At 69.5% G+C, this 55,697-nt stretch carries 52 protein-coding genes, 1 pseudogene and 1 riboswitch (1 of these 54 running past the window's edge); of the genes and pseudogenes, 22 read left to right on the top strand and 31 right to left on the bottom strand.

Features of this window, described 5'->3' with window-relative positions:
• Positions 1–161: the 5' portion of an extracellular solute-binding protein gene (locus IBL25_RS02425; protein WP_187776966.1), read on the bottom strand. Its footprint begins 1,024 nt before the window's first position; only the first 161 of its 1,185 coding nucleotides appear in the window; its start codon is at positions 159–161; the stop codon falls past the left edge of the window.
• Between the two features lie 342 nt (positions 162–503).
• Here IBL25_RS02425 and IBL25_RS02420 point away from each other — a divergent pair, with 342 nt between their 5' ends.
• Complete coding sequence (locus IBL25_RS02420; protein ID WP_187776965.1) at positions 504–2,129, top strand: HWE histidine kinase domain-containing protein; 1,626 nt, start codon at positions 504–506, stop codon at positions 2,127–2,129.
• A 15-nt stretch (positions 2,130–2,144) separates the two neighbouring features.
• Here the strand turns inward: IBL25_RS02420 and IBL25_RS02415 are convergent, their stop codons facing one another.
• Positions 2,145–4,232 (bottom strand): hybrid sensor histidine kinase/response regulator, encoded by a 2,088-nt coding sequence (locus IBL25_RS02415; protein ID WP_187776964.1) that lies wholly within the window; start codon positions 4,230–4,232, stop codon positions 2,145–2,147.
• Positions 4,233–4,831: 599 nt separating this feature from the next.
• Between IBL25_RS02415 and IBL25_RS27460 the strand changes: the two genes are divergently transcribed.
• Positions 4,832–5,065, top strand: coding sequence for a hypothetical protein (locus tag IBL25_RS27460; RefSeq protein WP_367615533.1), 234 nt, complete (start codon positions 4,832–4,834; stop codon positions 5,063–5,065).
• Positions 5,066–5,356: 291 nt separating this feature from the next.
• Here IBL25_RS27460 and IBL25_RS02405 read toward each other — a convergent pair whose 3' ends face one another.
• The 3 genes from IBL25_RS02405 to IBL25_RS02395 form a co-directional block, all read right to left on the bottom strand.
• Positions 5,357–6,157: a DUF1206 domain-containing protein gene (locus IBL25_RS02405; protein WP_202986647.1), complete on the bottom strand. Its 801-nt coding sequence runs from the start codon at positions 6,155–6,157 to the stop codon at positions 5,357–5,359.
• Positions 6,158–6,251: 94 nt separating this feature from the next.
• Positions 6,252–7,241 carry an aldo/keto reductase gene (locus IBL25_RS02400; RefSeq protein WP_187776962.1) on the bottom strand — a complete coding sequence of 330 codons (990 nt, stop codon included), beginning with the start codon at positions 7,239–7,241 and terminating at the stop codon, positions 6,252–6,254.
• A 40-nt stretch (positions 7,242–7,281) separates the two neighbouring features.
• Positions 7,282–7,893: an NUDIX domain-containing protein gene (locus IBL25_RS02395; protein ID WP_238940162.1), complete on the bottom strand. Its 612-nt coding sequence runs from the start codon at positions 7,891–7,893 to the stop codon at positions 7,282–7,284.
• Between the two features lie 319 nt (positions 7,894–8,212).
• On the opposite strand from IBL25_RS02395, the gene IBL25_RS02390 reads away from it, so the two are divergent.
• The gene (locus IBL25_RS02390; protein WP_187776961.1) at positions 8,213–8,518 is read left to right on the top strand and encodes a hypothetical protein; all 306 of its coding nucleotides are present in this window, start codon (positions 8,213–8,215) and stop codon (positions 8,516–8,518) included.
• 12 nt (positions 8,519–8,530) lie between these two features.
• Here the strand turns inward: IBL25_RS02390 and IBL25_RS02385 are convergent, their stop codons facing one another.
• From IBL25_RS02385 to IBL25_RS02350, 8 genes are all read right to left on the bottom strand, one after another.
• Complete coding sequence (locus tag IBL25_RS02385; protein WP_187776960.1) at positions 8,531–9,151, bottom strand: thiamine phosphate synthase; 621 nt, start codon at positions 9,149–9,151, stop codon at positions 8,531–8,533.
• On the bottom strand, positions 9,148–9,930 hold the full coding sequence (locus tag IBL25_RS02380; RefSeq protein ID WP_187776959.1) for a thiazole synthase: 783 nt from the start codon (positions 9,928–9,930) through the stop codon (positions 9,148–9,150). The genes IBL25_RS02385 and IBL25_RS02380 overlap by 4 nt, the downstream gene beginning before the upstream one ends.
• Before the next feature lie 4 nt (positions 9,931–9,934).
• Complete coding sequence (thiS, locus tag IBL25_RS02375; RefSeq protein ID WP_187776958.1) at positions 9,935–10,132, bottom strand: sulfur carrier protein ThiS; 198 nt, start codon at positions 10,130–10,132, stop codon at positions 9,935–9,937.
• Positions 10,129–11,103, bottom strand: a complete 975-nt coding sequence (locus tag IBL25_RS02370; protein WP_367615532.1) for an FAD-dependent oxidoreductase — start codon at positions 11,101–11,103, stop codon at positions 10,129–10,131. The genes thiS and IBL25_RS02370 overlap by 4 nt, the downstream gene beginning before the upstream one ends.
• Before the next feature lie 99 nt (positions 11,104–11,202).
• Positions 11,203–11,308, bottom strand: a riboswitch (TPP riboswitch).
• Positions 11,309–12,230: 922 nt separating this feature from the next.
• Positions 12,231–12,866, bottom strand: a complete 636-nt coding sequence (locus IBL25_RS02365) for a PEP-CTERM sorting domain-containing protein (protein ID WP_187776956.1) — start codon at positions 12,864–12,866, stop codon at positions 12,231–12,233.
• Positions 12,867–13,132: 266 nt separating this feature from the next.
• Positions 13,133–14,110 (bottom strand): hypothetical protein, encoded by a 978-nt coding sequence (locus IBL25_RS02360; protein ID WP_187776955.1) that lies wholly within the window; start codon positions 14,108–14,110, stop codon positions 13,133–13,135.
• A gap of 334 nt (positions 14,111–14,444) precedes the next feature.
• Positions 14,445–14,747: a hypothetical protein gene (locus IBL25_RS02355; RefSeq protein ID WP_187776954.1), complete on the bottom strand. Its 303-nt coding sequence runs from the start codon at positions 14,745–14,747 to the stop codon at positions 14,445–14,447.
• Positions 14,748–14,847: 100 nt separating this feature from the next.
• Positions 14,848–15,585: a nitroreductase gene (locus tag IBL25_RS02350; protein WP_187776953.1), complete on the bottom strand. Its 738-nt coding sequence runs from the start codon at positions 15,583–15,585 to the stop codon at positions 14,848–14,850.
• A gap of 511 nt (positions 15,586–16,096) precedes the next feature.
• On the opposite strand from IBL25_RS02350, the gene modA reads away from it, so the two are divergent.
• The 5 genes from modA to IBL25_RS02325 all read left to right on the top strand — a co-directional run bounded on the left by modA (position 16,097) and on the right by IBL25_RS02325 (position 20,280).
• Positions 16,097–16,870, top strand: a complete 774-nt coding sequence (modA, locus tag IBL25_RS02345) for a molybdate ABC transporter substrate-binding protein (protein ID WP_187776952.1) — start codon at positions 16,097–16,099, stop codon at positions 16,868–16,870.
• A 9-nt stretch (positions 16,871–16,879) separates the two neighbouring features.
• Positions 16,880–17,581 carry a molybdate ABC transporter permease subunit gene (gene modB / locus IBL25_RS02340; RefSeq protein ID WP_187776951.1) on the top strand — a complete coding sequence of 234 codons (702 nt, stop codon included), beginning with the start codon at positions 16,880–16,882 and terminating at the stop codon, positions 17,579–17,581.
• Complete coding sequence (gene modC / locus IBL25_RS02335; RefSeq protein ID WP_187776950.1) at positions 17,581–18,684, top strand: molybdenum ABC transporter ATP-binding protein; 1,104 nt, start codon at positions 17,581–17,583, stop codon at positions 18,682–18,684. Before modB ends, modC begins: the two co-directional genes overlap by 1 nt.
• 38 nt (positions 18,685–18,722) lie before the next feature.
• On the top strand, positions 18,723–19,100 hold the full coding sequence (locus IBL25_RS02330; protein ID WP_187776949.1) for a winged helix-turn-helix domain-containing protein: 378 nt from the start codon (positions 18,723–18,725) through the stop codon (positions 19,098–19,100).
• 118 nt (positions 19,101–19,218) lie between these two features.
• Positions 19,219–20,280, top strand: coding sequence for an alcohol dehydrogenase (locus IBL25_RS02325; protein WP_187776948.1), 1,062 nt, complete (start codon positions 19,219–19,221; stop codon positions 20,278–20,280).
• Positions 20,281–20,326: 46 nt separating this feature from the next.
• On the opposite strand, the gene IBL25_RS02320 is transcribed toward IBL25_RS02325, so the two are convergent.
• The 4 genes from IBL25_RS02320 to IBL25_RS02305 all read right to left on the bottom strand — a co-directional run bounded on the left by IBL25_RS02320 (position 20,327) and on the right by IBL25_RS02305 (position 25,146).
• The gene (locus tag IBL25_RS02320; RefSeq protein WP_187776947.1) at positions 20,327–21,304 is read right to left on the bottom strand and encodes a phosphoribosylaminoimidazolesuccinocarboxamide synthase; all 978 of its coding nucleotides are present in this window, start codon (positions 21,302–21,304) and stop codon (positions 20,327–20,329) included.
• A 188-nt stretch (positions 21,305–21,492) separates the two neighbouring features.
• The gene (locus IBL25_RS02315; protein WP_194433583.1) at positions 21,493–22,167 is read right to left on the bottom strand and encodes a lytic transglycosylase domain-containing protein; all 675 of its coding nucleotides are present in this window, start codon (positions 22,165–22,167) and stop codon (positions 21,493–21,495) included.
• Between the two features lie 290 nt (positions 22,168–22,457).
• Complete coding sequence (locus IBL25_RS02310) at positions 22,458–24,017, bottom strand: ABC transporter substrate-binding protein (RefSeq protein WP_187776945.1); 1,560 nt, start codon at positions 24,015–24,017, stop codon at positions 22,458–22,460.
• A gap of 106 nt (positions 24,018–24,123) precedes the next feature.
• Positions 24,124–25,146, bottom strand: a complete 1,023-nt coding sequence (locus IBL25_RS02305; protein WP_238940161.1) for a LacI family DNA-binding transcriptional regulator — start codon at positions 25,144–25,146, stop codon at positions 24,124–24,126.
• A gap of 196 nt (positions 25,147–25,342) precedes the next feature.
• Here IBL25_RS02305 and IBL25_RS02300 point away from each other — a divergent pair, with 196 nt between their 5' ends.
• The 5 genes from IBL25_RS02300 to IBL25_RS02280 are packed head-to-tail and all read left to right on the top strand — an operon-like array spanning position 25,343 to position 30,219.
• Positions 25,343–26,629 (top strand): aconitase/3-isopropylmalate dehydratase large subunit family protein, encoded by a 1,287-nt coding sequence (locus IBL25_RS02300; protein WP_187776943.1) that lies wholly within the window; start codon positions 25,343–25,345, stop codon positions 26,627–26,629.
• Entirely contained in the window at positions 26,626–27,120 is a 495-nt protein-coding gene (locus IBL25_RS02295) for a LeuD/DmdB family oxidoreductase small subunit (RefSeq protein WP_187776942.1), read from the top strand. Before IBL25_RS02300 ends, IBL25_RS02295 begins: the two co-directional genes overlap by 4 nt.
• Before the next feature lie 32 nt (positions 27,121–27,152).
• On the top strand, positions 27,153–28,043 hold the full coding sequence (locus IBL25_RS02290; RefSeq protein ID WP_187776941.1) for an isocitrate lyase/PEP mutase family protein: 891 nt from the start codon (positions 27,153–27,155) through the stop codon (positions 28,041–28,043).
• Positions 28,044–28,059: 16 nt separating this feature from the next.
• Positions 28,060–29,187 (top strand): iron-containing alcohol dehydrogenase, encoded by a 1,128-nt coding sequence (locus tag IBL25_RS02285; RefSeq protein ID WP_187777003.1) that lies wholly within the window; start codon positions 28,060–28,062, stop codon positions 29,185–29,187.
• 39 nt (positions 29,188–29,226) lie between these two features.
• Positions 29,227–30,219 (top strand): Bug family tripartite tricarboxylate transporter substrate binding protein, encoded by a 993-nt coding sequence (locus tag IBL25_RS02280; RefSeq protein ID WP_187776940.1) that lies wholly within the window; start codon positions 29,227–29,229, stop codon positions 30,217–30,219.
• 3 nt (positions 30,220–30,222) lie between these two features.
• Here the strand turns inward: IBL25_RS02280 and IBL25_RS02275 are convergent, their stop codons facing one another.
• Positions 30,223–31,803 (bottom strand): ABC transporter substrate-binding protein, encoded by a 1,581-nt coding sequence (locus IBL25_RS02275; protein ID WP_187776939.1) that lies wholly within the window; start codon positions 31,801–31,803, stop codon positions 30,223–30,225.
• Between the two features lie 96 nt (positions 31,804–31,899).
• On the opposite strand from IBL25_RS02275, the gene IBL25_RS02270 reads away from it, so the two are divergent.
• Together IBL25_RS02270 and IBL25_RS02265 are read left to right on the top strand one after the other, a co-directional pair.
• Positions 31,900–32,913, top strand: coding sequence for a P1 family peptidase (locus IBL25_RS02270; protein ID WP_187776938.1), 1,014 nt, complete (start codon positions 31,900–31,902; stop codon positions 32,911–32,913).
• The gene (locus tag IBL25_RS02265) at positions 32,910–33,896 is read left to right on the top strand and encodes a DUF2891 domain-containing protein (RefSeq protein ID WP_187776937.1); all 987 of its coding nucleotides are present in this window, start codon (positions 32,910–32,912) and stop codon (positions 33,894–33,896) included. Before IBL25_RS02270 ends, IBL25_RS02265 begins: the two co-directional genes overlap by 4 nt.
• Here the strand turns inward: IBL25_RS02265 and fdhD are convergent.
• From fdhD to IBL25_RS02230, 7 genes are read right to left on the bottom strand one after another with little or no spacing between them, the layout of a single operon-like run.
• The gene (fdhD, locus tag IBL25_RS02260) at positions 33,893–34,702 is read right to left on the bottom strand and encodes a formate dehydrogenase accessory sulfurtransferase FdhD (protein WP_238940160.1); all 810 of its coding nucleotides are present in this window, start codon (positions 34,700–34,702) and stop codon (positions 33,893–33,895) included. The genes IBL25_RS02265 and fdhD overlap by 4 nt on opposite strands.
• Positions 34,699–36,981, bottom strand: a complete 2,283-nt coding sequence (locus IBL25_RS02255) for an FdhF/YdeP family oxidoreductase (RefSeq protein WP_187776936.1) — start codon at positions 36,979–36,981, stop codon at positions 34,699–34,701. Before IBL25_RS02255 ends, fdhD begins: the two co-directional genes overlap by 4 nt.
• Before the next feature lie 48 nt (positions 36,982–37,029).
• Entirely contained in the window at positions 37,030–38,133 is a 1,104-nt protein-coding gene (locus tag IBL25_RS02250; RefSeq protein ID WP_187776935.1) for a catalase family protein, read from the bottom strand.
• 60 nt (positions 38,134–38,193) lie between these two features.
• Positions 38,194–39,240 (bottom strand): sulfate/molybdate ABC transporter ATP-binding protein, encoded by a 1,047-nt coding sequence (locus tag IBL25_RS02245; RefSeq protein ID WP_187776934.1) that lies wholly within the window; start codon positions 39,238–39,240, stop codon positions 38,194–38,196.
• Entirely contained in the window at positions 39,237–40,058 is an 822-nt protein-coding gene (gene cysW / locus IBL25_RS02240) for a sulfate ABC transporter permease subunit CysW (protein WP_187776933.1), read from the bottom strand. Before cysW ends, IBL25_RS02245 begins: the two co-directional genes overlap by 4 nt.
• Complete coding sequence (gene cysT / locus IBL25_RS02235) at positions 40,055–40,897, bottom strand: sulfate ABC transporter permease subunit CysT (RefSeq protein WP_187776932.1); 843 nt, start codon at positions 40,895–40,897, stop codon at positions 40,055–40,057. Before cysT ends, cysW begins: the two co-directional genes overlap by 4 nt.
• Positions 40,857–41,879 (bottom strand): sulfate ABC transporter substrate-binding protein, encoded by a 1,023-nt coding sequence (locus IBL25_RS02230; RefSeq protein ID WP_187776931.1) that lies wholly within the window; start codon positions 41,877–41,879, stop codon positions 40,857–40,859. Before IBL25_RS02230 ends, cysT begins: the two co-directional genes overlap by 41 nt.
• A 394-nt stretch (positions 41,880–42,273) precedes the next feature.
• Here IBL25_RS02230 and IBL25_RS02225 point away from each other — a divergent pair, with 394 nt between their 5' ends.
• Positions 42,274–42,489: a hypothetical protein gene (locus IBL25_RS02225; protein ID WP_187776930.1), complete on the top strand. Its 216-nt coding sequence runs from the start codon at positions 42,274–42,276 to the stop codon at positions 42,487–42,489.
• Between the two features lie 62 nt (positions 42,490–42,551).
• Here IBL25_RS02225 and IBL25_RS02220 read toward each other — a convergent pair whose 3' ends face one another.
• The 4 genes from IBL25_RS02220 to IBL25_RS02205 form a co-directional block, all read right to left on the bottom strand.
• A complete protein-coding gene (locus tag IBL25_RS02220) occupies positions 42,552–43,046 on the bottom strand; it encodes a cupin domain-containing protein (protein ID WP_187776929.1) in 495 nt (164 codons plus the stop codon).
• Positions 43,047–43,155: 109 nt separating this feature from the next.
• Positions 43,156–45,345, bottom strand: coding sequence for an amylo-alpha-1,6-glucosidase (locus tag IBL25_RS02215; RefSeq protein WP_367615531.1), 2,190 nt, complete (start codon positions 45,343–45,345; stop codon positions 43,156–43,158).
• 95 nt (positions 45,346–45,440) lie between these two features.
• Positions 45,441–47,627 carry a TonB-dependent siderophore receptor gene (locus IBL25_RS02210; protein ID WP_187776927.1) on the bottom strand — a complete coding sequence of 729 codons (2,187 nt, stop codon included), beginning with the start codon at positions 47,625–47,627 and terminating at the stop codon, positions 45,441–45,443.
• A 112-nt stretch (positions 47,628–47,739) separates the two neighbouring features.
• Positions 47,740–49,995 (bottom strand): heavy metal translocating P-type ATPase, encoded by a 2,256-nt coding sequence (locus IBL25_RS02205; protein WP_238940159.1) that lies wholly within the window; start codon positions 49,993–49,995, stop codon positions 47,740–47,742.
• 156 nt (positions 49,996–50,151) lie between these two features.
• On the opposite strand from IBL25_RS02205, the gene IBL25_RS02200 reads away from it, so the two are divergent.
• The 3 genes from IBL25_RS02200 (at position 50,152) to IBL25_RS02190 (ending at position 52,370) form a co-directional block, all read left to right on the top strand.
• Positions 50,152–50,610 (top strand): MerR family transcriptional regulator, encoded by a 459-nt coding sequence (locus IBL25_RS02200; RefSeq protein WP_202986646.1) that lies wholly within the window; start codon positions 50,152–50,154, stop codon positions 50,608–50,610.
• Positions 50,611–50,630: 20 nt separating this feature from the next.
• Positions 50,631–51,350, top strand: coding sequence for a tellurite resistance TerB family protein (locus IBL25_RS02195; RefSeq protein ID WP_187776925.1), 720 nt, complete (start codon positions 50,631–50,633; stop codon positions 51,348–51,350).
• A gap of 66 nt (positions 51,351–51,416) precedes the next feature.
• A complete protein-coding gene (locus IBL25_RS02190) occupies positions 51,417–52,370 on the top strand; it encodes an alpha/beta hydrolase (RefSeq protein WP_187776924.1) in 954 nt (317 codons plus the stop codon).
• Between the two features lie 3 nt (positions 52,371–52,373).
• On the opposite strand, the gene IBL25_RS02185 is transcribed toward IBL25_RS02190, so the two are convergent.
• Both IBL25_RS02185 and IBL25_RS02180 read right to left on the bottom strand, forming a co-directional pair.
• Positions 52,374–52,841: a YybH family protein gene (locus IBL25_RS02185; protein ID WP_187776923.1), complete on the bottom strand. Its 468-nt coding sequence runs from the start codon at positions 52,839–52,841 to the stop codon at positions 52,374–52,376.
• A gap of 19 nt (positions 52,842–52,860) precedes the next feature.
• Positions 52,861–53,775 (bottom strand): Bug family tripartite tricarboxylate transporter substrate binding protein, encoded by a 915-nt coding sequence (locus IBL25_RS02180; protein ID WP_367615530.1) that lies wholly within the window; start codon positions 53,773–53,775, stop codon positions 52,861–52,863.
• A 280-nt stretch (positions 53,776–54,055) separates the two neighbouring features.
• On the opposite strand from IBL25_RS02180, the gene upp reads away from it, so the two are divergent.
• From upp to IBL25_RS02165, 3 genes and pseudogenes are all read left to right on the top strand, one after another.
• A complete protein-coding gene (gene upp, locus IBL25_RS02175) occupies positions 54,056–54,709 on the top strand; it encodes a uracil phosphoribosyltransferase (RefSeq protein WP_187776921.1) in 654 nt (217 codons plus the stop codon).
• 81 nt (positions 54,710–54,790) lie between these two features.
• Positions 54,791–55,420 carry a sigma-70 family RNA polymerase sigma factor gene (locus IBL25_RS02170; protein WP_187776920.1) on the top strand — a complete coding sequence of 210 codons (630 nt, stop codon included), beginning with the start codon at positions 54,791–54,793 and terminating at the stop codon, positions 55,418–55,420.
• A gap of 10 nt (positions 55,421–55,430) precedes the next feature.
• Positions 55,431–55,697: pseudogene (locus IBL25_RS02165) on the top strand (hypothetical protein); the annotation flags it as partial.

The raw sequence follows: 55,697 nt of genomic DNA, 5'->3' as shown, positions 1-55,697 counted from the left end.
GCCTTCTGCGTCAGCGCGAGGTTGCCGGCGGCATCGATGATGTTCAGGGCCAGCGGGCTGCGCGGCTCGGCGGTCTGGGCCTTGGCGCCAGCCCCCGCCATGCTGCCAAGAACCAGTCCGGCGCTGCCGCCCAGAAGGCCGCGTCGAGAGGCGTATTGCATGTCGTTTCCTCTTTCTTACCAGGATGCAAGCACTGGCACGGCGGGGGGCGCCGGCACCGGTGAACCATCCTTGGGTCTCGCGGATGCTAATCACACCTTTGTTGCCCGCGCTACTGCTATAGCAGTCTGGATTGCCGGATGGGCAGTTGGGGCATGATTTCCACCCGGGCAATACTCCTCTCGGGAGAGCCGGGCTCCGGCCCGACTTGATCATTCTGCGGGCGTTGTTATTTCTGGACATCGGCGGGGCGCTGCCCCGCAGGAGCGGAGATGTCAGGCGCAGATTCCCTTCGGCTACCGCAGGTGCGAAGACGGCGGCACCGGCTGCATGCTTTCAACGCCTTGCTCATCGCCTGCGCGGGCCTGCCGCTGATCCTGGCGACCGCCGAGGTCATCAACGACCGCCGCCAGGTGCTTTCGGAGGCCCGGCGCAATATCCTGGTGATGCTGGACACCATCCATGGCCAGGCGGAAAAGGTCTTCCAGTTCCAGGCGCTCGCGCTCGGCGCCGCCGAGCACCAGTTGCGCGGCCTCTCAAACGAGGAGATCCGCGCCAATGCCCCCAGCCACCATGCCGTCCTGCGCCGGCTGAGGCTCTATGCCGACGAGCAGCTCGGGATTGCCGTCTTCGGCGCTGAAGGCCAGGTGCTGGTGGATTCGCAGCGCCCGCAGCCGCTGCAAGCGGTGAATGTCAGCCAGCGGGATTACTTTCTCTGGCACCGCGATAATCCCGGCACGCAAGCCTTCATCTCCCGCCCTACCCGCAGCCAGGTTGACGGTTCGGTGATTTTTCTGATCACCCGCCGCCGCTCCGCCGAGGATGGCTCCTTTCTGGGTGTCGCCGCCATGATCGTGGAGCAGCGCTCCCTGCTCCAATACTGGAACCAGGCGGCGCCGGACCGGCGCGGGCTGGTCAGCCTGGTGCGGGAGGATGGGATGATCCTGGCCCGTCGCCCGCCGGTCGATCCGGAGAGCATGCCGCGCATGCTGCCACAGGCGCCGCTCTTCCGGGCTACCAGCAATGGCGCCGAGCGGCAGGTGATCCGGGGTGCATCCCCCTTCGACAAGGTGGAGCGGCTGGCGGCCTTCCGCCGGCTGGAACATTACCCCGTCAATGTCGCCTATGGCATCCCCGTGGATGTGGTGCTGGCTCCCTGGCGCCGCCGCGCCCTGGCCTATGGCGTTTTCGCGGTGCTGACCTCCGTCGCCCTCTCCTGGCTGGTGCAGCTGGCGAGGCGCCGCACGCGGGAGCTGAGCGACCTTAACGCCAGCCTCGAACGGCGCGTCCAGGACCGGACCGCGGAGATCGAATCCGGCGAGACACGCCTACGCCTGCTCGCGCGCGAGGTCGACCACCGCGCCAAGAACGCCCTGGCGGTGGTGCAGGCAATGCTGCAACTGACGCCGAAGAACGACCTCGACGCCTATGTCAGGGCGGTGGAGGGGCGCGTCTCGGCCCTTTCGCGGGCGCAGACCCTGTTGTCGGAAGACCAATGGCGCGGCGCCAGCCTGCATGCGCTGTTGCAGGCGGAACTGGCGCCCTTCGTCTCGGACGGCGATGGCGAGTTCGACACGCGGGCGGAGCTGGACGGCCCGCCGGTGCTGCTGCCGCCCGCCGCGGCGCAGCCCCTTGCCATGGCGGTGCATGAACTGGCCACCAATGCCGTGAAGCACGGGGCCCTCTCGGTGCCCGGCGGGCGCGTCTCCATCTCCTGGCACCTGATGGGCACGGAGGATGCGCCGGCCAGCGCGCTGCGGCTGCGCTGGAGGGAGACCGGCGGGCCGGCGCTGCCCGGCGTGCCGATGGGGCGCGGCTTCGGCTCGCGCGTCCTGGCCACGGTGGTGCGGGGGCAGCTCGGCGGCAGGCTGTCACAGTCCTGGCTGCCGGACGGGCTGGTCTGCGAAATGGATGTCCCGTTGCTCAGCCTGCGGAAGCAGAGCGAGCCGAGCCCCTCCCGCGCCGCCTGACCTGAAGGCTGCCGCTCAGCCGCCCTTGATCATCGCTCTGATCCGGCTGGTCAGCGCCTCCATGGCGAAGGGCTTGGTCAGCACCTGCATGCCGGATTCAAGATGGCCCTGGCTGAGCACGGCATTCTCCGCATAGCCGGTGATGAAGAGAACCTGCAACCCGGGGCGGAGCACCCGCCCCGCATCCGCCAGTTGCCGGCCGTTCATGGCGCCGGGCAGCCCCACATCCGTCACCAAGAGGTCAACCCGCCTGCCGGAGCGCAGCACCTGCAGTCCGACGGCGCCATCCGGTGCCTCGATGGCGGTGTAGCCGAGGTCTTCCAGGACCTCCTTCACCAGCATCCGCACGGTGGGCTCGTCATCGACCACCAGCACCGTCTCGCCTTCCTCGGCGCGCGATGCCGCGGCCGGCATGGCCACCGCCTCCGCACCGGCTTCCTCCCCGTCGTGGCGGGGCAGGTAGAGGCAGATGGTGGTGCCGAGGCCGGGCTCGGAATAAATCCGCACCTGCCCGCCGGATTGCCGCACGAAGCCATAGATCATGGAAAGCCCCAGGCCGGTGCCCTGGCCGATCGGCTTCGTGGTGAAGAAGGGGTCGAAGGCGCGCTCGGCCACCTCCGCCGTCATGCCCGTGCCGGTGTCCGTGACGCAGAGGGACAGGAACTGGCCCGGCGGCATGTCGCGCTCCCGCGCCATGCGTTCGTCCAGCCACTTGTTGGTGGTCTCGATGGTGATGCGCCCGCCGTCCGGCATGGCATCGCGCGCGTTGATGCAAAGGTTCAGCAGCGCGCTTTCCAGCTGGTTGGGGTCGACCAGTGCGGTCCAGATCCCGATGGTGCCCACCACCTCCACCGTGATGGCGGGGCCGACGGTGCGGCGGATCAGTTCCTCCATCCCGGCGATCAGGCGGTTCACATTGGTGGGCCTGGGGTCCAGCGTCTGTCGGCGCGCGAAGGCCAGCAGACGGTGCGTCAGCGCCGCGGCACGCCCCGCCGCGCCCCGGGCGGTGGCGATGTAGCGGTCGAGATCGTTCAGCCTTCCCTGTGCGATGCGCGCGCTCAGCAGCTCCAACGACCCGGTGATGCCCGCCAGCAGGTTGTTGAAGTCATGCGCGATGCCGCCGGTGAGCTGCCCTACCGCCTCCATCTTCTGGGACTGGCGCAGGGCTTCCTCGACGCGCAACAGGGCCTCGGCCTGCTCCTTCTCGGCCTGGATGTCGCGGCCCACGGCATGGATGAAGCGATCGTCCGGCACCGCTGTCCAGGAGAGCCACCGGTAGCACCCGTCACGGCTGCGGTAGCGGTTCTCGAAGCGCAGGGTCGTGATGCCATCGGCCAGCCTGCCGACCTCGGCCAGCGTCGTCGCCACGTCCTCGGGGTGCACCAGGCTCAGGAAATCGGCGCCCAGCAGCTCCTCCGGCGCCCAGCCCAGTAGGGTGGTCCAGGCCGGGTTCACCGCCGCGATCCGCGCATCGAAGCCCGCCACCAGCATGATGTCGGTGGAAAGGCGCCACATGCGGTCACGGTCGCGCGTCCGGTCCTCGACCTGCTGCTCCAGCGTGGCATTCAGCTCGGCCAGGGCATCGGCGGTGACGCGCAGGCTCTGCTCCGCCCGCACCTTCGCCGTGGTCTCGACCACGATGGCGATGACGCCGACAGGCCGGCCCAATTCGTCGGTGACTGGCGAGTAATCCAGGTTCATCCAGACAGGCTCGGGGCGGCCATTGCGCTCCAGCGTCAGCTCCTGGTCCCGATAGGCCAGGGTGCCGCCGGCCAGGCCCACCTTCATGACATTGTCGTTGAAATCCGCGATCTCGTGCCAGCCTTCCCGCACCTTGGAGCCCAACAGGCGCGGATGGCGGCCGCCGGCAAAGCCTGAATAAGCGTCGTTGTAGATCATGACGCCATCCTCGCCCCAAAGCGTGACGATCGGCACGGGGGAGCGCAGGATCAGGCCCAGCGTGCTCTTCAGCGTCGAAGACCACCCGGAGATGGGTCCCAGCGGCGTCGCGGCCCAGTCGAAGGCACCGATCAGCCGCGCCACCTCGCCGCCCCCAGCCAGGAAGGACCACTCCGCTGCCTCGGCCTGAACACGCGCGCCCATCGATACTGTCCTCAAGGTGGCGGAACACCGCTCACCATGCCTTTGCACCATGGCCAAGCGATGAACCAGCGGAGCCTCAGAATGGCAGATATCTACCCCAGGGGCGGCAGAGGGTTGCAGCCTTCCGTTCGGAAGCTGGCGCCTGGGACCCTCAGGTCATTGCCGGGCGCGGGCCGCGCGAGGCCCGGGTTTTGCCCCTGTACTCCGTCTGAAGCAGACCGTGCCACCGCAGCTCCAGGATCAGCAGTGGGAAACGTCGCGCACCGGTTGCGGAGTGCCGCTCGTCGCTCTTGCCCGGAGTCAGCCGTATGATGCTGGCCGCCGCATCCGCTTCGATGCCGAGACGCAGACCCAGGCCCGCATCATGGCTGCGTTCCACCGCTTCGGACTGGCGCCGAACATGGCGGTGGAAGCCAGCACGGAGAATACGGTGAGCGAGTTCGTCGGCTCCTGCAAGGGTGTTTCCATTATCGGTGGCCGCAGGCAGATGAGACGGAGGCTGTCGACGCGCTACCTGGGCTGCCACATCGCCGCCTGGCGCCATCCATCCCGGCTACTTACTCAACGGCGCCTTGGAGGCTGGGGCGGCGAAGTTCGACATGCTCTTCTTCGCCGTTGGCACCGGGGTCCGCCTGTCCGACCAGCCTGCCGGCTCGCTCCGCCGTGACATGAGGAATGCCGGGCTGGAGCCGCTGACGGCCCGAACGCGCCATATCGGCCTCGTCGCCACGGTCTCCACCACTGACGACGAACCTTTCCTTATCGCCCGCAAACACGCCTCAATCGACCGTACTAACGGCGGACGGTCCGGGTGGAGCATTGTCACCTCCTGATCGCAGCAGGGAGCCTGGCACTTCAACCACGACGAACATCTCCGCCATGATGAGCGCTATGAACGCGCGGCGGAGTTCGTCGATATGATCTGTGGCCTTTGGGGCAGTTGGGAAGCGGATGCCTTTGCGCCCGACGAGGGCAGCGGCGTTTTCTCCGACCCGGATAAGCTGCATGTGCTGGCGCATAGAGGCAGGCACTTCCAGGCGCGGGGACCATCGAACTCGCCCGCGCGCCGCAGGACTGTCCCATCCTGGTGCAGGGCACCTCAGAGCCCGCGCCGCTGAGGTGCTTCAGCCCGGCGGCCGGATGCGGCGATAGCGGGCCTCGGCGAATTCGAAGATGCCGAAGGCGGCCAGCCCCAGCGCCACCACGCCGTAGAGCGCCTGGCCGAAGGGCTGGCCCTGCAGGGCGCGCAGGGCGCCGCTGAGGCCGCGCACCTCTTCCGGGTTCGAATGCCAGGCCGCCAGGGCCAGGAAGATGCCGATGATCAGGAAGACCACGCCCCGTGCCGCGAAGCCGGTGCGGCCCAGCGGCATCACCCAGCGGGAGGCGGTGCCGGGGCATTCCAGATGCTTGGCGAAGGAGCCCTTCCAGGCCCAGCCGAGCATGCCGATGCCGATGCCCGCCACCACCAGGCCCGCCAGCGCCACCAGCACCTCTCCAAACGGATGCGCCATCAGCCAGCGGGACCAGTCCTGTGCCGTTTCCGCGTCATCCGTGCCCCCGGCCGCGAAGCCCGCCGCCAGGGTCGCCGCATAGACGCCAAGGCTGGCATAGGTGGCGGCCGAGATGGCCTGCCCGGCGCGCACCGCCAGAGCCTTGGCGCCACGGCCGCGGTGGTCGGCATCCAGCAGGGACTGGCAGGCGCGCCACAACGCAAAGCCGAAGAGCCCCAGCGCCACCACCCCCAGCAGCACGCTGCCCAGCGGGTGCGAGAGCAGGGACAGCAGCGCGCCCTTCGATCCGGTGGTGCGGCCGCCCTGCCCCAGCGCCGCCAGGAAGGCCAGCAGGCCGATGATGAGATTGACGACGCCCCGCGCCGCATAGCCAAGGCGCGCGAGGAGTTCCAGGGCATGACGATGAGATGGCAAGGGCCGTGCTCCAGGCATTTGCGCCTGAAACGGCCAAGTGACGCTTCCGGATGCATGCAAAGCGTCATACCGCGTGCATCCGGCGGCGCTCCGTTCATCCGGCGGGTGTTGGCGCCTTCTCCGGCAGGATGCCTTCCTGCTTCAGTTCCCGCCAGAAAGCGGCGGGAATGGCCTGCCGCATCAGTTCCATGTTCTGGTGCACCCGCTTTGCGTTCTTGGTGCCGGGAATGACCGAGGCGACCACCGGGTGCGCCGCGCAGAACTGCAGCGCCGCGGCGCGCAGGTCCACCCCGTGCCGGTCGGCCACGGCGGCGAGGCGGTCGCGCAGCGCCACCTTGTCCGCCGGCGCCTCCTGGTATTCGAAGTTCCGGCCGCCGGCGATCAGGCCGGAGTTATAGGGGCCGCCCACCACCACATGCACGCCGCGCTCCTGGCAGCGGGGGAAGAACTCGTCCAGGGCAGGCTGGTTCAGCAGGCTGTAGCGGCCGGCCAGCAGGAAGACATCCGGGTCCGCCTGTTCCAGCGCCATCACGCAGGGCTCGACGCGGTTGACGCCAAGGCCCCAGCCACGGATCACGCCTTCCTCCCGCAGCCGCGTCAGGGCCACGGCGGCACCCTTCATGGCAATGTCGAAGACCTCGCGCCAATGCTCGCCATGCGCGTCCTCGGCGCAGTCATGGATATAGGCGATGTCGATGCGCGCCAGACCCAGGCGCTGCAGGCTGTCCTCGATGGAGCGGCGGACACCGTCGGCGGTGTAGTCGTAATCGACGCGGAAAGGCAGGCCGGCGACAAAGGGGCCGTGCTGGCCGCCCTTGCTGGCATCGGCGCGCAGCAGGCGGCCCACCTTGGTGGAGAGCACGAATTCGTCGCGCGGCTTGTTGCGCAGCACCTGGCCGAAGCGGTGCTCGGAGATTCCGGGCCCGTATTCGGGAGCAGTGTCGAAATAGCGGATGCCCGCGTCCCAGGCCGCTTCGAGCGTCGCCACGGCATCGGCATCCGAGACGATCTCGAACATATTGCCCAGTGGCGCGCCGCCGAAGCCGATCGGGCCGGGTGGGGCGTAGTGCTTGCCTTTGACCATCAGGTTTCTCCGCGATGATGTCCGATTTCCGGCCGGTGCCTCAGAAGCCGCCGCCCGCAAGCCTTGCGTGCTGCAACAGGATCACCGTCTTGGCGTCGATGATCTCGCCGCTCTCGACCATGGCCCATGCCTGGCCGAGCGGCATTTCCAGCACCTCGATCTGCTCGCCCTCCCCCGCCAGCCCGCCGCCCTGCCCGGTCCTGTCATCCTGGGTGTAGCGGGCCAGGAAGAGGTGGAGCTTCTCGGCCGATGCGCCAGGGCTGGTATAGAGTTCCAGCACCTTCCGCAGCCCCTGGAGCCGGCAGCCCATCTCCTGCTCGGCTTCCTGGAGCACGGTCCGGGCAGGGTCGTCGCCCTTCTCCACCATGCCGGCGCAGGCCTCGATCAACATCAGGCCGTCGCCATTCACCAGCGCGGGAATGCGGAGCTGCCGCACCAGCAGCACGGTGCCCCGCTCGGCGTCCACTGGCAGGACGGCGGCGCCCGGCCCGTTGTGATAGACCTCGCGTTGCAGCCTCTGCTCCGAGCCATCGGCGCGGCGCTGGTCGAAGGTCACCTTCTCCAGCCGGAACCAGTTCTCCGACAGGACCTCGCGGCTCTGGATGCGGATGCCGCCTTTCTCCTCCATGGGGCGGGGTGCCTCAGGCGGCATCGGAATTCTCCGGTAGGGCCGGGCCCGCCCAGAGGGTTGCGCGCAAGGCCGGAACGCTTTCCATCCATCCTCCAGGCGGCCGTGATCATGGCCCAGGTGGCACCGGATGCTTCAAACCCCTGGCGACGCCACGGTTGCGGCATGGCACATGCGGGTGCCTGGGCCTCCCCAGTGCCGGCGGCGAGGCTGGCGGAGGTGTGAACTTCCGCCCGGGTAAAGGGCGCACTGAAGACTGTCGCGCCACTGTCCGGCAGCCGCGCAAACAATCGGCGGAGGCGACGTTGAACCCAGGTCCGTCACCGAGGAGGTACGAAGGACCATGTTCACGCTCGAGATCGGCGGCCGGCCCATGGCCGTCATGAATACCAGCGAGGAGGACGCTCGTGCCATCGTGGAGGGCGAGGGCTTCCGGGAGGATCTGACGCGGCTGAAGAGCGGCAACGCGCCGCTTTGGGATGGCAAGGCCACCTTGAACCTGCGTCCCTCCAACGAGGAGGAGGTCGCCGAGTTCGAGGAAAGCCAGGCAGAGGATGAGGAGGATGACGACGACGAGGACGCCACCACCATCCTCTTCCTCGTGCCGCTCGATGATGAGGACGACGAGGAAGAGGAAGAAGAGGAATAGGCGCGCGGCGGCCTAGCGGGCCGCCGCCTCCTGGCTGGCATCCACGGTGGCCAGCCAGGCCCGCGCCCGCTCCTCCGGCGCCGGATGACCGGTGACGTCGGAGACGACGGCGACGCAGTCGGCGCCGGCCACGAGGCAGCCCGGCGCCCGCTCCAGCGTGATGCCGCCGATCGCCACCAGCGGCAGGGCGCCGATGCGCCGCTTCCAGGCGCCGAGCCGCGGCAGGCCCTGCGGCGCCCAGGGCATCACCTTCAGGGTGGTGGGATAGACCGGGCCTAGCGCCACGTAGTCGGGCTCCGCAGCCAGGGCAGTGTCCAGTTCCGCCTCGGAATGGGTGCTGATGCCGAGCCGGAGGCCGGCGGTGCGGATGGCGGGCAGATCGGCCTCCGCCAGATCCTCCTGGCCCAGGTGGAGCGCCTGCAGCCGCAGATCGATGGCGATGCGCCAGAAGTCGTTCAGCACCAGCAGGGCGCCATGGGCGCGGCAGATGGCGTCGGCCTCGGCGGCCTGCCGGCGGATCTCCGCTTCCGGGAGGTCCTTCAGGCGGAGCTGGATCAGCCGGGCGCCGGGCACCAGGCGGCGAACCCAGCCAATATCGGGCACCACAGGGTAGAAGCGCGACGGCAGCATCATGCGAAAGCCGCCGTGCCGAAGACCGGGGTGGAAGGCGCCGCCATGTCCCGCGCTTCCATCGGGTCAGCCTCATAGGCCAGCCGGCCAGCCTCCACGGCGCGCGCCATGGCCCGTGCCATGGCCACCGGGTCGCCGGCCCTGGCGACGGCGGTGTTCAGCAGCACGGCGTCATAGCCCATCTCCATCGCGGCGGCGGCATGGGACGGCAGGCCGATCCCCGCATCGACCACCAGCGGCACATTGGGGAAATGCGCGCGCATCGAGCGCAGCGCATAAGGGTTGTTGAGGCCCCGGCCGGAGCCGATCGGTGCGCCCCAGGGCATCAGCACCTCGCAGCCGGCATCGAGCAGGCGGCCCGCCACCACCAGGTCCTCGGTGGTATAGGGAAAGACTTGGAAGCCATCCGCCGTCAGGATGCGGGCGGCTTCCACCAGGGCGAAGACATCGGGCTGCAAGGTATCGTCGTCGCCGATCACTTCCAGCTTGATCCAGGGGGTGCCGAAGACCTCGCGCGCCATCTGCGCCGTCAGCACCGCTTCCTTCACCGAATGGCAGCCGGCGGTATTCGGCAATACCCGCAGGCCCAGGTCGCGCACCAGGTCCCAGAAACGCTGGCCAGCCCCGGCGCCTTCCTCGCCCTCCCCGCTTTCCCGCCGCAGGGAAACGGTGACGACGGCGGCGCCCGAGGCGCGGATCGCCTCCGCCATGATCGCCGGCGAGGGATACAGCGCGCTGCCCAGCAGCAGGCGCGAGGAGAGTTCCACACCATAGACGCGCATCGCCTCAGCCCCCCTGCATCGGGCCAAGGATTTCAACCTTGTCGCCTTCCTTCAACCGGCAGGCGGCGCGGCGCTCGGCGGGGACGAATTCGCTGTCATGCGCGGTGGCGACACGGGAGTTCGTGTAGCCCAGTTCCGCCAGCACCTCGGCCAGGGTGGTGGCGGCGACGCTGCGCGGCTTGCCGTTAACGATGATGTTCATGCTGCCTCTCCGTTCTTGATGCTGTCCTCGCCAAAGACGATCGCGGCCGCGCGGTGGGCGAAATGAGGCGAGAGCAGGAAGCCGTGCCGGTACATGCCATTGAGGTGCAGCACGCGGCCCCGCCGGCGCAACGCGGGCATGTTATCGGGGAAGGCCGGGCGGATATTGCTGCCGGCCTCCAGGATCTCGGCCTCGGCGAAGCCGGGATGCAGGGCATAGGCCGCATTCAGCAATTCCACCGCCGAACGGACAGTGACGGCGCGCCGGTCGGCGCTCTCGATCATGGTGGCGCCGACCATGAAGACCCCACCGGCACGCGGCACGATGTAGAGCGGGATGCGCGGGTGCAGCAGCCGCACCGGGCGGCGCAAGGTCACGCCGGGGCAGCGCAGCAGCAGCATCTCCCCCCGCACGCCGCGCAGCTCCGGCAGCACCGGGGCGGCGGCATGGCCGCGGCAGTCGATGATATGGTCGAAGCCGGCATGGTCGGCTTCCGCCACCTCTCCCTCGCGGATCTCGATGCCGCGCCGCGTCAGGCCGGCAGCCAGCGCCCGGAGGGCGGCGCGCGGGTCCAGATGCGCTTCCCCCGCGAAGAACAATGCCTGGGCGAAGCGCTCCTGAAGGTCCGGCTCCAGCGCCGCGACCTCGGCGGCGGAACACATGCGGTGGCCGGAGGTGCGGCGGGCGAAACGCGCCAGCTCCCCTTGGTCCCGCCTGGCCGCGACCACCAGGCTACCCTCGCGGCAGGTCTCCGGCACATGGCGCGCCCACCATTCGATAGCCTCGACACCCGGCACGACCAGGGCGGGAGTGGCATCCGCGGCCTCGCACCAGGGGGCCAGCATGCCGCCGGCGAAATGGGAGGCGCGCGTCGCCGGCTCCGGGCGGTGGATCATGGAAACCGCCGCGCCACGCGCGGCCAGCACCGTGGCCGTCACCAGCCCGGCAACGCCGGCACCGATGACGAGCACCCTTGGCCCCGCAGCGGATGTGGATTCTGCTTCCACCCCAAGCGCCCCTTCTTCAACACGGCCAGCACCGAGGGGGGCGGGAAGAAAAGGAGGCCGGCTCTGCCAGCTGTGTTTCCATCCCTCCGCCGGTATGACCCGGATCAGGTTCAATGGGTTCGGCAGCGCCGTCTCAGCCCGTTCAGCACGGGCACCCCAGGAACAACGGCACCAGCCTAGCCCGCTGGGCCAGGAGTGCCAAGGCCCTCCTCCGGCCTTGGCCTTGGGGCACTTGCACCGGGCGGCGGCCCGACCTATCGGCCAGCCTGCCCACCAGAAGCGGAGACAGAACCATGCGCAGGGCAACCCGGGCCGTCCATACCGCCGCCCCAGCCCGCAGCCTGGCGCGCCGCTGGCCCGTTCCTTGGCGCCGCCACCAGCTTCCGTGCGGACCCGGATGCCGGTGGCTTCTCGGCCCCCGAGCCTGAAGCGAAGGCGCCGCCCTTCCACACCCGCTGTGGCAACCCGGCGCTCAGCCTGCTAGGGGGCGGCGAGGCCGCGCTGGCCTTCGCTAGCAGCATGGCCGCCCTCAGCAGGTTAATGCTGCACCGCCTCTTGCCGAGCGGCCACCTACTGGTCAGCGATGCCTGGTACGCTGGCGTCGCCAAATTCTTGTGGGAGCGCCCTGGCCCGCTACAGGCCGGTGGGCATCAGTGTAAATTTTTCCGACATTCCCGTCCTGGCCGCTGCCATCAGACCGCTGGCACTGCGGACGGACCGGGTGAGTCATGTTCTGGCGACATATGCCTGTGGTCATGGCGGCGCCCTGGGCGGCGTCGTGATCGACCGGGCCGAGGCCATCGGCGCGCTACGGAGGGAGGCACCGATATAATGCGGCGGCGTCACCAGGCCGTTGTAGCAGGCCAGCGGGCCAGGAAACTGCGACGTGCGATCTGCCCGCGCATTGTGGATGTGTCCCCCAGCGTTAGCGCTCAGGCAGATCAACACCACACAGAGAATTCGTACGACTGTCGGTTCGGAGATTGGCCGTGGCAGACGACGTATGGCTGACGAGAGCCTGAACTTCGTGTCGTGAAACCTGATGGATCGGGGAGCGGCATGACCGCTCCCCAACCCTGGCAGGATGCCGCTCAGACCGCCTTGCGGCGGTTGCGGCGCGCCAGGCCCAGGCCCAGCAGGCCGGCGCTGAACAGCGCCAGCGAGGCAGGCTCGGGCACCGGCACGGCGGCGGAGGCGCCGCTGAAGGTGAAGGTGCCGGTGGTGTCGACGCCGTTGGTCTGGCCGGTGAAGCTGAAGGTGCCGGCGGTGTCGTCATAGCCGTCGCGGCTGAACACGCCAGTGCCGGTCAGGATCAGGAACTGGAAGCTGCCGGTGCTGAAGGAGGAGTTCTCGATCTGCGTCAGGTTGAAGCTCAGGTCGCCGATCTTGAAGAAGTCCGCCACCGTGGTGAAGGGGCTGAAGACAAAGTCCTTCACCACACCCATCTGCCCGTCAGTGATGCCGAAGGTATTGTCGGCGGAAGCATTGTTTACCTGGAAGGCGCCGGTGCCGGTGCCAGCACCCGGATCGGTGACGCATTCGCCGGTGATGGCCGCGCAGAAGTCGATGGCGGTGGCCTGATTGAAGGGAACGTTGACGCCGGCGCTGTTCTCGGCCTGGAAGAGGCCGGTGATGTCGAAGCTACCGGTGATCGGCGCTGCCATGGCCGAGACGCTGGTTGCAACCGCCAGGGCGGTACCGAGAAGCAGGGACTTCAGCTGACGCATAATAGCTTCCTTGGTTGCGGGCCCCTGCCAGGGTGCAGGGTCTACACGCCAAGAATTGCAAGCAACGTGCCAGTCTATTCTCCGCTGCAGATTCAAGGTCTTAGCGTGATATCCAACTGTCGGCGCGGCGGTGTTGTAAAATACCCCGACATTCTGGCCCTCACGTTTTATGATTTTCCGACAGCAAGGCCTCAGGTGGTATGGCGGGACGCCCGAAGCCCAGACCGCGGTCTTGCAGCCGCGGTAGGGCCGCCCGCATCCTGCCCTCAGTCGGCGCGGAAGTATCGTGGCAGCCACACCTCAAGGCTGCCCAACCTCGGGCTTGGCCGGTAGCGCGTTAAATCTTGCACGCGCCATGTCGGGCCGAGCCGTTTGGCCAGTTGCTCGGCCGCCGCCTTGTCTCTCTCGTGAAAATACCGCACCGAGGCAAAGTTGAGTGTGGTCCGCAGCGTGCGGAACTCCACTGTGTCATCCGCGCTGGCGGCGGAGCGGAGCAGGGCTTCAGCGACGTCGCGCTTGGCCGCGGTGGAATGCACGGTGATCCGCCTCGGGCCGAAAACGGTTTCCGGCTGCCGTGGTGGCACGCTAGCTCCCCAAGGCGGAGGCGCGCCGCCTGCTTGTTGCGCTGGAGCCGGCCGCTGGTCCGGCGCAGGCTCCGGTGCGGCAGGTCTGGGCTGGACCACATCAGCCCGTACCGGAGGTGCCGCCGCAACGGCAGGCTCATCCGGCACCGCGGGGGGCGCAGGTTCAGTTTGCCCCCCGGGCTGAGGCAGAGAGGCCTGCTGGCCGGGCGGATCGAGGACATAAAACGCGACCACGCCAGCCAGAAGCGCCGCCGCCACGCCCGAAAGCATCCATGGCCGGAGAGAGCGACGCTGTTTGGCCTCCGCAGCGAGGTCGATGCTAGCTGTTGTGCCGGGCTCCGGTTGTTCCACCGGGCGCGGAAAGGATTCTGGCAGCAGTGCCTGCTGCACCACATCCACCCAGCCCCCTTCTTCGCGCGGTAGTGGCGCGCGGGAAGCGAAGGCGCTGTCCAGGATGATGTTCAGCCGCCAGAGATCGGCGCTTGTTAGCGGCAGGTAAACGATGGGTAATTCGGCGGCGAAGGTAGGGCGGGTTTCCAGCGCCTCCAGCCGCCGCCGCAGGCGCTCGACGGGATCGGCGGCGCGGTCGGGCGCCATATCCACCAGCGCCACACCAAGATCAGGATGGGCAAAGGTCAGGCTGGCGTCTACCGGCGGCATGGAAGCCTGGGCGGAAGGATCGTTCCGCAGGGTCCGCCAACCCAGGTCGGCGAAGCTGCGTTGGGCGAAGCGGCGGATATCCTCCGGCTTATCCGGCAGGGGGGCAGATTCCTTTTCCAACAACGCTGGCACTTTCCCGAACTTGACGGGATTCGCAGAAAATTTTCATATTCTGCAAATCCGTAAACAATACTGGCAATATCTCGCCAGCATCTCAGCATCATACCATGCAGTGGTCCTGGCTGCCCATCCGGGGAAGAAATCGCGAAAGATGCGCCATCGGGCGCGACTTCAACTCGCTGCCTGGCGCGGCAGGCCCCGCATGTAGCGCCGTTCAGGCCGGTAGCCTCCTGGCGAGATCCATCGCCAGAAACAGCGCAAGGAAGGCTTCAGGGCGCGGATGAAAAACATGGGCAAAATCCTCTGGGAAGAGATCTGCCTCCTTTTGCGGGATAATCCTTGACGAAGCGTGAATGCGAATGCGCCTGCCTGCGGCATCCATCAAGTCATGGCCGGTGGATAGCTGAAGCACAGCTTCCGCGAATGCGGCGGGTAATTGCGAATGTGGAAGCGCCTGTTTCCGCCTATCCCTTTTCCGTTCTTCCGCCGCCATCCAGCGCCGGAGGTGCTGTTTCATGGCTCACGAAAGCAAGCTGCACCCGTGTCTCCGGCTTGCGCGGAGCCTGCCGCAACTGCGGCAGGCTGCTCACCGTCGCCAGCAGCCGGCGGGCGCCATGTCAGGCGCTGTAAAAGGTGGCGAATTCCCGCACCGGCACCCGTTCCGTCACCAGCCGGTTCTCGGGCGCGGCCCAATCCGGGTAGCCTAGTGCCATGCCGCAGACCACCACCTCCCCCTCGCCGATTGGCAGGACGCGGCGGATGCTGCGGTGGTGCTCGGCGAATGCGGCCTGCGGGCAGGTGCCCAGCCCATGCGCGACCGCCGCCGTCGCCAGAGCCTGCAGGAACATGCCGTAGTCGAGCCAGGAGCCGACCTCCAGCCGCCGGTCAATGGTCATGATCATGCCGACCGGGGCATCGAAGAAACGAAAGTTGCGGCCGTGCTGCTGGCGCATCCGCTCCTTCTCGCCTTTGCCGATGCCAAGCAGGCCATACAGATCCCACCCCAGCTTTCGCCGGCGGGAGAGGTAAGGCTCAAAGAACTGCGGCGGGTAATAGGCGTAACCGGGGTCAGGTTCGGCCTGCCCCGCGAGATGCGCCTCCACCAGTGCATCGCAGAGCCGGTCCCGCGCCGCGCCGGTCAGGACATGCACGCGCCAGGGCTGCATATTGGTGCCGCTCGGCGCCCGGGCCGCAGCGGCCAGCAGCCGCTCCACCAATGCGGGTTCCACCGGCTGCGGCAGAAAGGCGCGCACCGAACGCCGGGCATGAAGCGCCGCCTCCACCACCTCGGCCGCGCCCTGGGGCAGCCGGTGCGCGCCGCTCTGGCTTGTGGCGGATGTATCGGAGTCCGGCATCGTTCCTCCCGCGTCTGGCTCGGCGCAATATGGGCCCTGTGGCAGGCTGCGGCCAATGTCGCCGAAAGCAGGTTGGCGCCCTGAAGATGTTCCGCTCCCTCGCACCCAGCGATCACGGGCCCATGCTGCCCTTGCACGCCACAGGCCTTTCCAGGCCAAGCTCGAAGCGCTGCTCCCAGGCCTCGTCACCCCCGCGACGCGTGCCATCGGCGGCGGTCTGGCCTGCCGCTGGCTGGCAAGGTGCTGCTGCGGCGCCTTGGCGCCCGGCCTGATCATTCGGCGGGCTTCGGCCGGGCAGAAGGTCTGCCGGTGGTCCTGATGCCGGTCACCCGGCGAATGCCTTCGCCTGCTGGCTGCTGCTGGCGCGCCCGGCCCCGTGGGCCTTCCTCGCGGCGCTGGAAAGCGAGGCGGTGCGGGAGCGGGGCTTCATCCCGGCCTAAAGCGGGGCCGGGTTGTGCCCCCCGCAAGGGATCGATATACCCGAACGGGAACAACGAGCGGAGCCCGCCGCATGCATCGCCGCACCCTCCTGGCCGCCTGCACGCTCCTGGCCCCGCCTCTCCGGGCACAGGAGGCGCAGGGACCCACCGTCTTCGCCGCCGCCAGCCTGACAGACGCCATGAAGGCGCTGGGGGAAGCCTGGCGCCCCAGGGGGCACCCGCTGCCACGTTTCTCCTTCGCCGCTTCCTCCGCCCTGGCGCGGCAGATGGAGCAGGGAGCGCCGGCCGATATCTTCGCCTCGGCCGATGAGCCCTGGATGGATTACGTCCAGCAGCGGGGCCTGATCCTGCACGAGACCCGCATCAGCCCGCTGGCCAATAGCCTCGTGCTGATCGCGCCTGCTGATTCGGCCCGTGCGCCCGTCACCCTGGCTCGCGACACGGACCTCGTGGCCATGGCCGGCGCCAATGGCCGCATCGCCACCGGCGATCCTTCCCATGTGCCGGTCGGGAAATACGCCCAGGCGGCGCTGAGCTGGATGGGACAATGGGACAAGGTCTCCCCCCGCCTGGCGCGCGCCGACAACGTCCGCTCCGCCCTGCTGCTGGTGGAGCGTGGGGAAGCCCCGCTGGGCATTGTCTATGCCACCGACGCGGCGGCCTCGAAGGGCGTGAAGGTCGTCGGCACCTTCCCGGCTGAAAGCCACCCGGCCGTCACCTATCCCTTCGCCATCACCCGCCGCGCGGGCGGCAACACGGAAGCGCGCGACTTCTTCGCCTTCATCACCGGGCCCGAGGCCGCCGAGGTCTACCGCCGCTTCGGCTTCGGCCTGCGGGCGCCCTGATCCGGCCGCATGACCTGGCTCTCCCCCGAGGAATGGCAGGCCGTGCGGCTCAGCCTGGCCGTGGCGCTGCGCTCCGTCGCCTTCGGTCTGCCCCCGGCGGTGCTGGTGGCCTGGCTGCTGGCGCGCGGGCGCTTTCCCGGGCGCGGGCTGCTGGACGCCTTTGTGCATCTGCCGCTGGTCATGCCTCCCGTGGTGATCGGCTGGCTGCTGCTGGTCATCTTCGGCATTCGCGGCCCGGTGGGTGCCTGGCTGCATGATTGGCTCGGCGTGCGGCTGGTCTTCACCACGGCGGGCGCCGCCCTGGCCACGGGGGTCATGTCCTTTCCGCTGATCGTCCGCGCCGTGCGCCTCAGCCTGGACGCGGTGGACCCGGGGCTGGAGGAAGCGGCGCGCACCCTGGGCGCCGGGCCGCTGGACCGCTTCGTCACGGTCACCCTGCCGCTGATCACGCCCGGCATCCTCTCCGGCGCCATCACCGCCTTCGCCGCCGGCCTTGGGGAGTTCGGCGCCGTCATCACCTTCGCCTCCAATATCCCGGGCGAGACGCAGACCCTGCCGCTGGCCATCTACAGCGCCACCCAGACCCCGGGCGGGGAGGCCACGGCGGCGCGGCTGGCCGCCTTCTCCTTCGCCATGGCCGTGGTGGGCCTGCTGCTGGCGGAATTCGTCGGGCGGCGGATGCAGGTGCTGCTGGGCCGGGCGCCGCGCTGATGCTGGACCTCGCCATCCGGCACAGCTTTCCTGGCGGCCAGGGCTTCACGCTGGATGCCGCCTTCACCGCGCCGGGCGCGGGCGTCACCACCATCTTCGGGCCTTCCGGCTGCGGCAAATCCACCGTGCTCTCGGCGGTGGCCGGGTTGCTGCACCCGCAGGAAGGGCGCATCACCCTGGATGGCGCCCTGCTCTTCGACAGTGCCGCGCGCCGCATGGTGCCGCCGGAACAGCGGCGCTGCGGCGTGGTCTTTCAGGATTCCCGCCTCTTCCCGCATCTCTCGGTGGAAACCAACCTGCGCTATGGCCTGCGCCGTGCCCCGCGCGGCGCCGAGGGCCCGGGGATGGAGGAGGTGGTGGCCCTGCTTGGCATCGGCCATCTGCTGGCGCGGCGCCCGGCGGCGCTTTCGGGCGGCGAGAAGCAGCGCGTGGCCCTGGGCCGCGCCCTGCTCTCCCGCCCCCGGCTGCTGCTGATGGATGAGCCCCTGGCCGCGCTGGATGCCAGCCGGAAGGCTGAGGTGCTGCCTTTCCTGGCCCGCCTGCGGGAGAGGTTCAGCATCCCCATCCTCTACGTGACGCATGCGCTGGACGAGGTGGACCGGCTGGCGGACCGGCTGGTGCTGATGGAAGCCGGGCGGGTGCTGGCCTGCGGCACGCCCGAGGCGCTTTCCGCCCGCACGGACCTGCCGATCCTGGCGGCGCGACGGGACGCCGGCGTGGTGCTGGGCTGCACCGTGCTGGGCCATGCGCCGGAGCAGGGCGTGACTCGCCTCGGCTTTCCGGGCGGCGAATTCGCCGTGCCGCTGGAAGCGGCGCCGCCAGGCGCGCCGGTGCGGCTGCGCATCCGCGCCCGCGATGTCTCCGTCGCGACGGAGGAGCCGCGGAACCTCTCGGTGCAGAACGTACTGCCGGCGGTGCTGGAGGCGGTGGAGCCCGGCCGCGCCCATGAGGCGATGCTGCGCCTGCGCCTTGGCCCCAGCCTGCTGCTGGCGCGGGTGACGCAGGATTCCGTCCGCCGCCTGGGCCTGCGCCCCGGCCTGCCGGTCTGGGCCCTCGTGAAGGCGGTGGCCTTCACCCCGGGCAATGGCGACAACCCTGCCTGAGCATTGCGCCGGCACCCGACGCGTGAAGGATCCCGCCCATGCCCCGTGCCCGACGCCCTGAACCGCAGACCGCCGGCACCGCCCCCAGGCTGATCATCCGCCTGGATCTCGGCGGAGTGCGCATCGGGCCGGGCAAGGTCTCGCTGCTGGAGGAGATCGGCCGCAGCGGCTCCATCTCGGCGGCCGGGCGGGCGCTGAAGATGTCCTATCGCCGGGCCTGGGAACTGGTGGAGGACCTCAACCGCGGCCTGGGCAGGCCCGTGGTGGAAACGGCGGCGGGCGGTCCCGGCGGCGGTGGCGCGCGGCTGACCCCGGTGGGCGAGGCCGTCATCAGCCACTACCGGGCCATCGAGGCCGAGAGCAACCACTCCGCCGGCCAGCGCCTCGCCCAGCTCGCGCGCCTCATGGCGGCTTGAGCGAGGGCGCCTAGGCGGGGGGCGCAAGAGCGCGCTAGGCTTTCCCGGCGCCTCGCGGCGCGGGCGGGCCCCGGGTCCGGCCGTCCCCTGGCGCCACGAACATCATCGAGGATACGCCATGCGAGCCTGGTCCCTGGTTGAATACGGTGCGCCGCTGCAGGAGATGGAGATGCCCACGCCGGAGCCGAAGGGCACCGAGGTGCTGGTGCAGGTTTCCCACTGCGGCGTCTGCCATTCCGACCTGCATACCTGGGAAGGCTACTATCAGCTCGGCGGCGGCCGGCGGCTGGAGCATGCGGCGCGCGGGCGTAAGCTGCCCCTGGCCCAGGGGCATGAGATCGTCGGCCGAGTCGTGGCGGCGGGGCCGGATGCCGGGCCGGTGCCGGTCGGGGAGCGGCGGATTGTCTATCCCTGGATCGGCTGCGGCCAGTGTGACCGATGCAAGGCGGAGGAAGACAATCTCTGCCCCAAGACCTGGCCCATCGGCATCCTGCAGGATGGCGGCTTCGCCACCCATGTGCTGGTGCCGCACCCGCGCTACCTGGTGGACCCCGGCAACCTGAACCCGGGCCTGGCCGCGACCTATGCCTGCTCCGGCATCACGGTCTATTCCGCCATCAAGAAGCTGATGCCGCTGCCGCCGGATGTGCCGGTGGTGGTGGTCGGCATGGGCGGGCTGGGGCTATCGGCCATCGCCATGCTGAAGGCGCTGGGGCACCGCGCCATCATCGGCGTCGATGTGGCGGAGGAGAAGCTGCAGGCCGCGCGGCAGGCGGGCGCCACGGCCACCGTGCGATCGACGGGCGATAATGTCACCGCACGCTTGGTCGAGGCCGCAGGCGGGCCGCTGCGCGCGGCGCTGGACCTGGTGAATGCCAGCGCCACGGCGCGCTTCTTGGTGGATGCCCTGGGCAAGGGTGGCACGCTGGTGCAGGTGGGGCTCTTCGGCGGCGAGATCACGCTGGACCTGCCGCTGATGGCGATGCGGGAGCAGGCGCTGCGCGGCAGCTTCGTCGGCTCCCTGCGGGACCTGCGGGAAGTGGTGGCCCTGGCCAACAAGGGTGGCCTGCCGCCCATCCCCATCGAGGAGATGCCGCAGTCCCAGGCCTATGAGGCCTTGCAGCGGCTGAAGAACGGCCAGGCGGTCGGCCGCCTGGTGCTGCGGGCCGAGGCCGTCTAGCCACCCGCCCCTGCCCTGCCGGTGCGCCGGCAGGGCGGGAAGGCTCTCAGCCGCGCATCAGGCCGGAAAGCGCGGCGCGGATGCGGTCGAGCGGCATGCCGCCGTCTTCGGGGATCACGAAGGTCTGCCCCGTGATGGCCTCGAAGGCGCGGATATAGACCGCCGCCGTATCCAGGATGAGCTGCTGCGGGATCTCCGGGATCGGGTCGTGGTAGGGGTCGCAGCGGGCGGCGACCCAGGAGCGGACGAAGTCCTTGTCGAAGCTCTCCGGCCGCTCCCCGGCGGCGAAGCGGGCCTCGTAGCTCTCCGCCAGCCAGTAGCGGCTGCTGTCCGGCGTATGGATCTCGTCCGCCAGCACGATGCGGCCCTGCGGGTCCAGGCCGAATTCGTACTTGGTATCGGCCAGGATCAGCCCGCGCTCGGCCGCCATCTGCTGGCCGCGGGCGAAGAGCGCCAGGGCATAGTCGCTGAGCTGCTGCCACTGCGCCGGCGTCAGCAGCTTGCGGCTGATGATGTCATCCGGCGTCAGCGGCTCGTCATGGCCGCCGTCGAAGGCCTTGCTGGTGGGCGTCAGGATCGGCTGCGGCAGCTTCTGGTTGTCGCGCATGCCGTCCGGCAGGCGGATGCCATACATCTCCCGCTGCCCGGCCTTGTAGAGTGTCAGGACTGAGGTGCCGGTTGTGCCGGCGAGGTAGCCGCGCACCACCACTTCCACCGGCAGGATCTCCAGCCGCTGGCCGATCACCACATTGGGGTCGGGGTATTCCAGCACGTGGTTGGCGCAGATGTCGCGCGTCGCCTCGAACCAGAAGCGGGCGGTCTGGGTCAGCACCTGGCCCTTGAAGGGAATGGTGCAGAGGATGCGGTCGAAGGCGCTCAGGCGGTCGGTGGCGATGATGACGCGGCGGCCGTCCGGCAGGTCGTAATTGTCGCGCACCTTGCCGCTGTAGTGGTTCGGCAGTTCCGGAATGGTGGCATCGGGCAGGATCCGGTGCGCCTGGGCGCGGAGAGTGGCGAGATCCATGATGCGCGATACCTGAGCAAGTGGTGGCCGGAAGGGAACGGGCGCCACCTCTAGCAGGTCGGGAAGGATGTGTCAGCCGCTCCCGGGTACCCGTCTTCGGGCGGCGCCCGCCCCGGCGCGGCACGACGCCACCGGGGCCTGAAGAGCTTCAGGGATGGTCTGGCCAGGCTCTCTTCCCTTTCATGGCGTTAGCGCCGCGCCTCATTGCGGATGCAGGCCAGCCGGGGCCGGGTGCTGGCGGGTGGCACCGGTACCGCCCGGCGCGCCCGGCGCGCTTCCGGTGTCATGAAGCGCCGCGCTTCCTGCAGCCCGCCAAAGAACAGCATCGGCGTCAGGCCCGGGGCGCAGATGTTCTGCGCGATCCGCGGGGGCAGGGGCACGCCGCCGCCCCGGCCCCAGGCCGCGCCCATCCGTGCCAGGGCAACGCGGCGGCTATAGGCCGCCCCACGCTCAGCTTCCCCGGAGTGATAGCGGGCAATAGCCTGGCCCCAGTCGCCGGTCCGGTTCCGCAGATCACGCAGAAAGCGCGCAGCGTATCTGAGATTGGCGGCGGGGTCGAAAGCTTCCTCCAGATTCGCGAAAGCATCTGGATGGTACATCAGGTTCACCTGCATGCATCCGACATCGACCGATCTCACGCCGCGCGCCAGCAGAGCCGAAACCTCGGCGATGGCGGCCGCCTTGGTTGGTGGCGCGTGCCCCACCCCGGCCACGTTGTAGGACCAGGGCCAGGGCTCCGGCGCGCCGGTCCTGGGGTTGCGCTGCCCGCTCTCCACCAGCGCGATGGCGCCAAGCAGGCCCGGCGGCACGCCGGAGCCTGGCTCCGCGGCAGCGATGGCCTGGCGGCAGCGCGCCCAATCCATGGGGTTGGTGGGCTGCGCTTGTGCGAGGAAAGGGAGGAACAGCAGGAGGAACGGCAGGACGGAACGCATCGGCCACACTTGGTTCGGCTCCTCGAACAGTCCAGTGCCGCCCTCCGTGCCGCATCGTCACGGGGCATGAGGCCGCCGGCCTGCGGCACAGGCTCCAGAAACAAGGGCGAGATGAGAGGGCGCTTGGCCGTATGCCGCGGTGGATTTGCCCGGAAGACGGCACGGGACAGGCATCGCGGCCACGCCCCGCCTGCCCGTGCCGTTCCATCAGCGGCGCCGGTTCAGGTCTTGCGCACGTTCCAGAATGTGGCGGTGGGCCCTTTTACGAAGCCGGAAAGGCGCGTGTTGTAGGCCTGTGGCGTGAAGTATTGGCCGCAGGGAAGCACCGGCGGCTCCTCCAGCGCCTGGCGCTGCATCTGTTCCGCGATGCTTCTCTGCGCCGGCAGGTCCGGCGCGTCGAACCAGGCATCCCGCAGCGCGGTCATGCGCGGATTGGTGGCGGTGCCATAGAGATGCGCGTGCATCGCCGGGTTGGTGATCCAGAGCCCGGCCCAGGCGGTCGCATAGCAGTTCCATTGCCCCTGTCCGCCCGGCAGGTTGCTGCGGCTGATCACGGTGCCCCAGTCGGCGGTCTGGTAATCCACCTTCAAGCCCACCTGCTCGAACAACTGGCGCGCGACCGGGGAAAAGGCGGCGGAAGTGGCGAGGTCGGAGGCCTCGAGCATCACCACCGGCTCTCCGGCATAGCCGGATTCCTTCAGCATACGCCTCGCCAGTTCCAGGTCGCGCGGTTTGGTCAGAAGCTCCATGCCGGCATCATTCGCCAACGGTGTGCCGGGCAGGAAGATGCCGCAGTTGCCGTTCATCATCTCGGGCTGGTCGCCCAGCAGCGACTGCAGGAAGTCGCTCTGTTGCAGGGCCGGCAGGATGGCGTGGGCCACCTTCGGGCTGTTGAAAGGCGGCACCGCGGTGTTCAACCGCACCTCGGCCCAGAAGCCCAGCGGGTCCAGCACCTCCACCTTCAGGTCGCGGCGCCGGCGCAACACCGGCAGCAGGTCGCCCAGCGGGCGCTCCAGCCAATCCACCTCGCCGGTCTGCAAGGCGGAGGCCGCGGTGGAGGGATCGGGCAGGATATGCCATTCCACGCGGTCGAAATGCACCGGCCGCCCGCCGGCCCAGAACTGCGGCGCCTCCTGGCGCGAGACATAGCGCGGGTTGCGCTCGAACAGCGCCCGCGCGCCGGCGACCCATTCGTCCTTGCGGAAGATGAACGGGCCGCTGCCCATGTAATCGGTAACGCTGGCGGAGGCGGGCGTGGCGGCCGTCTGCTCCGGCATCATGAAGCAGGCCGTGGCACCCAGCGCGAAAAGCATCTGCGGGAAGGGCCGCTTCAGGCGGATCTCGAAGCGCTTGTCGTCGACCGCGCGCATCTCCTCCATCTGCGAAGCCATGCGGACGCCGAAGCCGTCCTTCTGCGCCCAGCGCGCGATGGAAGCGACGCAATCCCGCGCCGCGACCGGCGACCCATCATGCCACAGCAGCCCGTCGCGCATGGTGAAGCGCCAGTGCAGTCGGTCTTCCGAAAGCTCGTGCCCCTGCACCATCTGCGGCTGCGGCGTCAGGCTGTCGTCCAGACCGTAGAGGCGGTCCCAGATCATGCTCGCGGCGCAGTAGGAGACCAGGGCGCTGGACCAGAGCGGGTCCAGCGTCGTCAGATTGGCATGCGGCACGAAGCGCAGCACCTTGGAGGCATCCTGCGCCAGGGCTGGCCGGCCGAGGGCGCCGGTCAGCATGGCGCCGCCCAGCGACAATGTGGCACGGCGGCTCAGGTCTGGCAGCATGGCGGAACTCCTCTTCGGCACAAAGCTGGACGGTGATGCCCCTTCTCGGGTGGAGCATGTCACGCTTCAGCAATGCTTGCACCCGCCGAGGCGAGGATCGGCGGCCTCAGCCCTGGCCGGGGGCCACAAGCCGGGCGGAGGCGCGGCGGATCAGGCTGCCGCGCAGCAGCACCACCTCATCCGGCACCTGCGCGCCGCCGATGCGCGCCAGCAGCATATCCAGCCCACGCGCGATCATCGCCTCCAGCGGCTGCGCCACAGTGGTCAGGCGGTAGGGCACCCGCCCGGCGGCGGCGATGCCGTCGATGCCCACCACCGAGACATCGCCCGGGACGGATAACCCCGCCCCACGCAGCGCATCCATCGCGCCCATGGCCAGGATGTCGCTGACCCCCATCACCGCATCCGGCCGCTCCCCGGCCGGCAAGGCGGCCATGCTCTGCCCCGCCGCGTAGCCCGCGGCATGGGAAGCGCCGCCCGGCAGCAGCAGCGGTGCCGGCAGCCCGGCGGCCAGCACGCGCCGCACGAAGCCTTCCGTGCGCTCCAGGCCGGTGGAGGTGCCGGGGTTGCCGGTGATCACCGCCAGCCGCCGGTGCCCGGCCTGCATCAGCAGCTCCGCCAGGGTCTCGCCCGCCGCCAGGTTGTCGCAGGACACGGCGGAGCCATGCTCCCGCGCCACGCGGTTGACCATGACCAGCGGCACGCGGTTCTCGGCGCAGACGGAGGCGGCGCGGGACGAGAGCCCGGCCGAGGTGATCAGGCAGCCATCGACGCGGTATTGCAGCAGGGCCGCCGCGGTAGCCTCCTCCATCGGGCCGTCGCCGGCATGCAGCAGCAGCAGCCGCCAGCCGCGCGCGGCGGCCTGGCTGACGATCTGCTGCATCATCTCGGCATAAAAGGGGTTGTCCATCGGGCCCAGCACCAGCCCGATCAACCCGCTGCGGCCACTCACCAGGGTGCGGGCCAGCGCATTGGGCGTATAGCCGGCCTCGGCCGCGAGCGCGGCGATGCGGGCGCGCACCTCGGGCGAGATGCGCGGATCGTCCCTCAAGGCGCGCGAGACGGTGGAGGCCGCGACCCCGGCCCGGCGAGCCAGGCTGGCCACCGTCGCCCGAACCGGATGTGGCATATCCTCCATGGCCCTGGCGTTAGCAGCGCAGTCCTTACCGTGCAATCGCTGGCCCGCCGCTGTGGCACGGCTTTCTGCTCAAATTCCCCTTTACCACCCGGATGTCTATGCTATCGATTGCACAACGCACCCGGCATGGCCGGAGAGAACAACTCGAGAGGGGAATGGCCATGCCGCGCGATGCCATGATGGCGCCATGAAGGACGGCACCATCACGCAGAAGATCCTGGCCGCCCATGCGGTGGGTGGCGCGGCGCCCACGGGTGCCATTGTCACCATCCGCCCCGATGTCGTGCTGCTGAACGATGTCTCCGGCCCCCTGGCCTTCGAGCAGTTCGATGCCATGGGCGCGCCCCGGCCCTTCGACCCACAGCGCATCGTGCTGGTGGCCGACCACTTCGCGCCCGCCCCTGATGTCACCGCCGCCGGCGCCATCGCCATGACACGGGACTTCGCTCGCAAGCACGGCATCCCGCACTACTACGAGCCAGGCCGTGGCGGCATCGAGCATACCCTGCTGGCCGAGCTGGGCATGGTGGGCCATGGCACCGTGGTCTTCGGCGCGGACAGCCATACCTGCACCGCCGGCGCCTTCAATGCGCTGGGCATCGGCTTCGGCTCCACCGACCTCGCGGGCGCCCTGGCCACCGGGCAGCTCTGGATGCGGGTGCCCGACAGCATCCGCGTCGAGCTGACCGGCAAGCCTGGCCCCTTCGTCACCGGCAAGGACGTGATCCTGGAGCTGATCCGCCGCATCGGCTCCGATGGCGCGGCGGATGCGGCACTGGAATTCGGCGGCCCGGGCGTCGCCGCGCTCGGCATCGATGAGCGGATGGCGGTGGCCAACATGGCCGTCGAGGGCGGCGCCGACATGTGCGTCTTCGAAGGCGACGAACAATCCACCGCCGATATGGCCAAGCGCGGTGTTCCCGCCGCGCCGCCGGTCAGCGCCGATGCCGATGCCCATTACCGCCAGCGCATCGAGATCGACCTTTCCGCCCTGACGCCCATGGTGGCCAAGCCCCCCTCGCCCGCCTCCGGCGTGCCAGTGGAGGCGCTGCGCGGCCAGAAGGTCGATCAGGTCTATGTCGGCAACTGTTCCAACGGCACCATGACTGACCTGCGGCAGGTGGCCGAGATCCTGCGCGGGCGCCAGGTGGCGCCGGGCGTGCGCATGGTGGTGGTGCCGGCGACGCAGAAGATCTGGCGTGAGGCCCTGGCCGAGGGATTGCTGGAGATCTTCGCCGCCGCCGGGGCCGCCGTTTCCACGCCCACCTGCGGCGCCTGCTTCGGCGGCCATATGGGCATTCTGGCGGCGGGCGAGACCGCCATCGCCACCACCAACCGCAACTACCGCGGCCGCATGGGCCACCCGGATTCACAGGTCTTCCTGTCCAATGCCTGGGTCGCCGCCGCCGCCGCCGTGGCAGGCGAGATCGTGCCGCCGGCCGATGTCGCCCGCATGCTGGAGCCCGCCGCATGAGCCTGACCTTTCAGGGCCGCGTCCACCGCTTCGGGGACGAGGTGAACACCGATGTGATCCTGCCCGGCCGCTACCTCGCGCTGCGCAAGCCCGAGGAACTGGGCCGTCACTGCATGGAAGGCCTGGACCCGGATTTCATCAAGCGCGTGCAGCCGGGCGACATCCTGGCGGTGGGCCGCAACTTCGGCTGCGGCTCCTCCCGCGAACATGCGGTGATCGCGCTGAAGGCGGCCGGCGTCGCCGCCATCGTGGCGCAAAGCGCGGCGCGGATCTTCTTTCGCAATGCCGTCAATCTCGGCCTGCCCGTCATCCTCTGCCCCGAGGCCGCCGCCGCGCTGCGCGAGGGCGAGGAAGCCCGCATCGACCTCGGCACCATGGCGGTGACGCAGGGCGGCGAAAGCTGGCAGGCCGCGCCGCTGGGCGACGAGGTGAATGCCATCCTGGCCGTCGGCGGGCTGGTGCAGCGCGTGCGCGCGGCCCTGGCCGCCTGAACAAGACATTCTTCAAGGAAGGAACAGAACACATGGCAGATCCCCGCCTGAAGGCCGCGCTGGCCGCCAAGCAGTTCATCGTCGCCCCCGGCATCTTTGACATGATCTCCGCCCGCGTGGCGGACCGCATGGGCTTCAACGCGCTCTATGCCACGGGCTACGGCACGGTGGCCTCGCATCTGGGCGTGCCGGATGCCGGCATCGCCACCTTCACCGACATGGTCAGCCGCATGGGCCGCTTCGCCCAGGGCTGCACGACGCCGGTGATCTGCGATGCCGATACCGGCTATGGCGGGCTGCTGAATGTGCGCCACACCGTGATGGGCTATGAGGCCGCCGGCGTCACCGCCATCCAGCTCGAAGACCAGGAAGTACCAAAGAAGTGCGGCCACACTCCGGGCCGCCGCGTCATCCCGGCTGAGGAAATGGCGCTGAAGATCGAGGTGGCCGTCGAGGCGCGCAAGAGCGAGGATTTCCTGATCATCGCCCGCACCGATGCCCGCACCAGCCTGGGCCTGGACGAGGCGATCCGCCGCGGCAAGCTCTACCAGAAGGCCGGCGCCGACATCGTCTTCATCGAGAGCCCGGAGACCGAGGACGAGATGAAGCGCATCGGCCAGGAGATCGACGCGCCGCTGCTGGCCAACAACGTCGATGGCGGCGGCCGCACCCCGATCCTCTCCGCCGAGAAGCTGGCTTCCTTCGGCTACAACATCGCCATCTATCCGGCGGTGGGCTTCCTGACGGTGGCGGCGGCGCTGGAGCGTTCCTACGCGCATCTGCTGAAGGAAGGCGACACCAACGGGCTCGACAAGGACGTCATCTACGACTTCGGCAAGATGAACGAGCTGATGGGCTTCCCAGAGGTCTGGGACTTCGACAAGCGCTGGGCCCGCGAAGAGCCCAAGCAGGCGGCGGAGTAATCGCGCCGTGCTCTCGATGAACTTCGCGACCACCCCGCGCATCGTGCTGCGGGACGGCGCGCTGGACGAACTGCCCGCCATCCTGGCGGAACTGGGCGTGCGGCATGTCGCGCTGGTGACCGATGCGGGGCTGGTGCGCACCGGCATGGTGGCGCCGGTGGAAGCGAAGCTGCGCCAGGCCGGCCTCGCCGTCACGATCTATGACGAAGTGCAGGCCGACCCGCCGGAGCAGATCATCCTGGGCGCGGTGGACAAGCTGGGCGCGGCCGGCGTCGATGGCGTCTTCGCCATCGGCGGCGGCAGCGCCATGGATACGGCGAAGCTGGTGGCCTATCTGCTCCGCTCGCCCTGCGAACTTTCGACGATCTATGGCGTGGAGCTGGCCAAGGGCCAGCGCCTGCCGCTCGTGCTGGCGCCCACCACCGCCGGCACCGGGTCGGAGGTGACGCCGATCTCCATCGTCACCACGCCGACCGAGGAAAAGAAGGGCGTCGTTTCCCGCCGCCTGCTGCCGGATGTGGCGCTGCTGGACCCGAACCTGACTCTGGGCCTGCCGCCGGCGGTGACCGCCGCGACGGGCGTCGATGCCATGGTGCATGCCATCGAGGCTTTCACCAGCAAGCGCCTGAAGAATCCACTGTCGGACGTGCTGGCGCAGCAGGCGCTCTCGCTGCTCTCGGCCAACCTGCCGGTGGTGATGAAGGACGGCAAGGATGTGGCGGCGCGCGGCGCGATGCTGCTAGGCTCCTGCCTCGCCGGCATGGCCTTCGCCAATGCGCCGGTGGCGGCGGTGCATGCCCTCGCCTATCCGCTGGGCGGCCGCTACCACGTGCCGCACGGGCTTTCCAACGCGCTGATGCTGCTGCCGGTGCTGCGCTTCAACCTGCGAGCCGCCGCGCCGCTTTACGCCGCCCTGGCGCCCTCCGTCGGTGCGGAAGCGCAGACCGCCGAGGGCTTCCTGGCCGCCATCGAAAGGCTGGTGGCGGTCTGCGACATGCCGAAGCGCCTGCATGAGTTGCAAGTGACGCGGGAAAGCCTGCCGCAACTGGCGGCTGATGCCATGCAGCAGCAGCGGCTGCTGATCAACAATCCTGTCGAGCTGACCGAGGCAGATGCGCTGCGCCTCTACGAGGAAGCCTTCTGACTCTTCGCTGCTGATTCCGGTTACATCTGAGGAAATGCCATGACAAAGACAATGAAGTTCACCCGCCGAGGTCTCGGCGGGCTTGCCGTCGGCCTGCTCGCGACGCCGGCCCTGGGCCAGGCCTCGGCGGCTTCCTGGCCCGACCGCCCCGTGAAGATGGTGGTGCCCTTCGGCGCCGGCGGCGCGGTGGACACGCTGGCGCGGCTCTTCGCGCAGCGCTTCTCCGAATTCGCCAATGGCCAGACGCTGGTGGTGGAGAACCGCTCCGGTGCCGGCGGCATGGTGGCGGGTGCCTTCACGAATACTCAGCCAGCCGATGGCTACACGCTGATGATGGCCGATATCGGCGCCAATGTCGTTGGCAAGGAGCTGAACCCCAAGCTTTCCTATGAGCCGCTGACCGGCTTCACGCCGATCATGCAGGGCGCCATCCTGCATGCCGTGATGATCGCGCATCCCTCCGTGAAGGAGAAGACGCTGGCCGAGATCATCGCCGCGGCGCGCGCCAAGCCGGATGGCTTTGTGTATTCCTCCGCCGGCGTCGGCAATATCAGCCATCTCGCCATGGCGCTGATGGAGCAGCAGACCAAGACCAGCATGGTCCATGTGCCCTATCGCAGCGGCTCGGAGGCAGTGACGGCGGTGATGCGCGGCGATGCGCAATTCTCCTTCCCCAGCCTCGCCTCCGCCTTCCCGATGATCAAAGGCGGGCAGGTGCGGCCCGTGGCTCTCGGTGGTGACACGACCGAGCAGCTTCCGGGGGTGCCCTCGGCCAGCGACGCCATTCCGGGCTTCGAGGCGGCCGTGTGGTATGGCGTCGTCGCCCCGCCGAACATGGACCCCGCGCTGGCCGACCGCATCAACGAGGTCTTCAACAAGATCGCGGCGGTGCCGGAAGTGCGTAAGGCGGTGGAGGAAGTGCAGGCCGGGCGCGTCATCGGCGGCACGCGCGCCGAATTCGCCAGCTTCCTGAAGTCCGAACACGACCGCTGGTCCAAGGTGATCCGCGCGGGCGGCATCCGCACGGAATAAGCCTCAGCCCCGCCGCACGCTCCAGAAAGCGGCGAAGCCCGCCGGGATATCCACGATGTCCCGGCGGAAAGCGGTGCGCTGGAGCAACTGGCCCAGCGGGATATAGGGCAGGTCCTGGAAGGCCTGCCGCTGCATCTCGGCGGCGATGGTGGCCTGACTGGCTTCGTCCGGCGCCGCCAGCCAGCGCTCCCGCATCGCTTCCAGCGCCGGGCTGTCCGGCCAACCGCGCCCGGCCGCGCGGCCGTTGGCGCGCAGGGAGGCATTCACCGCCGGGTTCAACTGGTCCAGCCCGGACCAGAAGGTGTGGTAGATGCTCCATCCCCCCTGCTCCACCGGCTCCGTCTTACCGATCCGCTGGATGGCGGAGCCCCAGTCCATTGCCTGGTAATCCACCTTGATGCCGATACGTTGCAGCAGGTCCGCGCCCACATCGGCCAGGGCTTTCAGGTTAGGAAAATCGGAGGGCGACAGCACCACCGCCGGCTCACCCTTGTAGCCGGATTCCGCCACGGCGCGCTTCGCGGCTTCCAGGTCGCGCGGGCCTGTCAGGGCCTCCATGCCGGCATCGCTAGCCATGGGGGTGCCGGGGCAGAAGAAGCCGATGCCCTCCCGCCAGCCGCCGGGGGCGCTGCCCGCAACCGCCGACATGAAGTCCGACTGCCGCAGCGCCGGCAGCACCGCGCGGCGCAGCGCCGGGTTGTTGAAGGGCGCCTGCAGGTGGTTCATCCGCATGATGCCGATGAAGCCGGTGGAGTCCGGCAGTGTGGTGCGCACCTCGCCGCCGCGTTCCAGCATCGGCAGCAGGTCGAAGCCCGGCGCTTCCCACCAATCCACCTCGCCATTGCGCAGCGCGGCGGCGGCGGTGGCCGGGTCGGGCAGCACCTGCCATTCCACGCGGACGAAATGCACCCGCTTGGCGCCGGCGGTGAAGGAGGAGGCATCCTCGCGCGGCAGGTAATCAGGGTTTCGGTCATAGGCCACGCGGGCGCCGGCCAGCCGCTCGGCGGCATTGAAGCGGAAGGGGCCGCTGCCGACCATCTCGGCGACGGGTTTGAAGGGGTCGGTCTGCGCCAGGCGTTCCGGCATCATGGCGCAGATGGGAGAGCCGGGCTTGCCCAGCGCCGCCGGCAGCAGCGGAAAGGGCCGCTTCAGCCGGAAGCGGATGACGCGGTCCTCCGACGCGGAGAGTTCCTCCGTCGCCTCCATCAGCGACTGGCCCAGCGCGTCCCGTGCCGCCCAGCGGCGGATGCTGGCCACGCAATCCCGTGCCAGCACCGGCGGGCCGTCGTGCCAGCGCAGCCCGGGGCGCAGCGTCAGCGTCCAACGGCGGCCGTCATCCTCGACCACATGTCCTTCCACCATCTGCGGCCGTACGCGGAACTCCGCGTCCATGCCGTAGAGCGTGTCGAAGACCATCATGGCATGGTTTCGGGTGACATAGGCCGCCGTCAGCACCGGATCGAGGATCGCGAGGTCCGATTGCGGCACGAAGCGCAGGGTGCTGGCCCGCTGCGCCCGCGCCAGGCGCGGCGCGGCCAGCAGCGTGGCGGAAGCAGCGAGGATCGAGCGGCGCGGAAAGCGCATGATGGTCTCCGTCATCGCGGTCAGGGGCAGGCTAGGCCGGTTTCGCCGTATGGCAACCCTTGGCCGCGCCCGCCGCAGCCGCCATGATCCGCTGCCATGAGCCAGACACTCAACCTGCTGACCGACATCCCTGGCATCAAGGTCGGGCATGCCACCGACCTGGCGCTGGGCTCCGGCGTCACCGCCGTGCTCTTCGACCAGCCGGCGGTGGCCGCGGTGCAGATCGGCGGCGGCGCCCCCGGCACACGGGACACCGACCTGCTGCGCGCCGAGATGACGGTGGAGCAGGTGGATGCCATCGTGCTTTCCGGCGGCTCCACCTTCGGGCTGGACGCGGCGGGCGGCGTGCAGGCGGCGCTGCGGGAGGATGGGCGCGGCATCCGGTTCGGCGGCATCAATATCCCACTGGCGCCGCAGGCCATCCTCTTCGACCTGCTGAACGGCGGCAACAAGGATTGGGGACGGTTCAGCCCCTATCGGGATCTCGGCTACGCGGCGGCGCGGGCGGCGGCTCCGGGGGAATTCGCGCTCGGCTCCATCGGCGCCGGCACCGGCGCGACCACCGCCACGGTCAAGGGCGGGTTGGGCTCGGCCAGCGCGGTGACGGCGCGGGGGCACCGGGTCGCGGCCATCGTGGCGGTGAACGCGGTCGGATCGCCACTGGTGGGCGAAGGCCCCTGCTTCTGGGCCGCGCCTTTCGAACAGGGCGCGGAATTCGGTGGCCTCGGCATGCCGCCGCACTTCGGGGCGGAGGACCTGCGGCCACGCCTCAAGGGCAGCGCCGGCACCGCCACCACCATCGGGCTGGTGGTCACCGACGCGGTGCTGACCAAGGCCCAGGCCCGGCGGCTGGCCATCATGGCGGATGACGGGCTGGCCCGCGCCATCCTGCCGGCCCATGCGCCCACGGATGGCGACACCGTCTTCGCCGCCGCCACGGGCGCCGTGCCGCTGGGGGACCCGGTTGCCGCGCTGACCCTGCTCGGCCATACCGCGACCCAGGTGATGGCGCGCGCCGTGGCCCGTGCCGTCTTCTCGGCCACCGCCCTGCCCTGGCCCGGCGCGCAGCCCTGCTGGCAGGACCGCTTCGGCGAGAGGAACAAGGCATGACGAGGCTGGACGAAACCCTTGCCGCGAAGCTGGCGCGGATCGCGCTGGGGCATGTGACGCGGGAATACCCCAACAAGCTGGACCATGTGATGGCCGGGCCGGAGGATGCGCGCGGCCCGCGTGACCTGCACCCGATCTTCTTTGGCAGCTTCGACTGGCATTCCTGCGTGCACAGCTACTGGATGCTGGCGCGGCTGCTGCGGCGCTTCCCCGGCATGGCACCGGCCGCCGAGATCCGCGCGCTGTTCGATGCACAGTTCACGGCAGCCAATGTGGAAGCGGAATGCGCCTATCTGCACCGCCCCACCGCGCGCGGCTTTGAGCGGCCCTATGGCTGGGGCTGGCTGCTCAAGCTGGCCGCCGAGCTGCCGCCACCGCATGCCGAGACCCTGTCGCCGCTGGCGGGCATGATGGCGGAGCGTTTCCTGAACTTCCTGCCGCGCGCCACCTACCCGACTCGCGTGGGCACGCACTACAACAGCGCCTTCGCCTTCTGCTTGGCCGCCGATTACGCGGCGGCGGTTTCGCACCAGCCGCTCGCCGCCATGCTTCGCGACACGGCCCGGCGCTGGTTCGGCGAGGATGCCGATTGCCAGGCCTGGGAACCCGGCGGCGACGATTTCCTCTCCTCCGCGCTGGTCGAGGCCGAATGCATGCGGCGCCTGCTGCCGGAAGGCGCCTTCCTGCCCTGGTTCGGTCGCTTCCTGCCCCGTCTGGCGCAGCGGCAGCCCGCGACGCTCTTGCAGCCTGCTACGGTCAGCGACCGCACGGATGGCAAAATCGCGCATCTGGACGGGCTGAACCTCAGCCGCGCCTGGTGCTGGCGCAGCATCGCCGCCGCGCTGCCGGAAGCCGACCCGCGCCGCGCCCTGGCGCTGGAGACCGCCGAGGTGCATCTCCAGTCCGCGCTGCCGCATGTCGCCGGTGACTACATGGGCGAGCACTGGCTGGCCAGCTTCGCCGTGCTGGCGCTGGAAGCCTAGGCCGGCGCTTCCTCCCGCACCCGGTGGGGGTGGGTGAAGACCTCGAAGCCGTCGCGCCGGCAGATGCCGAGCACGGTGATGCCGGCGGCCTCCGCCACCTCCAGCGCCAGGGTGGTGGGGGCGGAGATGCCGGCCAGCAGCGGCGCGCCCAGCATCGCCGCCTTCTGCACCAGCTCCACCGAGATGCGGCTGGTCATGATCACCATCCCCTCCGCCGCCGGCAGCGCGCGGGCGGCAAGCGCGCCGGCCAGCTTGTCCAGCGCATTGTGGCGGCCGACATCCTCGCGCAGCGCCACCAGCCCTCGCGCGGGGTGCCAGAAGGCCGCCGCGTGCACGGCATGGGTTTCGGTGTTCAGCGCCTGGCTGGGCGGCAGGGCGGCCAGGGCCTCCTGGACCTGCCCGGGCAGCAGCTCGATGCCGGGGCCCACCCTCGGCACGGCCCGCTGCGTCTGGGCCAGTGTTTCCAGCCCGCACATGCCGCAGCCGACCGGCCCAGCCAGGCGCCGGCGCCGCGCCGCCAGCGCCTCTCCCCGGTCGGACCGCAGCCAGAAGCGCAGGTCGATGCCGGCGGGCAGCGGCACGATCTCCAGGGCATCGACCTCATCGGCATGGGTCAGGATGCCCTCGGTCAGGCTGAAGCCGATGGCGAAGTCGCGCAGGTCGTCAGGCGTGGCCATCATCACGGCATGGGCGGCGCCGTCATAGGTGAAGGCCACCGCGACCTCCTCGGGCAGGGCACGGTCGCCATCCTGCCAGTTGCCGCCGCGCCAGGCGCGGCGCGGAACCTGGCGCGCGCCGCGCATCATGCCCCGCCGCCTTCCGCCACCACCCGCACGGGCACCGACTTCGCCGCCGGCACCTTGCTGCGCTCGGCGTGGTGCCAGAGTGGGATCAGCCGGTTGCACTCGGGGTAATAGGCGGCGATGCAGCCATCCGGCAGATCGTAAGGCACCACCTGCAAGCCGGAGACCCTGCGCTCCCGCCCGTCATCGGCCTCGGTTCGCAGGGCCACGCTTTGCCCTTCCTCCAGGCCCAGCCGCACCATGTCGTTGCGTCCTATGAAGACCACGTCGCGCGTGCCGCTGACGCCCCGGAAGCGGTCATCATAGCCATAGACGGTGGTGTTGAACTGATCGTTGGAGCGCAGGGTGATGAGTTGCAGCACCCCTTCCCGCTTCAGCGGAACATCCGGATCGGCGCGCAGCCCGGCGGGAGCAATGAAATTGGCCTTGCCGGTCTTGGTCTTCCACACCCGTTCCCGCGCCGCGCGGGGGCGCGGGAAGCCGCCGGGCGTCTTCAGGCGCGCATTGAAGCCGCTGAAGATATCCGGAAAGGTTTCGGCGGCGGCGTCGCGGATGCGGTTGTAATCCGCCACCCAGTCATCCCAGGGCACGCGGGCATTCATCGGCAGGGCGGCCTTGGCCAATCCGGCAATGATGGCGGGCTCCGACCTCAGGTATTCGCTGGCCGGCTGCGACTGGCCACGGGACGGATGGATCTGCCCGTTGGAATCCTCCATCGAGACGACCTGCGGCCCGCTGCGCTGGGTGTCGATCTCGATGCGCCCGAGGCAGGGCAGCAGGTAGGTCACCTCCGCCGGAACAAGATGACTGCGGTTCAGCTTGGTGGCGATCTGCACGGAAAGGCGCAGGCGCGGCCAGGCTTCTTCCATCGCCGCCGTCTCCGGCACCGCGCGCAGGAAATTGCCGCCCAGCGAGAGGAAGGCGCGCACACGGCCATCCAGCACCGCCTCGCAGGCCTCCACGGTGTTCAGCCCTTTCCCGCGCGGCGGGCTGAAGTTGTACTGCTCCGCCAGCTTGTCCAGCGGCACCAGATCCGGCTTCTCGCTGATGCCGATGGTGCGCTGGCCCTGCACGTTGGAATGGCCGCGCACCGGGCAGATGCCGGCACCTTCCTTGCCGATATTGCCGCGCAGCAGCAGCAGGTTCACCAGCATCTGCACATTCTCGACGCCACGCCGGTGCTGTGTCAGCCCCATGCCATAGACCGCGATCACCGCCTTTGATTTGCCGTAGCAGCGCGCCACGCCTTCCAGCGCCGGCCGCGTCAGGCCGGATTCCCGTTCGATCTCCGCCCAGTCGGCCGCGCGGGCGGCCTGGGCGAAATCCTCGAAGCCACGGGTGTGCTGGGCGATGAAGTCATGGTCCAGCAGCGTCTCTCCGGCATCGTCGGCCTCGATCAGCGCCTTGCAGAGCCCCATGATCGCCGCGATATCGCCGCCGGCCTTCACCTGATGATACTGGGACGAGATGCGCGTCTCCCTGCCCGTCAGCATCTCGGCCGGCGATTGCGGATTGGTGAAGCGCTCCAGCCCGCGTTCCCGCAGCGGGTTGAAGGTGATGATCGGCACGCCGCGCTTCGAGGCTTCTTGCAAGGGGTGCAGCATGCGCGGGCTGTTGGACCCGGGGTTCTGCCCAAAGAAGATAATGCAGTCGGCCTGGGAGAAGTCGGTGAGCGAGACCGTGCCCACGGGCTGCCCAATGCTTTCCGGCAGCGCCACCGAGGTGCTCTCGTGGCACATGTTGGAGGAATCGGGCAGGTTGTTGGTGCCATAGAGCCGCGCGAAAAGCTGCCACATGTAGGAAGCCTCCAGCGAGGCGCGGCCGGAGACATAGAAGACCGCCTCCTCCGGCTTCAGCCGGCGCAGCTCGACGCCGATTTCGCGGAAGGCATCCTCCCAGGTCACGGGGCGGTAGGTATCGCTGTGCGGGTCCCAGCGCATGGGCTGGGTCAGGCGGCCCTGCGCCTCCAGGTCATGGTCACGCCAGCCGCGCAGCTCGGCCAGCGTGTGTGCCGCGAAGAAGTCAGGGCCGGCGCGCTTGGCGGTGATCTCCCAGGCGGTCGCCTTGGCACCGTTCTCGCAATATTCGAAGGCACGCGGCACCGCGGGCTTCTCCCAGGCACAGGAGACGCAGGCGAAGCCGTCATGCTTGTTTTGCTTCATCAGGACGGCATTGCCGCCGACCAGACGGCCTTCCCGGTGCAGGATGCCCTCGACCGATTTCAGCGAACCCCAGCCGCCAGCAGGGCCTTCATAGGGTTCGATATGCGCTTCCTCGTCCATCGTCCTGTGCCTCGTTCTGGCCTGTGTCTCGCGGCGGGATGGCCGGCGTCAGGCCGGCAGGTTCGGTTCGCCTTGCGGCTCGTGAAGCGGGCAGCGGCCACGGCTGGCGCGGAAGCGGGAGGAAGCCTCGTAGGCCGCCTTGCGCACGCGCATCACGCCACCCAACGGCCGGTGCGCCGCCAGGCCGTGCCAGGGGCTGAAGGCATAGCCATCGTCCACGGCAACGGCCCGTGCCTCGCTCCACCCTGTCTGGCGTGGCACCCGCAGGCGCGCCACGGCGATGAAGGGGCTCTGCTCCTCCGGCCAGGGCACGGAGGCATCCTCGAGCGGCATGCTGTCGAGATCGGTGCAGAGCTGCACACGCAACTCCCATTCGGCATCCTCGCTGCGGAAGAAGCCGTTCACGGCGCGGCGCAGGGCATCGGGCTGGTCCCGCACATCCAGCGGCGCATCCTTTAGCGCCTTGAGGTTGGCGGAGACCGGCGCCACGGAGATCTTGGCCATATAGGGCCCATGCAGCAGCGGCACCTGGGAATGGAAGGTCTCACCCAGCGGATGCGTCTGCGGATGGCCGCCCATGGTCTTCAGGGTCGCGCTTTCGCCGCCCGCCGCCTCCACCAGCGCCTCGGCGCCGCGGAAGACGGTGGAGGCCAGCTTCTTCCAGGCCTGCGGCGTATCGGTCGTCCTGGCCAGCAGCTTCAGGCTGCCTAGGAACTGCTTCGGCTTGGCGACGGCGAAGGCCGGGGCATTGACCAGCACATAATCCTGCGTGTTGCCCGGCGCATCCGGCAGCCGCTCCCCTTCCACGTTCAGCACCTTCAGCGCGAGGCCGCGCGGGAGGGAGATGCTGTTGTCCAGGATATCGCCGGCATTGGTGGAAAAGCGCAGCACCACCGGGTAGCGCCCGGGGCGGGCGTAGAGCCCCTGCGCCAGCTCCGGCGGCAGCCCGTCCAGCACCTCCAGCTCCCCCTGCAGCAGGCCGTGGCTCTTGGCATGGACGCCGCGCAAGGCCTGCCCGGAATTCCTGAAGGTGGTTTCCTGGATGTCCCGCAGCGCCTCGATCAGCTCATGCGTAGTGGCGGCCTCGTCGCCATCCGGCTGCTCGAAGGAGGGCTGATAGCGCAGGGGCGTCACGGGCAGGCTGGCGGACATTCTCGCTCCGATGCAGCTGGTCGAAGCTTGAACGTCCCGGCCAGCAGGGCGTTGCCGTGCTCAGCCGGCCGGAAAGGCGCGGGCGGAACCTGGGCGCAGCAGGCAGGCATCGCCCGGGCGCAGCGGGCTGCCGGGCAGCTCGGCCTCCACCACCAGCGGGCCCAGCTCCAGTTCCAGCCGCACGCCATGGCCGGTGGGGCGGCGGGCGCGCAGGGTGGCATTGCCGGCCTCCGCCACCGGCACCACCTGCCAGTCCCTGGGCCGGATGAAGGCCAGCGCCGGCCCGGGTGCCGGCGGCGCCTGCCGCAGGGCAGCGGCCGGCAGGGGCGGCAGCGGCAGGGGGTCGAAGCGCAGCGCCGTGCCGTCCCATTGCGCCTCCAGCCGCACCGATTCTCCCAGGAATCCGGCCACAAAGGCGTCGGCGGGATGTTCGACCAGTTCCTCGGGCGTGTCGTATTGCACGATGGCGCCGCCGCGCATCACCGCCACGCGGTCAGCCAGTTCCATGGCCTCGTCCTGGTCATGGGTGACGAAGATGCTGGTGAGGCCCATCTCCCGGTGCAGGTCCCGCAGCCAGCGGCGCAGGCCCTTGCGCACCTCGGCATCCAGCGCGCCGAAGGGCTCGTCCAGCAGCAGCAGGCGCGGCTCGATGGCCAGGGCGCGGGCCAGCGCCGCCCGTTGCCGCTGCCCGCCCGAGATCTGGTCCGGCCGCCGCGCCGCCAGCTCCGGGATCTGCACCCGCTCCAGCAGCGCCGTCACGCGCCGCGCGATCTCGGCACGATCCGGACGCGTGGCGCGAGGGCGGATGCGCAGACCGAAGGCGACATTCTCGAAGACGCTCATGTGCCGGAACAGCGCGTAATGCTGGAACACGAAGCCGATGCGCCGCGCCCGCACCGGCACATCCGCCATGTCCTGCCCCTCGATCAGCACCCGCCCGGCATCGGCGGCCTCCAGCCCTGCCAGGATGCGCAGCAGGGTGGTCTTGCCGGAACCGGAAGGGCCGAGCAGCGCGACGAATTCGCCGCTTCGCACCTCCAGATCGACATCTCGCACCGCGGCGGCATTCTCGAAGCGGCGGGAAAGCCCCTGGACGGAGACACTCATGCGGGATGCACGCGCGTGGCGCCATGCCGTTCCAGCAGCGCCTTGGCCGCCAGTGTCACCAGCGCCAGCAGTGCCAGCAGCGCGGCCACCGCGAAGGCGGCGACGAACTGATACTCGTTGTACAGAATTTCCACGTGCAGCGGCATGGTATTCGTTTCGCCCCTGATGTGTCCGGACACGACCGAAACGGCGCCGAATTCGCCCATCGCCCGCGCGTTGCAGAGAAGAACGCCCGACAGCAGCGCCCAGCGGATCTCCGGCAGCGTCACGCGGAAGAAAGTCTGGAAGCCGCTAGCACCGAGGGTGGCGGCGGCTTCCTCGGCGGTGCGGCCCTGTTCCTGCATCAGCGGCACCAGGGTGCGGGCAACGAAGGGGAAGGTCACGAAGATCGTGGCCAGCACCAGCCCCGGCAGCGCGAAGATGATCTGCATGTCATGCGCCTGCAGCCAGGGGCCGAACCAGCCCTGCGCCCCGAAGAGCAGCACCCAGACCAGGCCGGAAATCACCGGGGAGACGGAGAAAGGCAGTTCGATCAGCGCCAGCAGCAGGCCACGTCCGGGAAAGGTGAACTTGGCGATGCACCAGGCGGCGGCCAGCCCGCCCAGCGTATTCACCGGCACCGCCAGGGCGGCCACCAGCAGCGTCAGGCGGATGGCGGCCTGCGCGTCGGGCTCCGCGATGGCCTCCAGCGCCGGGGCCAGGCCACGACGCAACGCCTCGGTGAAGACGGCGGCCAGCGGCAGGAACAGCAGCACCACCGCCAGCAGCAGCGCGATGCCGAGCAGGATGCGGCGGGGCCAGGGGCTTTCCCTCCTCATGCGGCGCGGCCCCGGCGTTGCAGCCAGTTCAGCAGCAGCAGGATCAGGAAGGCCAGCAGCAACATGGCCAGCCCCACGGCGGCGGCGCCGGCATAATCATACTGCTCCAGCCGGATGGTGATCAGCAGCGGCGCGATCTCGCTCACCATGGGCATGTTGCCGGCGATGAAGATGACGCTGCCATATTCGCCAAGCCCGCGCGCGAAAGCCATGGCAAAGCCGGCCAGCAGCGCCGGCATCAGGGCGGGCAGCACCACGCGCGCCAGGGTCTGCACCCGGCTGGCGCCCAGGGTGGCGGCGGCTTCCTCGGCCTCCCGCGGCAGGTCGCGCAGTACGGGCTCCACGCTGCGCACCACGAAGGGCAGGCCGACGAAGAGCATGGCGACACCCACTCCCAGCGGCGTATAGGCCACCTTCACGCCCAGCACCCCCAGCGGCGCGCCAAGCCAGCCTTCCGGGGCATAGAGCGCCGTCAGCGCCAGCCCCGCCACGGCGGTGGGCAGGGCAAAGGGCAGGTCGATGGCGCCATCCAGCAGCCGCCGGCCGGGAAAGCGGTCCCGCACCAGCACCCAGGCCAGCAGCAGCCCGACCGGCAGGTTCACCGCCGCCGCCGCCAGCGAGGCGAGGAAGGACAGGCGCAGCGCCGCCAGCACGCGCGGCTCAGCGAGGGAACGCAGAACCCCCTCCACCCCCAGTTCCCAGGGCCGCAGCGCCAGGGCCGCCAGCGGCAGCAGCACGATCAGCCCCAGCCATAGCAAGGTCACCCCCAGGGAGGTGCCGAAGCCGGGGATGGCTCCCCTAGCGCGCAGGGCGGTAGGCCTGGTCGAAGGTTCCGCCATCGTCGAAATGGCGCTTCTGCGCCGCCGCCCAGCCACCGAAATCGCCATCCACCGTTACCAGCTCCAGGCGCGGGAAGCGGTCCCCGGCGGCGGCCAGGGCTGCCTCGTCGCGCGGGCGGTAGAAGTGCCGGGCGGCCAGGGCCTGCGCCTCCGGTGTATAGAGCCCCTGGAGATAGGCTTCCGCCAGCGCCCGGCTGCCGCGCCGGTCCACCACCTTGTCCACCACGGCCACCGATGGCTCCGCCAGGATGGAGAGCGGCGGGTAGACGATCTCGAACTTGTCCCGGCCGAATTCCTCGAAGGCCAGGTGCGCCTCGTTCTCCCAGGCCAGCAGCACGTCGCCCTGGCCGTTACGGGCGAAGGTGGTGGTGGAGCCCCGCGCCCCGGTATCCAGCACTGGCACGTTGCGGTAGAGCCTGCCCAGGTATTCCTGCGCCGAGGCCTCGCTGCCGCCGGGCCGGCGCAGCGCCCAGGCCCAGGCCGCCAGGTGGTTCCAGCGTGCCCCGCCCGAGGTCTTGGGGTTGGGCGTGATCACCCCCACCCCTTCCCGCGCCAGGTCGCCCCAGTCCCGGATGTTCTTGGGGTTTCCCTTCTTCACCAGGAAGACGATGGTGCTGGTATAGGGCGCGCTGTTGAAGGGCAGCCGCTTCTGCCAGTCGGCGTTGATCAGCCCGCGCTCGGCGATGGCATCCACGTCGTAGGCCAGGGCCAGTGTCACCACATCCGCCGGCAGCCCGTCGATCACGGATCGCGCCTGGCGGCCGGAGCCGCCATGGGAGGTGCGGATCTGTACCCCCTGCCCGCTCTGCGCCTTCCAGCGCTCGGCGAAGGCGGCGTTATAAGCGCGGTAAAATTCCCGCGTGGGATCGTAGGACACGTTAAGAAGCTGCGTCGGGGCCTGTGCCCGCGCATGGCCGGCCACCAGCCCTGCCAGTGCCATGCTGCCGAGCAGCACCCGGCGTGGGGTCCGTATCGAGGTCATGCTTCGACACTCCTTCCGATGCGGTTCGCCGAGTGTTTCCCGGCGGGAGGGTCCGAGACAACACCAATCGTCGGTCGCGGCGCCCTCCTCGCGCGGAGCTTATTCCACAATGGTGAAGTGGATAACAAAAATTCCACTTGATGATATCCAGGTTTGGCGCCAACTAGTGGGTGCCAATCACGGCTCATCGGGCCTACGGGCCCCGCGGGATTTGACCCATGCAGCTTGCACCGCGTCACCAAATGCTAAAGCGCCGCTCCGTATGCCGGACCCTGGCGCTGCCCGACCGGGCGCGAATGCGCTGTTGGCGCTGAACGCCACAGCCTTCTCACAACCTTAAATTTTTTACGAGTGTTCTGGCGCCATGATGCGCGCCAGCCAGGGATGCCTCATCATGATCGCTTCTCGCCCCATCGACGTCGCGGGCCGCTTCGTCGGCGTCGCCGTGTCTCATGCCACCGGCTGGCGCTTCCGCGCCGTGGACCCCGTGGTGGACGACCTGGACGGCGCCACCTTCCCCAGCCCAGCGGAGGCCGCGCGCGTCGCGCGCTTGGTCGCCGCCCGCACGCAGGACTGGGCGCAGCAGCCGGGCCCCGCCAGCACGCACTGACAGCCCGGCCACCCGCCACGAAGGAACAGGGCGCCGGCCTCGCCGCCGGCGCCCTTTCCATGTCAGGCCTTATGGATCGGGTCGATCCAGGGCACGCTTTCCGGCTTCTCCACCGGCTCGATATCCAGGTTCACCACCACGGCCTCGTTGTCGCTGCGCACCAGCACGCATTCCAGCGTCTCGTCGGTGGAGGCATTGATCTCCTGGTGCGGTACATAGGGCGGCACGTAGATGAAGTCGCCCGGTCCGGCCTCGGCCACGAATTCCAGCTTCTCGCCCCAGCGCATACGGGCGCGGCCCTTCACCACATAGATGACGCTTTCCAGCGGCCCGTGGTGATGCGCGCCGGTCTTGGCATTGGCATGGATGTGCACCGTGCCGGCCCAGATCTTCTGCGCCCCGACACGCGCCAGGTTGATGGCGGCGGCGCGGTGCATGCCCGGGGTCTGGGCTGTGTTCTCGTCCAGCTTGTCGCCTGGGATCACGCGGACGCCGGAATTCTTCCAGCCATCCGGCGGCCCTTGCAGCGAGGAATGGTCGTGCCCGTCATGTGGCATCTGGCGCTGTCCTTCTTCCTAGCCCGCCTTGCGGCAGGGCTTCGGCAGGATGATAAATCACTACTCCGTTTAGGTCTATTCTGCAAAAACCCCAATTCATCGCGGCCAATTAGCTTGTCATGGTGGCGCGGATATCGCCTTCCCGTGCCAGCACAGCCATGCCGACCTCATCCTCCACCTGGAGGAAGCCGATATCCATGCTCGCTTCCCTCAGCCGCAGGTTCCGCAGCGTCACTGTGCGCAGGAAGGGCGGCAGGGCGGGACGCTGGAAGCTGATGCAACCGATATCCGGCGCGAAGCTCATGCCGAGGCAGGAAGCGACCAGCGAAAGCGGCGTCACCGCCGCCCAGGCCTGCGGCGCGCAGGCCACCGGATAGGGCGTCGGCCCGTCGCCATCTCGGCGAGGGAAGCCGCAGAAGAGCTCCGGCAGCCGCCGCAGCTCCAGATGCTCGGCGGCGGTGAACATGCCCTCCAGCACCCGCGCGGCCTCGGCCCGGTAGCCGTAGCGGGAAAAGCCTGCCGCGATCAGGGCATTGTCGTGCGGCCAAACGGAGCCGTTGTGATAGCTCATGGGGTTGTAGCGCACCTCCCCCACCGCCAGGGTGCGGATGCCCCAGCCGGAGAAGCTCGCGGGATCCATCAGCGTCGCGACCAGCCGCGCCGCACGCTCCGGCTTCGCGATGCCGGCGAAGAGCGCGTGGCCGGCATTGGAGGACCGCACCCGGCAGGGCCGCTTGGCGCCATCCAGCGCCAGGACATAGGTGCCGAGCTGCTCATCCCAGAAGGCGGCATCGAAATCCTCGCGCAGGCGGGCGGCGCGGACCTCCAGGGCGTCGGCACGCTCCGCATGGCCCAAGGCGCGGCCGATCCGTGCCGCGGCCTGCCAGGCGCCATAGACATAGGCCTGCATCTCCACCAGCGCGATGGCCCCCTCCGCCAGGGTGCCATCGGCATGGGAGATGCTGTCCCCGCTGTCCTTCCAGCCCTGGTTCACCAGCCCCTGCGGGGTGCGGCACTGGTACTCCACGAAGCCATCGCCATCCAGGTCGCCGGAGGCATCGATCCAGCCCAGCGCGGCCTCGATATGCGGCCAGAGATTCCGCAGCGTCTCCAGGTCGCCGCTGCGGTCCAGGTAGGCGCCGGCCAGCATCACGAAGAGCGGCGTGGAATCGACGCTGCCATAGTAACGGCCATAGGGAACCTCCCGCAGCCGCGCCATCTCGCCCGCCCGCATCTCATGCAGGATCTTGCCGGGCTCGGCGTCATTGGCGGGGTCTTCCTCCCGCGCCTGGGTGGTGGCCAGGAAATGCAGCACGCCACGCGCGATGGCGGGGTCGAACCACAGCGCCTGCCAGGCGGTGATCAGCGCATCCCGGCCAAAGGGGGTGCTGAACCAGGGGATGCCGGCATAAGGGTAAGGGCCGCCGGGCTTGTCCGTCAGCAGCATGTCGAGATCGGCGGCGGCCCGGCGCAGCACCTCGTTGAAGATCTCGTGCGAGCTTTCCACCCGCGCCGCCCGCGCCGCCACCTGCCGCGACGCCCTGCGGGAGGTGCGCAGCGCCGCATGGAAGGCGCGGTCCGCCGTCATGGACGAGCAATCGGCCGGGGCATCCGCTGTGGCTTCCCGCACCGCCACGGACAGAAACAAAACGCAGCGCTGCCCGGCCTCCAGTTCCACCAGGAAGCTGGCGCTGTCGGGCCCGATCAAGGCGGGGGCCGGCGCGAAGGTGAGCGTGGTGCTGCGGGTGACGGAATCGAGCCCGGTATAGCAGAGGGTGACCTGCGATTCGCCCACCACCGGCTGGTGCGAACGGCCACGGGCCGGGCGGTTGCGGCCACGCACCTCGAACAGGTCGGCGAAATCGGCGCCGAAGGTGAAATCCAGCCGCACCTGCCGCTTATGGTGGCCATAGTTCCGCAGCGCGACGCGCTCATGGCAGGCGCCGTTCCAGACGAATTTGGTGCGGCGCAGGTGCAGCCGGCCACGGGGCATCGGCCCGCCCGCATCGCCCGGCATCTCCGGGTTGGTCAGGTCGCAGGTCAGGGTGATGTTGTCGGCACTGACGGCCGAGCCCAGCAGCACCGGCGCCTGCCCGTTCACCCGCAGCCCCAGTTGGGAGAGGTAGCGGGTATCGAGGTGGAAGAGCCCTTCCGGGCTGCCCGGCAGGCCATCGAGGTCGCCAGCGCGGTCGAACAGGGCGAAGCTGTCGCCATGTTTCAGCGTGCGTGGCCTGCGCTCCTGCAACGAGATCTGGGCCGCAGGAGCGGGCTCCGTTTTCACCAGGGGTTTGGGCTGCACGATCAAAACAGACTCCCGTCGCTACAACAGCATGTCGAGCCCGGCGGCGGGATGTCCAGCCCCCCAGCGCCTTTACGCTGGGGGCTGATTTATTTTCACCAGGTGTAGCTGACGCTGCCCAGGACGTTTAGCCGGTTGCCATAGAAGCAACCCGTGGTGCCGGAGCAGCGGGACACGTAGCGGGTATCCGCCAGGTTGCTGGCGGTGACGTTCAGCATCAGCCCCCTCATGCTATCGCTGAGGCGGGACAGGTCATAGCGGATGCCGGCGTCGAAGAGGGTGGTGGAAGGCACCACCGCGCCGCCGGTATTCACCGCCGAGGTATTGCCCAGGTAGCGCACGCCCGCCCCCACCGTCAGGCCACCGATGGGCCCGGCGAGGCGCGCGAGGCTGTATTCGGCGTAAAGCCCGGCATTGTTCTTGGCCACGCCGGCAGGGCGGTGGCCGATCTCGGCGGCGGTGTTGCTCTCGGTGATCTCGGGGTCGAGATAGGTATAGGAGCCGGTGAGGCTGACGCCGTTGCCCAGTTCGGCGGTGGCTTCCACCTCCACGCCGCGCACCCGTATCTCGCCCACAGCGATCTGCTGGGTCACGTTATCGGGGTCCGGCGTCAGCGTGTTCTGCTGCGTCAGGTGGAAGGCCGCCACCTGGATGAAGGAGCGCAGGCCGTCCGGCTGGAACTTGATGCCGACCTCATACTGCTCGCCCTTCAAGGGGCTCCAGCCCCGAGCGATGCCCGTGGTGCTGTCTGTGCCGATCTGCGGCTGGAAGGAGCGGGCATAGCTGACATAGGGCGCGAGGCCATTATCGGCGAGGTACAGCGCACCGACCCGCCAGGTGAAGGCCTTGTCGTTCTGGTAGCTGTGCACCCCGCCGGCGTCGCGGTCGTCGATATCCGAATAGGCCCAGTCCTGCCGGATGCCGCCCAGCAGGATCAGGTTGCCGACGCGCGCCTGGTCCTGCAGGTAGAGGCCGTACTGCGTATTGACCTGCCGCACGTTATCATAGGGCGCTGGCAGCACCGGCACCGGGGTCCCATAAACCGGGGCGAACAGGTCTAGGCCGCTGGCGAAGGCGAATTGCTGCGCGTTGCGGTAGAACACCTGGCTGTAGTCGAAGCCGCCCAGCACGGTGTGGCTCACCGGGCCTGTGGTGAATTGCGCCTTCACCTGGTTATCCACCTGGAAGGTGTTGACGTCGATGTTCGCGCGATAGGCGAAGCGGTCCAGCGTGCGCTGGTCGGCCCGCAAGCCGCCGCCATAGACCTGGTCCCAGTTGATGCCGGTGTGGCCGTAGCGGAGGTTCTGCTGGAAGGACCAGACATTGTCGAAGCGGTGGGACAGCTCGTAGCCGACGCCGTATTGCGTGCGGTTGAAGCGGTCGAAATCCTCCTCGCCGGTGAAGCGGCTGCGGCTGACGCGGCCGAAGGGCGTGCGCTCCACCGTCGCCTCATAGGGCAGGAACTGGTTCCCCGAGGTGCGGTCCCGCTGGTAGTAGCCCAGCAGGGTCAGCGAGGTATCGGCAGTGGGGCGCCAGGTCAGCGTCGGCGCCAGGAAGATACGGTTGTCCTTGACCTCATCCACGGGGGTATCAGCATCCCGCACCAGGCCGGTGAAGCCGTAGGTCCAGGTGCCGTCGCTGGTCAGCGGGCCGCTGGAATAGCCCTGGCCCTGCAAGCGGCCATAGCTGCCGGCGGTCAGGCGCACCTCGCCCATCTGCTGCTCGGTCGGCCGGCGCTGCACCATGTTGACCAGGCCGCCCGGCGCGATCTGGCCATAGAGCACCGAGGTCGGGCCACGCAGCACCTCGTAGCGCTCCAGGCCATAGGTCTCGAACATGCTGCCGGCATAGCCGGTGTTGTAGCGCAGGCCGTTGAGGAAGATGCCGTTGTCCTGGGCATTGAAGCCGCGGATCTGGAACCAGTCGGTGCGGCTGTCGGTGCCGTAGTTCTCGCCCCGCACGCCGGCGGTGTAGCGCAGCGCCTCGCCCAGCGTCTGCGCCTGGCGCGCGTCGATCTGGTCGCGCGGCACCACGGAGATGCTCTGCGGGCTTTCGATCAGCGGCGTGTCGGTCTTGGTGCCGGTGATCTCCTGCTCGGCCACGAAGCCGCGCACCGGGTCCAGCGCGCTTTCGGCGCGGCCGGTGACATCCACCATGGGCAGCACCAGCGTGCCGGCGGGCGCATCGGCGGCCTGGGCCCAGGCGGCGGCGGGCGACAGGGCCGTGGCGCCCAGCAGCCACAGCAGGCGGCCGGCGCGGGGGCCGAAGGAAACGGGCGGCATGCGGCGATCTCCGGAATGGGCCGGGACCGCACGGACGAGCCCGAAGCCTTTCCGCCCCCTTAATGAGAATGCCTCGCAAATGCAAGGGATGGCGTGGGCCCTGCCGCGCCTTTCACCCCAGGCGTGGCCGCCATGCCAGCAGGCGCAGCGCGTTGAGCGTCACCAGCACCGTGGCACCGGTATCGGCCATGATGGCAGGCCAGAGCCCCGTGATGCCCAGCAGCGTGGTGACCAGCAGCACCAGCTTCAGCCCCACAGCCACGGCCACATTCTGCTTCACATTGGCCAGCGTGGTGCGGGAGAGCTGCACCAGCTCCGCCACCCCCACCACCTTGCCGCGCAGCAGGGCGGCATCGGCGGCTTCCAGCGCCACATCCGTGCCGCCGCCCATGGCGATGCCGACGGAGGCCGCCGCCAGCGCCGGGGCATCGTTGATGCCATCGCCCACCATGGCCACCGGCCCCGCCTGCTTCAGCGTGCCGATATGCCGCAGCTTGTCGGCCGGCAGCAGCCCGGCTTCCACCTCCATGCCCAGTGCGCTCGCGATGGCGGCGCCGGTGCGGGGGTTGTCGCCGGTCAGCATCACCGGGCGTAGGCCCAGGCGCCGCAGCGCGGCGATGCCGGCGGCGGCATCCTCGCGCGGCTCGTCCCGCATAGCGATCAGGGCCAGCGGCGCGCCATCGGCCAGCACGGCCACCACGGTCTTGCCCTCGGCCTCCATCGCGCCGATGCGAGGATCGTCCAGGGCGGCGCCGGCCTCGGCGGCATGGCGCGGGCTGCCAACGGAAACGCGCCGGCCTTCCACCACGGCCTGCGCGGCGAGGCCGGCCACGGCACCGGCCTCCATCGCCGACGGCAGGGAAAGCCCGCGCGCCTCGGCCTCGGCCAGGATGGCACGGGCCAGGGGATGGGCGGAATCCTGCTCCGCCGCCGCCGCCAGCCGCAGGGCCTCCGCGGCGTCGGCATCGCCCAGGGGGATGAGGTCGGTGACGCGCGGCTGCCCCTCGGTCAGCGTGCCGGTCTTGTCGAAGGCGATGGCCCTGGCATCGCCGATGGCTTCCAGCGCCGCGCCGCCTTTCACCAGCAGCCCGCGCCGCGCCCCGGCCGAGAGCCCCGAGGCCATGGCCGCCGGCACCGAGATGACCAGCGCGCAGGGGCAGGCCACCAGCAGCAGCGCCAGGCCGCGATAGAACCAGGTGCCCCATTCCCCGCCGAAGAGCAGCGGCGGCAGCAGCATGGTCAAGGCGGCGGCGGCCATGGCGCCGGGGGTCCACCAGGCGCTGAACCGCTCAATGAAGCGCTGGGTGGGGGCGCGGGAGGCGGTGGCCTCCTCCACCAGCCGCACGATGCGGGCCAGGGTGGTATCCGCCGCCCCGCGCGTGACGCGCAGGCGCAGCGCGCCATCGGTGCTGATGGAGGCCGCCACCACGGGCTCGCCCGGGCCACGCGGCACCGGCACGCTTTCGCCGGTGACAGGGCTCTCGTCCATGGCGGAGCGGCCTTCCAGGATCTCGCCGTCGCTGGGCACGCGGTCGCCGGGGCGCAGGCGCAGGATGTCACCCGGGCGCAGCGCGGCGACAGGCACTTCCTCCAACTCCCCCGATGCGGTTTCCCGCCGCGCGGTGCTGGGCATCAGCGCGGCCAGGGCCCGGATGCCGGCGCGGGCGCGGCCAGCCGCCACATTCTCCAGCAGCTCGCCCAGCGCGAAGAGGAAGACCACCAGCGCCGCTTCCTCCGTGGCGCCGATGACGATGGCGCCGAGCGCGGCGACGGACATCAGCGTCTCGATGGAAAAAGGACTGCCGGCGCGGGCCAGCAGCAGCGCCCGGCGCCCGAAGGGCAGCAGCCCCGCCAGCGTCGCCGCCAGCCAGAACCAGCCGGCCAGGGCGGGCAGCAGATGCGCCAGCACCCAGGCCGCGGCGACCAGCCCGCCGATCAGGAAGACCAGACGCGCCTTGGCGCCGCGCCACCAGGGAGTGCCGGGGGGCAGTTCCTCTTCCTCTCCATGCGCATGCGCGATGCCGCCGTGGCCATGGGCATGGCTGTGCCCATGGTCATGGTCGTGGTCGTGATCGTGATGGGCGAGCCCGCAGCCAGAGCCTTCATGGTCATGGGCCGGAGGCGGCCCCTCCGCCGGAGCGACAGGGCGGGCGCGGTAGCCAAGGGCGGTAACCTGCCGCTCGATGGCTTCGGCGGTGGCGCCATCTTCCGCACGCCGCAGGCTCAGCCGCTCGGCCATCAGGTTGACGCGGATGTCGGTGATGCCTGGCAGCCGGCTGACCGCCTTCTCCACCTTGGCGACGCAGGCACCGCAGTCCATGCCCTCCACGCGCCAAGCGAGTGTCTCTGCCTCCGTCTTCCGTGCCATCGGCGGCCTCCGTTCTGTTCGGCTGTCCTTGTTATGCGACCTCCAGTCACTGGAGGTTCAAGGGGCAAGCATCAGGAATTCTGGCTGGCCCTGACCAGGCATGAAAAAGCCCGGGCCGCGGACTATCTTTATGGGCGCATGAAGCAGGTTCCAGGCATGACCACTTTCTCCATTGGTGACCTCGCGCGCCTCACCGGCACCAATGTCCGCACCATCCGCTACTACGAGACGGTCGGCCTGCTGCCGGCGCCGCCCCGCACTGCCGGCAACCAGCGCCTGTATGCCGAGCCGCACCGGCGCCGCCTGGCCTTCATCCGCCATGCGCGGGACATGGGCTTTTCCATGGAGGCCATCCGCGACCTGCTGCGGCTGGCCGAGGCCGGCCCTGACACTCCATGCGCGGATGCCGATGCCATCGCACGGCAACAGCTTGCCGCCGTCAGCAGCCGCATCACCCGGCTGCAATCCTTGCAGGCCGAGCTGGAGCGGATGCTGGAGACGCATGGGGATACGGTGGGGCAGTGCCGCGTCATCGAGGTGCTGGCCGATACCAGCCACGCCCATTGCCTCGACCCCAACCACGGCCGCGTCGCAGCGGATATTGATTTTCCGTAATCTTACCCGATCTGAATGGCATGATAGACGCCAAATCCCTCCTTGACCGTTTCCTCGGCCCCGGCGGCAAGGGAGCCAACCAGCTTGGTGGCCTGCTGAAGCAGGCGGCCGGCGGGCGTGGCTCGCCGACAGGCGCCGGAACAGGCCTGCAGGGCGGCATTCCCGCCGGCTTCCTCGGCGGCGCCGGTGCCGGCGGGCTGATCGGGCTACTGCTGGGCGGCAAGAAGAAGAGCAAGGGCGTTGGCGGCGTGCTGAGCCATGGCGGCGCCGCGGCGCTGGGCGCCCTGGCCTACCGCGCCTACCAGAACTGGCAGCAGGAGCAGGCACGCGGCGCCCCGCCGGCCGATGACAGCTTCCTGCCCGAGAGCCCCGCCGCCGACGGCCACCCCTTCGCCCTGGCGCTGGTGCGCGCCATGATCGGCGCCGCCAAGGCCGATGGCCATATCGATGCCGCCGAACAGCAGGCGATCTTCGCCCAGGTGGAACAGGCCGGGCTGGATGCCGAGGCCAAGGCATTGGTCTTCGACGCCCTCTCCCGCCCCACCGACCTCGATGCCATCGCTGCCAGCGCCCGCACGCCGGAGCAGGCGGCGGAACTCTACCTGGCCAGCCGCCTGGCCATCGACCCGGACCAGCCGGCCGAGCGCGCCTATCTGGACGCCCTGGCGCACCGGCTGAAGCTGCCGCCGGGCCTGCCCGAACGCCTTTCCGCCGAGGCGGCGCTCGCCACCGGCGGCTGAGCCGTCTGGTGCGGCCGGGAAAGCTCTGCCAAGCTGCGCCCTCCAGCTTCCGGAGCGCGAGCCGCGATGACCGACCTGCCCCCTGCCCCCCAGCCTGACCCCGAGGTTCTCGCGGCGCAGGAGATCTTCCGGCAGCGCGGGCTGGCCAATGGCGACATCCTCACCCAGCCCATCGCTGAGGCCCGCGCCACCACCTACCGCTACCAGGCCTTTCTCAACGAGGGCGGGCCGGAGGCGGAGATTTCCAACCACACCCTGCCCACCACGCCGCCGACCCCGGTGCGGATCTACCGCCCTAAGGGCAAGGATGGCGTGCTGCCGGCCTATCTGCATGTGCATGGCGGCGGCTTCGCGCTCGGCAATATCGACACGCTGGACCGCTGGAAGCGCGAGGTGGCCGAGCAGGCCGGCGTGGTTGTGGTCGGGCTGGAATATGCCCTGGCGCCGGAGCATCCCTACCCGACGGCGGTGGAGCAGATCGTCGCCGTGCTGCGCTGGCTGTGGTCGGAAGCCGCGAACCTGGGCATCGACCCGGAGCGGATCGGCATCGGCGGCGAGTCCGCCGGCGGCAATGGCGCGCTGGCGGCGCTGCTGCGGCTGCGCGATGGGGGCGAATGGCAGCCGCGCCTCGGCGTCATCATCTACGGCATGCTCTCCACCGACCATGACACGCCCTCGCATCACGAGCTGGGCGACGGGCGCTTCGGGCTTTCCACCGCCCGGCTGGAATGGTTCTGGAAACACTACCTCGCCGGCACGCCGCGCGACGATGCCGGGGCCGCGCCGCAGAACGCGCCGGTCGAGGGCCTGCCGCCGCTGCTGCTGATCGCCGCCGGGCTGGACCCGTTGCTGGACGATACGCTGAAGCTGGACCAGCGCCTGACGGAAGCCGGCATCCCGCATGACCTGAAGGTCTATTCCGGCGTGCCGCACGGCTTCCTGGGCCAGACCGGCCTGCTGACCAAGGCGCGGCAGGCGCAGGCCGATGTGGTGGCGGCCATCAACCGCCACCTGAAGTAAGGGCTAGCTCCGCGACGGCTTGTTGCCGTGCGAGACATCGGGCGTGCCCCGGAACAGCGACATATGCGTATGGGTCGCGATCCAGGGCTCGCCCACCTTTTCCCGCGCGAAGGAACAGGTGGCGCGGCCCTTGCGGTCGAAAGGCTTGCCATCCGGCAGGTAGCCGGTGGAATCCCACACTGCCATGCCGACGGCGAAGAGCCGGTCCGGCGAGACCAGCGCCTGCACGTCGTCCAGCCGCCAGGTAAAGCCGTCGATGGTCGGCCAGACCTTGCGCCACTGGTTGGCCTCGGCATTCTCCCGGCCCGGCACGAAGTTGCTGTAGGTGCCGAAGGCGATGAAGTCATCGGCGAAGAGATGCCGCGCCGCCGCGAAATCCACGGCCTGGACATGGTCCGACAGTTGGCGGAACCAGTCGCGCACCAGCGCGTGGTCCTGCGGATCGACGGGGGCGGCGGCCTGAATGGTCATGCGGTCTTCCTGAACATGGTTATTGTGGCTCGAACTTCGCGATGCGCAGCAATTCGGCGCTGTGCTGGACATCCCGCGCGATGGCGGCCTCGATTTCGGGAATGGTTTCGCGTACCGGCTCGAAGCCCTGCCCCGCCAGCCGCCGCACCATCTCCGGCTCGTGCAGCCCCTCGACGATCGCCGTGTTGATGCGCGCCGCAATCTCCGGCGGCAGGTTGCGAGGCCCCCAGACGCCGTACCAGGAGTGGAATTCGAAGCCCGGCAGGCCGGATTCCGCCAATGTCGGCAGTTCCGGCGCCAGCGGCGTGCGCGCGGGCGTGGCGATGCCGAGGCCGCGCAACTGCCCGCCCCGGATCATCGGCAGCGTCGCCAGCACGGGGTCGAACATCAGTTGCGCATTGCCCGCCGCCACATCCGTCAGTGCGGGGGCGGAGCCGCGATAAGGCACGATCTCGATCGCGGTGCCGGCGGCGCGGTTGAACTCGATGCTCGCGAGATGCCCGGCGGCGCCGAGGGAGGAGGTGGCGAAGGACCACTTCCCCGGCTGCGCCCTGGCGGCGGCGATGACCTCGGCCAGGGTGGTTTCGGGCCGGCGCGGGTCCATCACCAGCACGCAGGGGCCCCGCGCGCTGCGCGCCAGCGGCAGGAAGTCCCGCACCGGGTCATAGGGCACATCCTTCATGACGTGGCGCGCCATGGGGTGGATGGAGGCGGAGCCCATGATGGTATAGCCGTCCGCCGGCGCCTGCAGCAGAAGCTGGCCGCCCAGCGTGCCGCTGCCGCCTGGGCGGTTCTCCACCACCACGGTCACGCCCAGCCGCTCCTGCAGCTTCAGCGCGGCCAGCCGGGCCATGGCATCGGTGGCGGCGCCGGGGGTGTAGGGCACAATCATGCGGATGGGGCGGTTGGGCCAGGCGCCGCCCTGCGCCCACACGACGGGAGCCGCCAGGGCCGGTAAGCCAGCAGCAAGGCCGCCCCTCCACAAGATGTCACGACGCTTCATGGTCCGGCTCCCGGGCTGGTTGCGCCATGGGCGCGGCGGAGAGCCGCATCGTTGCCGAGACTCTGCCAAATGCGCAACACGATTCGTTCTATGGAAAATTCCACGGAACGTTTCGCATGAAACTTTCAAACTAACATGGGTCTGGACATGGCAGCCGCCGTGACGGAAGAGCAGCCCCCGAAGCCGCCCCCCTGACAGGAGAACCCCTTCCATGGCCGAGACGCCCGCCCAGATGCCGAAGCAAGTGACGGTCATCGGCCACCCGCTGGTGCAGCACAAGCTGACCTTGATGCGGCACAAGGAGAGTTCCACCGGCAAGTTCCGCCAGCTGGCGCGCGAGATCAGCCTGCTGATGGCCTATGAGCTGACCCGCGACCTGCCGCTGGAGATGCGCGAGATCCAGACGCCGATGGAAACCATGCAGGCGCCCATTCTGGCCGGCAAGAAGCTCTGCATCGTCTCCATCCTGCGCGCCGGCGACGGCATCGCGGAAGGCATGCTGGACCTCGTCCCCTCCGCCCGCGTCGGCCACATCGGCCTCTACCGCGACCCCAAGACGCTGGAGCCGGTGGAATACTACCTGAAGCTGCCCGAGGATGTGGGCGAGCGGCTGGTGATCGTGGTGGACCCCATGCTGGCCACCGGCCATTCCGCCGCCGCGGCGCTGACGCGGTTGAAGCAGGCCGGGGCCACACAGCTGCGCTTCGCCTGCCTGCTGGCCGCGCCGGAAGGCATGAAGGTCCTGACCGAGGCGCATCCGGACGTGCCGGTCTTCACCTGCTCCATCGACCGGGAGCTGGACAGCCATGCCTATATCCGCCCCGGCCTGGGCGACGCAGGCGACCGCCTCTACGGCACCAAGTAACAACCGACACAAAAATTCTGCGTTTGATGGCATGGGTTGCGCGTTGGCTCGCCGTATCACCGGGGAGAACAACGGCAGCCCATGTTTCTTTCCCTCCTCCTGGACGCGGCCCCTGGCCGGATCGAGCCCGCCATCGCGCCTCGCGCCGAGACATCCGCCATCCTGCAACGTGACCGCAACGCGGCGAGTGACGAGACGCTGATCGCCTGGGCGGCGGCCGGCGACCGGCTGGCTTTCGACCAGCTCTCGCTGCGCCACCTGCCCCGGCTCTACCGGCTGGCCCATCGCGTCACCGGGGATGCCGCCGCCGCCGAGGACGTGGCGCAGGAGGCCATGCTGCGCGCCTGGCAGGCCGCCGGGCGCTTCGACCCCTCAAAGGCGCGCTTCTCCACCTGGCTGCACCGCATCGCCACCAATCTGGCCATCGACCATGCCCGCGCCGCCGGCCGTGTGGCCCCCGCGCCTTCCGAGGATACCCCGGCCCCCGAGGCAGACCCCGAGCAGCGCGCCGCCACCCGCCAGCAGCGCGCCATGCTGGCCGGGGCGCTGGACGAGATGCCAGCGCGGCAGCGGGCCGCCCTGGCCCTGTTCTACGACGCGGAGATGCCGGGCGCCGAGGCGGCGGCGGCGCTGTCCGTCTCCACCCGTGCGCTGGAAGGGCTGCTGCGGCGCGCGCGGCACTTTCTGGCGGCACGGCTGGGTGGCGGCTGAGGAGGCCCCGATGCGCATCGCCCGTTTCGAGCACCTGCTGGACACCCATGGCGCCGATCTCGGCCGCTGGCCGCCCGCCGAGGCAGAGGCCGCGCGTGCCCTGCTGATGGCATCGCCCGAGGCGCAGGCGCTGCTGCACCGCACCGCCACGCTGGAGGATGCCCTGCGGGGCAGCCGCGCCATGCCCGATGCCGCCACCCTGGCCCGGATGCGGGCGCATGTGGCCACGCGGGTGGCCCGCATGCCGCTGCCGGAGCGCCCGGGCGCCCTGGCCTGG

Origin of the sequence: Pseudoroseomonas ludipueritiae, assembly GCF_014490445.1 — a bacterium.
GTDB classification, from domain to species: Bacteria; Pseudomonadota; Alphaproteobacteria; order Acetobacterales; family Acetobacteraceae; genus Pseudoroseomonas; species Pseudoroseomonas ludipueritiae.
This window is presented reverse-complemented; position numbering and strand designations above follow the sequence as displayed.

Coding starts and splice junctions, on each gene's coding strand:
- IBL25_RS02415 (WP_187776964.1), bottom strand. CDS start 4,232: ATGGGCGCGCGTGTTCAGGCCGAGGCAGCGGAGTGGTCCTTCCTGGCT.
- IBL25_RS27460 (WP_367615533.1), top strand. CDS start 4,832: ATGCTCTTCTTCGCCGTTGGCACCGGGGTCCGCCTGTCCGACCAGCCT.
- IBL25_RS02400 (WP_187776962.1), bottom strand. CDS start 7,241: ATGGTCAAAGGCAAGCACTACGCCCCACCCGGCCCGATCGGCTTCGGC.
- IBL25_RS02395 (WP_238940162.1), bottom strand. CDS start 7,893: ATGCCGCCTGAGGCACCCCGCCCCATGGAGGAGAAAGGCGGCATCCGC.
- IBL25_RS02390 (WP_187776961.1), top strand. CDS start 8,213: ATGTTCACGCTCGAGATCGGCGGCCGGCCCATGGCCGTCATGAATACC.
- IBL25_RS02385 (WP_187776960.1), bottom strand. CDS start 9,151: ATGATGCTGCCGTCGCGCTTCTACCCTGTGGTGCCCGATATTGGCTGG.
- IBL25_RS02380 (WP_187776959.1), bottom strand. CDS start 9,930: ATGCGCGTCTATGGTGTGGAACTCTCCTCGCGCCTGCTGCTGGGCAGC.
- thiS (WP_187776958.1), bottom strand. CDS start 10,132: ATGAACATCATCGTTAACGGCAAGCCGCGCAGCGTCGCCGCCACCACC.
- IBL25_RS02365 (WP_187776956.1), bottom strand. CDS start 12,866: ATGCGTCAGCTGAAGTCCCTGCTTCTCGGTACCGCCCTGGCGGTTGCA.
- IBL25_RS02360 (WP_187776955.1), bottom strand. CDS start 14,110: ATGCCGCCGGTAGACGCCAGCCTGACCTTTGCCCATCCTGATCTTGGT.
- IBL25_RS02355 (WP_187776954.1), bottom strand. CDS start 14,747: ATGAAACAGCACCTCCGGCGCTGGATGGCGGCGGAAGAACGGAAAAGG.
- IBL25_RS02350 (WP_187776953.1), bottom strand. CDS start 15,585: ATGCCGGACTCCGATACATCCGCCACAAGCCAGAGCGGCGCGCACCGG.
- modA (WP_187776952.1), top strand. CDS start 16,097: ATGCATCGCCGCACCCTCCTGGCCGCCTGCACGCTCCTGGCCCCGCCT.
- modB (WP_187776951.1), top strand. CDS start 16,880: ATGACCTGGCTCTCCCCCGAGGAATGGCAGGCCGTGCGGCTCAGCCTG.
- modC (WP_187776950.1), top strand. CDS start 17,581: ATGCTGGACCTCGCCATCCGGCACAGCTTTCCTGGCGGCCAGGGCTTC.
- IBL25_RS02330 (WP_187776949.1), top strand. CDS start 18,723: ATGCCCCGTGCCCGACGCCCTGAACCGCAGACCGCCGGCACCGCCCCC.
- IBL25_RS02325 (WP_187776948.1), top strand. CDS start 19,219: ATGCGAGCCTGGTCCCTGGTTGAATACGGTGCGCCGCTGCAGGAGATG.
- IBL25_RS02320 (WP_187776947.1), bottom strand. CDS start 21,304: ATGGATCTCGCCACTCTCCGCGCCCAGGCGCACCGGATCCTGCCCGAT.
- IBL25_RS02315 (WP_194433583.1), bottom strand. CDS start 22,167: ATGGATTGGGCGCGCTGCCGCCAGGCCATCGCTGCCGCGGAGCCAGGC.
- IBL25_RS02310 (WP_187776945.1), bottom strand. CDS start 24,017: ATGCTGCCAGACCTGAGCCGCCGTGCCACATTGTCGCTGGGCGGCGCC.
- IBL25_RS02305 (WP_238940161.1), bottom strand. CDS start 25,146: ATGCCACATCCGGTTCGGGCGACGGTGGCCAGCCTGGCTCGCCGGGCC.
- IBL25_RS02300 (WP_187776943.1), top strand. CDS start 25,343: ATGAAGGACGGCACCATCACGCAGAAGATCCTGGCCGCCCATGCGGTG.
- IBL25_RS02295 (WP_187776942.1), top strand. CDS start 26,626: ATGAGCCTGACCTTTCAGGGCCGCGTCCACCGCTTCGGGGACGAGGTG.
- IBL25_RS02290 (WP_187776941.1), top strand. CDS start 27,153: ATGGCAGATCCCCGCCTGAAGGCCGCGCTGGCCGCCAAGCAGTTCATC.
- IBL25_RS02285 (WP_187777003.1), top strand. CDS start 28,060: ATGAACTTCGCGACCACCCCGCGCATCGTGCTGCGGGACGGCGCGCTG.
- IBL25_RS02280 (WP_187776940.1), top strand. CDS start 29,227: ATGACAAAGACAATGAAGTTCACCCGCCGAGGTCTCGGCGGGCTTGCC.
- IBL25_RS02275 (WP_187776939.1), bottom strand. CDS start 31,803: ATGCGCTTTCCGCGCCGCTCGATCCTCGCTGCTTCCGCCACGCTGCTG.
- IBL25_RS02270 (WP_187776938.1), top strand. CDS start 31,900: ATGAGCCAGACACTCAACCTGCTGACCGACATCCCTGGCATCAAGGTC.
- IBL25_RS02265 (WP_187776937.1), top strand. CDS start 32,910: ATGACGAGGCTGGACGAAACCCTTGCCGCGAAGCTGGCGCGGATCGCG.
- fdhD (WP_238940160.1), bottom strand. CDS start 34,702: ATGATGCGCGGCGCGCGCCAGGTTCCGCGCCGCGCCTGGCGCGGCGGC.
- IBL25_RS02255 (WP_187776936.1), bottom strand. CDS start 36,981: ATGGACGAGGAAGCGCATATCGAACCCTATGAAGGCCCTGCTGGCGGC.
- IBL25_RS02250 (WP_187776935.1), bottom strand. CDS start 38,133: ATGTCCGCCAGCCTGCCCGTGACGCCCCTGCGCTATCAGCCCTCCTTC.
- IBL25_RS02245 (WP_187776934.1), bottom strand. CDS start 39,240: ATGAGTGTCTCCGTCCAGGGGCTTTCCCGCCGCTTCGAGAATGCCGCC.
- cysW (WP_187776933.1), bottom strand. CDS start 40,058: ATGAGGAGGGAAAGCCCCTGGCCCCGCCGCATCCTGCTCGGCATCGCG.
- cysT (WP_187776932.1), bottom strand. CDS start 40,897: ATGGCGGAACCTTCGACCAGGCCTACCGCCCTGCGCGCTAGGGGAGCC.
- IBL25_RS02230 (WP_187776931.1), bottom strand. CDS start 41,879: ATGACCTCGATACGGACCCCACGCCGGGTGCTGCTCGGCAGCATGGCA.
- IBL25_RS02225 (WP_187776930.1), top strand. CDS start 42,274: ATGATCGCTTCTCGCCCCATCGACGTCGCGGGCCGCTTCGTCGGCGTC.
- IBL25_RS02220 (WP_187776929.1), bottom strand. CDS start 43,046: ATGCCACATGACGGGCACGACCATTCCTCGCTGCAAGGGCCGCCGGAT.
- IBL25_RS02210 (WP_187776927.1), bottom strand. CDS start 47,627: ATGCCGCCCGTTTCCTTCGGCCCCCGCGCCGGCCGCCTGCTGTGGCTG.
- IBL25_RS02205 (WP_238940159.1), bottom strand. CDS start 49,995: ATGGCACGGAAGACGGAGGCAGAGACACTCGCTTGGCGCGTGGAGGGC.
- IBL25_RS02200 (WP_202986646.1), top strand. CDS start 50,152: ATGACCACTTTCTCCATTGGTGACCTCGCGCGCCTCACCGGCACCAAT.
- IBL25_RS02195 (WP_187776925.1), top strand. CDS start 50,631: ATGATAGACGCCAAATCCCTCCTTGACCGTTTCCTCGGCCCCGGCGGC.
- IBL25_RS02190 (WP_187776924.1), top strand. CDS start 51,417: ATGACCGACCTGCCCCCTGCCCCCCAGCCTGACCCCGAGGTTCTCGCG.
- IBL25_RS02185 (WP_187776923.1), bottom strand. CDS start 52,841: ATGACCATTCAGGCCGCCGCCCCCGTCGATCCGCAGGACCACGCGCTG.
- upp (WP_187776921.1), top strand. CDS start 54,056: ATGGCCGAGACGCCCGCCCAGATGCCGAAGCAAGTGACGGTCATCGGC.
- IBL25_RS02170 (WP_187776920.1), top strand. CDS start 54,791: ATGTTTCTTTCCCTCCTCCTGGACGCGGCCCCTGGCCGGATCGAGCCC.